Source organism: Streptomyces sp. NPDC002104, assembly GCF_053593795.1.
This window is the reverse complement of record NZ_JBSFDF010000007.1, coordinates 82263-139332: the sequence shown is the minus strand read 5'-3', so window position 1 is coordinate 139332 and position 57070 is coordinate 82263. Positions and strand designations below refer to the sequence as shown.

The window sequence follows — 57070 nt, the reverse complement described above, 5'->3', positions numbered from 1 at the left end:
GTCAAGACCTCCAGCGGGGTCGAGGTGCCCGCCATCGAGGCGGCCGTGGACGAGGAGCTCGCGCGGTTCGCCGCCGAGGGCCCGACGGCCGAGGAGATGGAGCGCGCGCAGGCCCAGCTGGAGCGCGAGTGGCTGGACCGGCTGAGCACGGTGGCCGGCCGCGCCGACGAACTGTGCCGCTTCGCGGTGCTGTTCGGCGACCCGCAGCTGGCGCTGACCGCGGTCCAGCGCGTCCTCGACATCACCGCCGAGGAAGTGCAGGCCGTGGCCGCGGCCCGACTGCGCCCGGACAACCGCGCGGTGCTGGTCTACGAGCCGCTCGAAGCCGACGCGGCGGACGAAATCGACGAGACCGACCAGAACGAGGGGGCGGAGCAGTGAGCGACACCGCAGCCGACACCGCAGCCGTCACGATGACCTTCCACCCGCGCCCCGAGGCCGGCGAGCCGCAGCCGTGGGCCTTCCCGGCCCCCGAGCGCGGGGTACTGGCCAACGGCCTGACCCTGCTGCGCTGCCACCGCCCGGGCCAGCAGGTGGTCGCGGTCGAGATCAACCTCGCCGCCCCGCTCGACGCGGAGCCCGAGGGCCTCGACGGCGTGGCCACGATCATGGTCCGCGCCCTGTCCGAAGGCACCGACAAGCACTCCGCCGAGGAGTTCGCCGCCGAGCTGGAGCGCTGCGGCGCCACCCTCGACGCGCACGCCGACCACCCCGGCCTGCGGGTCTCCCTGGAGGTCCCGGCCTCCCGCCTGCACAAGGCGCTGGGGCTGGTCGCCGAGGCACTGCGCGCGCCGGCCTTCGACGACGCCGAGGTCGACCGCCTGGTGCGCAACCGGCTCGACGAGATCCCGCACGAGAGCGCCAACCCGCAGCGCCGCGCCGCCAAGCAGCTCTCGAAGGAGCTCTTCCCGGCCTCCCTGCGGATGTCCCGCCCCCGTCAGGGAACCGAGGAGACGGTCGCCCGCATCGACTCCGCGGCCGTACGCGCCTTCTACGAGGCCCACGTGCGCCCCGCGACCGCCACCGCGGTGGTCGTCGGCGACCTGACCGGCATCGACCTGGACGCCGTCCTGGCCGACACCCTGGGCGCCTGGACCGGTGACACCACCGCCCCGCGCCCGGTCCCGCCGATCACCGCCGACGACACGGGCCGCGTGGTCATCGTCGACCGGCCCGGCGCGGTCCAGACGCAGCTGCTGATCGGCCGCATCGGGGCGGACCGCCACGACCGGGTCTGGGCGCCCCAGGTGCTCGGCACGTACTGCCTGGGCGGCACGCTCACCTCCCGGCTGGACAAGGTGCTGCGCGAGGAGAAGGGGTACACGTACGGCGTGCGCGCCTTCGGCCAGGTGCTGCGCTCCACCGCCGACGGCAAGGGCGCCTCGATGCTCGCCATCAGCGGCTCGGTGGACACCCCGAACACCGGCCCGGCCCTGGACGACCTCTGGACGGTGCTGCGCACCCTCGCGGAGGGCGGCCTGACCGACGCCGAACGGGACGTGGCCGTGCAGAACTTGGTGGGGGTGGCCCCGCTGAAGTTCGAGACGGCCGCCTCCGTGGCGGGCACGCTCGCCGACCAGGTCGAGCAGGAGCTGCCGGACGACTACCAGGCGCAGTTGTACGCGCGGCTGGCCGAGACCGGGACGGTGGAGGCCACTTCGGCGGTCGTCAGCGCCTTCCCGGTGGACCGTCTGGTCACGGTCCTGGTCGGGGACGCCTCGGTGATCGAGGAGCCGGTACGGGCCCTCGGGATCGGCGAAGTGACCGTGGTCGCCAACTGATCGGCGCCTGACCGCCAGTTGACCGCCCGTGACCTCCGGTGATCGCCGGTGGTCTCCGGCGGGCCGTCAACTGGCTTGCCATGGAAGGGGCTCCGGCGGCTTGTCCGCTGGAGCCCCTTTTGGGTTTCTTGTCCTTTTTCTGGCGTGGTTGCTCGTATGTGGTGTGGCGTACGCAACAAAAGGGCGCGTCTGTTTGGTGATTACCTGAAGATCCGCCTAGCGTCGGCCGTGCTGTCCGTCAGTCGTAACCGCCGCATCCGCGGCACCGGGCAGCGATCGCCGAGTCCCCGTCAGGCGCGAGCCTGGGGAGCCGGGGACCCACTTGTGTCCCTGGGGTGAATCGGACCGCCTCGCAAGAGGGGGCCCGTAGGAGACCTTCCTGCTCCGAACCCGTCAGCTAACCCGGTAGGCGAGAGGGAAGGAAAGGATCAGCCCCTTCATGGCGTTTGGCAGCAGTGCCGCCGGCAAGCACCGCGGTTCGAGCCGTATGAGCCGTAAGACCGCCGGTTACGCCGGCATAGCCGCCCTCGCCGCCACCGGCGTCGTGGGCTCCCTGGCCGGCCCCGCGTTCGCCGCGGACCACTCTCCCTCCGTGGAGGACACCGGCGCCCTGAACACCATCGTCGTGGCCGACGAGCTCGCCGGTGACGTCGAGGCCCAGGCCCAGTCCCAGCAGCGGGCCGCCGAGGCCGCCGCCGCCAAGGCGCAGGCCGAGGCCGACGCCCGCCAGCGGGCCGCCGAGGCCAAGGCGAAGGCCGAAGCCCAGGCCAAGGCCGAGCGCGAGGCCGCCGAGCGCGCCGCCCGCGAAGAGGAGCGCAAGCGCCTCAACACCTTCGTTTCGCCGATCGACGGCTCCTACGTCAGCACGCAGTACCACGCGGGCGGCGGCATGTGGTCCTCCGGCAGCCACACCGGCATCGACTTCCACGCCTCCTCCGGCACCTCCGTGCACGCGGTCGGCCTGGGCACCGTGGTCGAGGCGGGCTGGGGCGGCGCCTACGGCAACAACGTCGTGATCAAGCACGCCGACGGCACGTACACCCAGTACGGGCACATGTCCTCGCTGAACGTCCGCGTCGGCCAGCAGGTCACCCCGGGCCAGCAGATCGGCCTGTCGGGCTCCACCGGCAACTCCAGCGGCCCGCACCTGCACTTCGAGGCCCGCACCGGCGCCGACTACGGTTCGGACATCAACCCGCTGACGTACCTGCGCTCGCACGGCGTCAACGTCTGACCGCTCGCCCCACCGCACGTCTTCCACGAAGGCCCCGGCTCTTTGAGAGCCGGGGCCTTCGTCGTGTTTCGCGCCCCGCGGTGTGTGAATGTTTCGTATTTCCGGCCGTCCTCGGAAATTATCGTGTGTTGCAATAGAGTCGCAACGCGCACAGCCATACGAAAAAGGCGGAGGTCCGGTCTTGCGTATTCCCGCGCACACGGTATGCACAGCGATCCGCGACGACATCGTCTCCGGGGTGTTCGGGCCCGGCTCCCGGCTGACCGAGGAGGTGCTGGCCCGCAGGTACGGGGTCTCGCGCGTCCCGGTGCGCGAGGCGCTGCGCACGCTGGAGTCCGAGGGGTTCGTGACCACCCGCCGGCACGCCGGTGCCTGCGTGGCCGAGCCGACCGAGCAGGAGGCGGTCGACCTCCTGGAGGTACGGATGCTCCTGGAGCCCCTCGCGGCCGCCCGGGCGGCCCGGCGCCGCAGCGAGGCCCACCTCAAGGTCCTGCGCGGCCTGGTCAGGCTGGGCCAGGAACGGGCCAGGCGGGGCCAGGGGGAGGATCTGCGCTCCCTGGGCGGCTGGTTCCACGAGACGCTCTCCCAGGCCTCGGGCAGTCCCGGGCTCATCGCCCTGCTCACCCAGATGCGCCACAAGGTGGCCTGGATGTACGTGGTGGAGGCCCCGGTGCGGCCCGTGGAGTCCTGGGCGGAGCACGGCGCGATCGTGGACGCGGTGGCCCGGGGCGACGCCGAGCGGGCCCGGGCGCTGACCGCGGCCCACGTGGACCGGGCGGCGGGGGCGCACCGGATGCGCGTGAGGACTTTGCAACCTGCCGTAAACACGGCGAGCGTTCCGCATTAACAAACGCCGTATACAAAGGGGCGATATCCGGGCCGGTAATGCGTGCCCGCGCCTGGTGTGCCGCGCCCTGAATTCCGGGTCCTATTGCGCTGCCGGAATTCGGTCACCGGAATCCGGTCACCAGAATTCGGCCGCCGGAATTCGGGCTGCCATGGCTCGGGCCGCCATGATGCGGGCCGCCATGACGCGGGCCGGCGGGCATGGCGTGCGCCGGAACGGCGACGCGTACGGAAAGCAGCGAAGCCGGTGTCCTCGACCTCATCGGTCGGGGGCACCGGCTTCGCCGTGCAAGTCCAGCAAGTCCAGCAAGTCCTGCGGGTCGAACCCGAAGGGGTCAGACGGTCTCGGGGAGCTCCTCAAGACCCTCGGCGACCAGCTTCGCGAGGCGGTCCAGCGCGGCCTCGGCGCCATCGGCGTCGGACGACAGGACGATCTCCTCGCCGCCCTGGGCGCCCAGGCCCAGAACCGCCAGCATGGAGGCGGCGTTGACGGGGTCGCCGCCGGCCTTCGCGATGGTCACCGGGACGCCGGAAGCGGTCGTCGCACGGACGAAGATCGAGGCGGGACGAGCGTGCAGGCCCTCGGCCCAGCCGACGTTGACGCGGCGCTCTGCCATGGTGATGCCCTTCAGGTTCTTACGGTTGTCTAGACCAGTCTCTCACGACGTCCGGAATGGTCGAACCGACCTTCGGCCCGAGTTTCCCCGCCGTTCGACCTACCCCAGCTTGCCCTGATTCGAGCCAGCTTGCCCGATGCGCCGCGCCCAGGCCAATCGAACCGTTCGCGCCTTAAGGTGACCCCATGACGACCGAGTCCGACCCCTCGTACCCGGACCACTGGGAAGCCGACGTCGTCCTTCGGGACGGCGGGACCGCCCGGATCCGGCCCATCACCACCGCCGACGCGGGCCGGCTGGTCAGCTTCTACGAGCAGGTCTCGGACGAGTCGAAGTACTACCGCTTCTTCGCCCCCTACCCCCGGCTCTCCGACCGCGACGTGCACCGCTTCACGCACCACGACTACGTGGACCGGGTCGGGCTCGCCGCGACGATCGGCGGCGAGTTCATCGCCACCGTCCGCTACGACCGGATCGGCGCCGACGGCCGCTCGGCCACCGGGCCCTCCGACGAGGCCGAGGTCGCCTTCCTCGTCCAGGACGCCCACCAGGGACGAGGGGTCGCCTCCGCCCTGCTCGAACACATCGGTGCGGTGGCCCGCGAGCGCGGGATCCGCCGCTTCGCGGCCGAGGTGCTGCCGGCGAACGGCAAGATGATCAAGGTGTTCACGGACGCCGGCTACCAGCAGAAGCGCAGCTTCGAGGACGGCTCCGTCCACCTCACGCTCGACCTCGAACCGACCGCCGAATCCCTCGCCGTCCAGCGCGCCCGCGAGCAGCGCGCCGAGGCCCGCTCCGTCCAGCGCCTGCTGTCCCCCGGCTCGGTCGCGGTGATCGGCGTCAGCCGCTCCCTCGCGGGCGTGGGCGCGGCGGCCCTGCGCAACCTGCGCGACAGCGGCTTCCACGGCCACCTCTACGCGGTCAACGAGGCGGTCACCCGCGATCTGCTCGACGGCGTACGCGCCTACCCCACGCTCGGCGCCGTCGGCGCCCCCGTCGATCTGGCCGTCATCGCGGTCCCGGCCGACCGGGTCCCCGACGCGGTCGCGGCCTGCGGCGAACACGGGGTGCAGGGCCTCGTGGTCCTGTCCGCGGGATACGGGGAGAGCGGGCCCGAGGGCATGGCCCGCCAGCGCGAACTGGTCCGGCAGGTGCGCTCGTACGGGATGCGGCTGATCGGACCGAACGCCTTCGGGGTGATCAACACGGCCCCCGAGGTGGAGCTGAACGCCTCCCTGGCCCCCGCTCCGGCCCCCGCGCGGGGCAGGGTCGGCCTGTTCACCCAGTCCGGGGCGATCGGCATCGCGCTGCTCTCCGGGCTGCTGCGGCGCGGGGAGGGGCTGTCCTCCTTCGTGTCCGCGGGGAACCGGGCCGACGTCTCCGGCAACGACATCCTCCAGTACTGGTACGACGACGAGGCCACGGACGTGGCGCTCATGTACCTGGAGACCCTGGGCAACCCGCGCAAGTTCACCCGCCTCGCCCGGCGCACCGCCGCCGTCAAGCCGGTGGTCGTCGCCAGGGGAGGCAGGCGCACCCCCGCCGGACACGTGGTCCCCGGCACCCGGCTGCCCGAGGCGACGGTCTCCGAGCTGCTGCGGCAGGCCGGCGTCATCCGGGTCGACACGGTGACCGAGCTGGTGGACGTCGGCCTGCTCCTGGCCTCGCAGCCCGTACCGGCCGGGCCGCGGGTGGCCATCCTCGGCAACTCCGAATCGCTCGGGGTCCTCACCTACGACGCCTGCCTGACGGAGGGGCTGCGGCCGCTGCCGCCGCTCGACCTGACCACGGCCGCCTCGCCGGAGGACTTCCGTACGGCCGTCTCCGCGGCGCTGGCCTCGCCGGACACCGACGCCGTCGTCGTCACCGCGATCCCGTGGGTGAGCGAGCACGCGCTCGCCGACGATCTGGCGGAAGCCCTGCGGGCGGCCGCCGCCGGGCACCCCGGCAAGCCGGTGGCCGTGGTCCACGTGGAACTGGGCGCCCTCGCGGAGGCGCTCTCGGCGGCGACCGCGCCGGCGGGGGCGGCGGACCTCGCGGCCGCGCTGCCCGCGGCGCTGCCGACGCCCGCGACGGCTTTGGCGGCCCTGGCCGCGGGGTCCGAGGCGATGCCCACCACCGGGGCCGACTCCGATTCCGGCTCCGGCTCCGCGACCGCCGCCGCCTCCGGGCCCGCCGCCGCCCCCGGGCCCGCCGCCCCGGCCGCGCCCTTCCGGCCTGAGCCGGCCTCCGGCGGCGCGGCCTCCGGTGCCGCCGCCGTGCCCGCTCCGGGAGCGGCCGCCCGGATCCCCAGCTACCCCGCCGCCGAGCGGGCCGTCAAGGCCGTCGCCGAAGCCGTCCGGTACGGGCAGTGGCGCCGCGGCGTCGCCGAGGTCGGGCAGGTGCCCGAGTTCGAGGACATCGACGAGAGCGGGGCCGCCGGGCAGCTCTCCCGCCTGCTGGCCGGCGTGGGGGAGGAGGCGGTGGTCACCCTCGACGACCCCGATGCCCGCGAGCTGCTCGCCCGGTACGGGATCCGGGTGCTCGCCACGCTGCCGGCGCCCAGCGCCGACGCCGCGGTCCGCGCCGCGGCCGTCCTCGGCTACCCCGTCGCGCTGAAGACCACCGCCCCGCACCTGCGCCACCGCGCCGACCTCGGCGGGGTCCGCCTCGACCTCACCACCGAGGCCGAGCTGCGCCGCTCGTACGAGGAGCTCACCCACGCGCTGGGCAAACCGCAGGAACTCCTCCCCGTGGTCCAGTCGATGGTTCCCCGGGGCGTCGACACCGTCATCCGTTCCGTCATCGACCCCGCCGCCGGCGCCGTCCTGTCCTTCGGGCTGTCCGGGGTCGCCTCCGAACTGCTCGGGGACACCGCCCACCGGCTGGTTTCCGCCACGGACAAGGACGCGGCGAGCCTGATCCGCTCGATCCGCACCGCCCCGCTGCTCTTCGGCTGGCGCGGCAGCGACCCCGTGGACACCCCCGCCCTGGAGGAACTGCTGCTGCGCCTCTCCCGCCTCGTCGACGACCACCCCGAGGTGGTCGGGGTCGCCCTGGAGCCCGTCGTCGTCGCCACCGAGGGACTGTCCGTGCTCAGCGCGACGGTCCGCGTCGCACACCCGCCCGCCCGCGGCGATCTCGGCCCGCGGACCCTGCCCAGCTACTGAGGCCCCGGGACGAGCCCCAGGGCGGCCGGGGTGCCCCGTACGGGCCTTAGGATGGACCTCATGGCGAAATCCGGTACGACGACCCAGGGGCTGCGCACGGCGATCGAGCGCAGCGGCTACTACCCGGCCCTCGTGGCCGAGGCCGTGGAGGCCGCGGTGGGCGGCGAGCCGATTGCGTCGTACCTGGTCCACCAGGAGACGACCTTCGACTCCAACGAGGTGCGCCGGCACGTCACGGTGCTGGTCCTGACCGGCAACCGCTTCATCGTCAGCCACACCGATGAGCAGGCCGCCGACGCCGGTTCCCCCTCCCCGTACGCGACCACCTCCACCGAATCGGTCAAGCTGGCCAGCATCTCCTCCGTGGTGCTCAGCCGCGTCGTCGCCAACCCGGAGTCCTACACCCCGGGCACCCTGCCCCGCGAGGTCGTCCTGACCATCGGCTGGGGCGCGGTCTCGCGCATCGACCTGGAGCCCGCCGCCTGCGGCGACCAGAACTGCGACGCCGACCACGGCTACACCGGCAACTCCACCGCCGACGACCTCAGCCTGCGCGTCAGCGAGGCCGGCGACGGCCCCGAGGCGGTCCGCCAGACCCTGGTCTTCGCCCAGGCGCTCTCCGAGGCCACAGCAGCCACGTCCGCCACCCACGCCCGCTGATGGCGTCGTACTCCGCCGCGCAGAGCTGGCAGGACGAGCCCGAGCTCCTGGACCTGGCCGGAGCCCCGGTGCCGCACTACGGCACCGGCTCGCTCGCCGACCTGCTGCCCACCCTCGTGGCCGGCCAGGGCGTACCCGGCTTCGAGGCCTCGATCGCCGAGCTGAGCCCCGCCGACCGCAACTGCGTGTTCCTGGTCGACGGCATGGGCTGGGAGCAGATCAAGGCCCACCCGGACGAAGCCCCGTACCTCACCTCCCTCCTCGCCACCTCGCGCGGCGGCACCGGGCGCCCGATCACCGCCGGCTTCCCGGCGACCACCGCCACCTCGCTGGCCTCCGTCGGCACCGGCCTGCCGCCCGCGCGGCACGGCCTGCCCGGCTACACCGTGCGCAATCCCGCCACCGGCGAACTGATGAACCAGCTCCGCTGGCACCCGTGGACCCCGCCCAAGCCCTGGCAGCCGTACCCGACGGTCTTCCAGCAGGCGGACGCGGCCGGGGTGGCCACGGCGCAGGTGTCCTCGCCCGCCTTCCAGACCACCCCCCTCACGAAGGTCGCGCTGAGCGGCGGCACCTTCCTCGGCCGGATGACCGGCGAGGAGCGCATGGACCTCGCGGCCGAGCGCCTCGCGGCCGGCGACCGCTCGCTCGTATACACGTACTACAGCGAGCTCGACGGGGCCGGCCACCGGCACGGCGTCGACTCCGACGCCTGGCGCGGCCAGCTGATGTACGTGGACCGCCTCGTCCAGCGCCTCGCCGAGCAACTCCCGCCGCGCACCGCGCTGTACGTGACCGCCGACCACGGCATGGTGGACGTCCCCTTCGACGAGGACTCCCGCATCGACTACGACGACGACTGGGAACTCGGCGCCGGCGTGGCCCTGCTGGGCGGCGAGGGCCGCGCCCGGCACGTGTACGCCGTACCCGGCGCCGAGGCCGACGTCCTGACCGTCTGGCGCGAGGTGCTCGGCGACCGCTTCTGGGTCGCGAGCCGGCAGGAAGCCCTGGACCTGGGCTGGTTCGGCGCACCGGGCGAATGCGACGAGCGGGTCCTCGGCCGCATCGGCGACGTCATCGCCGCCGCCCAGGCCGACGTGGCGATCACCGCCTCGCGCGCCGAGCCCAACGAATCGGCCCTCGCGGGCATGCACGGCTCCATGACCCCGGCCGAGCAGCTCGTCCCGCTGCTCGAAATCCGCTCCTGACGCTCCCGGCCCCCCTCCCCCCTGAAAGGCTCTGAACTCCCCATGCCCGAGCTGGTGTTCTTCTCCGGAACGATGGACTGCGGAAAGAGCACCCTGGCGCTCCAGATCGCCCACAACCGCGATGCGCGGGGCCTGCAGGGCGTGATCTTCACCCGTGACGACCGTGCGGGCGAAGGCAAGCTGTCCTCCCGCCTCGGCCTGGTGACGGAGGCGGTGGAGGCGCCGGAGGGCATGGATCTGTACGCGTACGTGGTGGCTCGGCTCACCAAGGGCGGCAAGGCGGACTACGTGATCGTGGACGAGGCCCAGTTCCTCGCGCCGGAGCAGATCGACCAGCTGGCCCGCATCGTGGACGACCTCGGCATGGACGTCTTCGCCTTCGGCATCACCACGGACTTCCGCACCAAGCTCTTCCCCGGCTCGCAGCGCCTGATCGAGCTGGCGGACCGCCTGGAGCAGCTCCAGGTCGAGGCCCTGTGCTGGTGCGGAGCCCGCGCCACGCACAACGCCCGCACGGTGGGCGGCGAGATGGTGGTGGAAGGCGCCCAGGTGGTGGTCGGTGATGTGAACCGCCCGGCGGAGGAGATCGGCTACGAGGTCCTGTGCCGTCGCCACCACCGCAAGCAGATGACGAGCGCCTCGGCCCACGCGGGCGCCCTCTCCCCGGACGTCCTCCCGGTGAACCACGCCTGACAGGGAGCTGCGAGGGGGCCTGAGGGAACCAGTGGGGTCCCCGGTAGCGTGTTGTTCCAGGACGCTGACCGGCGCTGGAGGGGATGCAGCCATGGAACTGACCGCAGAGATCGCGGCGATACGGAGCGGGGCGGGTGATTCCGGCCGCCTGTTGGGGGAGTTCCGGCGGGCTGTCCTGCTGGTTCCCCTTCCGGACGGCCCCGACGGCGGCCTGATGTCGGCGGTGTCCGGTGGTATCCGGTGGATCTACGCGTTCACGGACGAGGAGGCGCTGGCCCGGTTCGCGGCGGCGCGCGGCGAGGCGGACGCAGGCCGGGAGTGGGAGTACCTCTCGATGCTGGGCGCCCGGCTGGTGGACGCGGTGGTCCCGATGGCGGACCGTCCGGCGGGTGTGGCCGTGAACGTGGCGGACGAGGACGGGTCGATGTTCTTCCCGCCGGTCGCGGGGATCGTTCCCGACGGCAGCGCCGTGGACCTGGACCGCGGGGAGGTGGCCTAGTGGCCGGCGACGGGGATCTCGAGGTTTCGCCGGCGGCGGTCAAGAACATCCGGGACGGTCTGCGGGCGGCGATCGGGGAGCTGCGTGAGTCCTCGGACGCTGCGGGTGCTTCGCAGGGTGCCGGTTTCTCCGATCTGTCGATGACGGGGATGGAAACCGGCCACATGGGGTTGTCCAAGGACTTCGAGGACTTCTGCGAACGCTGGGAGTGGGGGGTGCGGAGCCTGGTGCAGAACGCGAGCGCGCTGGCCGGGAACCTCGGGATCGCCGCGGGCACGGTGTGGGAGGAGGAGCAGTACGTCCAGGGCGCGTTCAAGGTGGTGGTGAACGCTGCCGTGTTGGGCAATCCGCACGCGAGCGAGGACGAGATCGAGCAGAAGTCGTGGGGCGACATGTTCTCCGCCGACGCCTACAAGCCCGACTACAGTGCCGAGTCCTTCGAGAAGAGTGCCGAGGACATGAAGAAGACCTGGTCGGACACGGGCGACAAGCTGACGTCGACGGGGAAGATCGGCTCGTTGAACGATCTGCTGGAGCAGGCGAAGCGTGACGCGGGGGAGCGCTGATGGGCCTGGGGGATTTCGTACCGGACTTCATCGAGGACGGGATCGAGAAGGGCACCGAGAAGGTCGGTGACTTCGTCGAGTGGGCCGGTGACAAGACGGCCGGTCTCGCGGACGAGGTGGGTCTGGACGACGCCGGTGACTGGATCCGCGACAAGAGCCGCTCGGCGGCGAACCAGCTCGGTGCGGACGTCTCCGAGCTGGAGCTGGGGCAGACCGACGATCCCCACAAGCTCGTTTACGGCAGCGTGTCGAAGATCCGTGCGCAGGTGTCGCACCTGAACGACTTCAAGTCTTCCTTCGACAAGGTCGGCAACGGTCTGAAGGGGATGGGTGAGCCGGACGGCCTCAAGGGCGCGACGGCGGACTCCTTCCGGGAGGCGGTGGCGAAGGAGCCGCCGCGCTGGTTCAAGGCCGCGGACGCCTTCGGGAAGGCCGCGGACGCGATGGGCCGGTTCGCGGAGACGGTGGAGTGGGCGCAGGGCCAGGCCAAGGAGGCGCTGGAGGAGTACAACCGGGCGAAGAAGGTCTCCACCGACGCCCGCACCGCCCACAACAAGCTGGTGGACACCTACAACGACGCGTTCAAGGCGAAGCAGGACCCGCTGCCGCCGCGTCCGTCGGAGGATTTCACCGATCCCGGCACTCCGATCGCCAAAGCGGCGCAGGAGAAGCTGGATACCGCCCGCAAGCAGCGCAACGACGTCGCGGAGACGGTACGGACGGCGGTGCGCGCGGCCCGTGACGCGGCCCCGCCGAAGCCCTCGTACGCCGAGCAGCTCGGCGACGGCATGGACTACCTGGACCTGGCCACGACGCACCTGGCGGGCGGCGTCCTCAAGGGCACCGCCGGCATGGCGAACTTCGCCCGGGCGCTGAACCCGATGGACCCGTACAACCTCACGCACCCGGCCGAGTACGTGACCAACCTGAACTCGACGGCCGCGGGCCTGGTCACCATGGTCAACGACCCCATGGGCGCGGGCAAGCAGATGCTCGACGAGTTCCTGAAGGACCCCTCCGAGGGCATCGGCAAGATGATCCCGGAACTCGTCGGCTCCAAGGGCCTCGGCTCCCTCAAGAAGATCGGCTCCGCCGCCAAGCATGCCGACGATGTCAAGGTGCCGGGCCGCAGTCACCTTGAAAAGGACGGCCCAGACAGCTCCTCCCGCGACTCGTCCAAGGACAAGGTGTGCGAGGAGGACCCGGTCGACGTCGCGACCGGCCGCATGATCCTCACTCAGACCGACGTGGCCCTGTCCGGGACCCTGCCGCTCCTCTTCGAGCGGACCTTCGAGTCCTCCTACCGGGCGGGCCGGTGGTTCGGCCCGGCCTGGGCCAGCACCATCGACCAGCGGCTGGAGATCGATGCCGAGGGCATCGTCTTCCTGCGGGAGGACTCCAGCGTCCTGGCCTACCCGCACCCGGCGCCCGGCGTCCCCGTCCACCCCACGCACGGCCACCGCTGGCCGCTCTCCAGGGACGCCGACGGTGGCGGATACCGCATCACCGACCCCCGCAGCGGGCGTGTATGGCACTTCGCCCTCCACAACGACGAGCTGGCGCTCCTGGTGCAGATCGACGACAGCAACGGCAACCACGTCTCCTTCGTCCACGACGAGGACGGCACCCCTCAAGAGGTGGTCCACAGCGGCGGCTACCACCTGAAGCTGACCGCCACCGCGGGCAGGATCTCCCGGCTCGCCCTGGCCGACGGGACCGAGATCCTGCGTTACGGGTACACCGACGGCCACCTCTGCGAGGTCACCAATTCCTCGGGCCTACCCTTTCGGTTCGGCTACGACGACCACGGCCGGATCAACTCCTGGACCGACACCAACGACCGCCACTTCGACTACGCCTACGACGACCGCGACCGCTGCGTCGCCCAGTCAGGCACCAACGGGCACCTCAACGCCCGGTTCGAGTACGGCGACGGAGTCACCACCGTCGTCAACGCCCTCGGACATCGACGCCAGTACCAGGTCAACGAGCGGGCCCAGATCGTGGCCGAGATCGACGCCAACGGATCCGCCACCCGCTTCGCCTACGATCGGTTCAACCGACTGGTCTCCCGGACGGATCCGCTCGGCCGCAGCAGTCGCATGGCGTACGACGAGGACGGCCGACTGGTCTCCCTGATCCGGCCGGACGGCCGCGAGGCGACCGCCCGGTACAGCGATCACGGCGGCCCGACCCACCTCACCCGCCATGACGGCACCACGGTCCGCCGAACCTACGACGAGCGCGGCAACATCACCTCCGCGACGGACAGCGCCCGCGGCGCAACCAGCTTCACCTACGACGAGCGCGGGAACCTGGCGTCGCTGACCGACGCGCTCGGCCGTACCACTGCCATCCTTTGCGACCGCGCCGGACTGCCACTGGAGATCACAGACCCGCTGGGAGCCGTGACCCGCTACCGGCGCGATGCCCTCGGACGCCCCGTAGCCGTCACGGACCCGCTCGGCAACACCGCCCGACTGACCTGGAGTACCGAGGGCCGCCTGCTGCGCCGTACCGAACCGGACGGCACCGAGCAGTCCTGGGAGTACGACGGCGAGGGCAACTGTGTCCGTCACACCGACGGCCTGGGCGGGGTCACCTCTTACGAGTACGGCGATTTCGACCTCCTGGTGGCACGTACCGGGCCCGACGGGGTGCGCCACGCCTTCGAACACGACGCCGACCTCCAGCTCACCCGGGTCACCAACCCCCAGGGCCTGCACTGGTCCTACATCTACGATCCGGCGGGCCGGCTGATCGCCGAGACCGATTTCGACGGCCGGACCGTGGCGTACGCCTACGACGCGGCGGGCGGGCTGCTGAGCCGGACCAACGCCCTGGGGCAGACCGTCTACCACCGCAACGACCTCGGGCAGATCATCCGCAGGGAATGCGACGGGGTGGTCACCACTCTGGAATACGACGTGTTCGGGAAGCTCGCCCACGCGGCGGGGCCGCACAGCACGCTGACCCGCCTGCGCGACAGCGCCGGCCGGCTGCGCTCGGAGACCGTCGACGGGCGCACGCTGACGTACGAACACGACGAGCTGGGCCGCCGCACCGGGCGCACGACCCCGGCGGGAGCCGTGAGTGCGTGGAGCTTCGACGAGGCCGGCCACTGCCGTGAGATGACGGTCTCCGGCCGCACGATCACCTTTGAGTACGACACGGCCGGCCGCGAGCTCGTGCGGCGGATCGGCGAACACCTCACCCTCTCCAGCACCTGGGACGACCGGGGCCGGCTGGCGGACAGGGCCGTCACCGGTCACGACGGCAGGTTGATCCAGCGCCGCGGGTACTCCTACCGCCCCGACGGATCCCTCGTCGGGATCGACGACGCGCACGGCGGCCAACGGCGGTTCGAGCTGGACCCGGCCGGACGGGTCACAGCCGTGCGGGCCGCGCAGTGGACCGAGCACTACGCGTACGACGAGGCGGGCAACCAGCGGTCGGCGTCCTGGCCCGAGTCCCACCCGGGCGGCGAGTCCGCCACGGGGTTGCGCGCCTACGAGGGGACGCGGCTGACCCGGGCGGGCCGGGTCGGCTACGAGTACGACGTGCTGGGACGCGTCGTACTCCGGCAGGAGCCCCGGCTGTCGCGCAAGCCCGACACCTGGCGTTACGAGTGGGACGGCCAGGACCGACTGGTCGCCGTGAGGACGCCGGACGGAACCCGTTGGCGCTATCGGTACGACGAGCTGGGCCGGCGCACGGCCAAGCAGCGGCTGACGGGGGCCGGCGAGGTCGCGGAGGAGGTGGTGTTCACCTGGGACGGCTCGACCCTGTGCGAGCAGACGACGCGCACGGCCGGCTCGGCCCGGGAAGTGACCCTCACCTGGGAGCACCGGGGCCTGCATCCGCTGGCGCAGACCGAACGCATACGCACCGCAGACCAGGGCGAGGTCGACCAGCGGTTCTTCGCGATCGTCACGGATCTCGTCGGCACCCCGACGGAGCTGGTCGACGAGCGGGGCGCCGTCGCCTGGCGCACCCGTTCCACCCTCTGGGGGAGCACCACCTGGAACCGGGACGCGACGGCCTACACCCCGCTGCGGTTCCCGGGTCAGTACTTCGACCCGGAATCGGGTCTGCACTACAACGTCTTCCGCCACTACGATCCGCTGACGGCCCGCTACCTCAGCCCCGACCCGCTGGGCCTGGCCCCCGCGCCGAATCCTTCGACCTACGTGGTCAACCCGCACACGTGGGCCGATCCGCTGGGCCTGGCCCCGGACGGCTGCCCGCCCAAGGGCGAGAAGAGCAACCCGTTCAAGACCAGGGAGGAGGCCCGGGAGGCCGCGCACAGGCTGGCCGGGGTGGACCCCGACGTGGACGACCTGTGGGCCACCTGGAAGGTCACCGACGACATCGGTCTCAAGCATGTCGAGGGCTACACCTACTCCGACAACGCCTCCCACCTGGGTACCTTCTGGCAGTACGAGCTCAAGAACGGCGGAGGTTCCCGCGTGGTCGTGGAGCACACCCACGACCCGGCGGGCCCGCACTTCCACGCGGGCATGCCGAAGGCCATGGGTGAGCGGCCCGACGGTGGTCAGTTCGTCAACTTCGGTTGGGACAACAGCAATTACAAGGAGATGGAACGCTACGCCAAGATCAACAAAGAAGGCGGCGACCATCACCTGTTCTACGAGAACGGTGGCTGAGGATGACAGACGAACAGAGCGGAAGCGCGCCGGCGCCGCAGCTGGCGAAGGCCGGGCTGGAGGTCGTGGCGCAGGGCGTCGCCGAGGGGCTGCCCTCGTACGCGCGGGCCTTCAAGGCCGTCGTCAACGTCGAGGTGGCCCCGCAGGCCACCGTGGCGCGCTCAGGGCCGGGGGCGCTGGCGGAGGCCGACCGGCTGTGGCTGGAGCACGCGCGGACCGCTGCCGTCATCGATGGCGAGGGCTGCTTCCTGGTCCGGGGGGCCGATCGCGACTGGGTCCGGGTGCGCCGCACCTCGCACACGGCGCTCTCCGCCGCCCTCGTACCCGGGGCCGGCTCCATGGTCATCGCGATGTCCCCGGACGGCCGACGGCTGTGCGCCCTCACCGAGGAGGACGACGACTACTGGATCGTCGTGCACCGTTTCGAGGACCGTCCCGTGTGACCCGGGGGGCCGCCGGACCAGCCTCTCGTACGATGAGGCGGGCCGGGTCACGTCCGTAGGGGGAGCGGACGGCCGCAGGTCGACGGCGGAGTACAACAGCCTCGGGCGGCCCGTGCGGATCGTGAACGCCGACGGCACCGTGGTCCGGCAGACCTACGACGAGCGGGGAAACCGCACCTCGGTGACGGGCCCCTCGGGCAGCACCACGCGCTTCGCCCACGACGCGCGCGGGCACATCGCCTCGGTGACCGACGCACTGGGCAACAAGACGGCGGTCCGCTGCAATGCGGCAGGTCTCCTCGTCGAAACCGTGGACCCTCTGGGCAACACCACCCGCTGGGAGCACGACGCCTTCGGCCGCACCACCGCAGTGACGGATCCATTGGGCCACACCGTCCGCATGGAGTGGAGCGTGGAGGGCCGGATGCTGCTCCGTACGGCCCCGGACGGCGGTTCGGAGTCGTGGATGTACGACGGCGAGGGCAACTGCGTCCGGTTCACCGATGCCGCAGGCGGTGTGACCCTCTCCGAGTACGGGGACTTCGACCTGCTCACCGCCCGCACCGGTCCGGACGGAGTGCGGTACACCTTCACCCACGACGCAGAGCTGCGGCTCACGGACGTCACCAACCCACAGGGCCTGACCTGGTCGTACACGTACGACCAGGCGGGCCGCTCGGCCGGGGAGAGGGATTTCGACGCCCGGCGCACCGGCTACACCTACGATCCGGCGGGTCGCCTCACGTCCCGCACCACGGCCACCGGCGAACGGATCACCTACGCGTACAACGAGCTGGGCCAGATCCTCCGCAAGGAGGCCGCCGGAGCGGTGACGACCTACGAGTACGACGTTACGGGCAAGCCCGCCCGGATCGTCGGTCCGGATGCAGAGGTCATACGGTTGCGGGACCGCGCCCGACGGCTGCACTCCGAGACGGTCGACGGCCGCACGCTGAGATTCACCCACGATGAGGTGGGTCGTCGGACGGGCCGGACCACCCCCGTGGGGGAGCAGACCGAGTGGACGTACGACGCGGCCGGCCGCCGGACCCGCCTCACCACGGCGGGCCGAACGGTCACCTTCGTCCGTGATGCCGCCGGCCGGACCGTGTCACGTTCCCTGGGCGGCGGATCCTCGCTCTCCCAAACCTTCGACGCGGTGGGCCGCCGCACGGGGCAGCAGCTGCTCGGCCACGATGGGCAGCGCCTGCGGCGACGCGGCTATGCCACGCACAACGCCCGCACGGTGGGCGGCGAGACGGTGGTGGAAGGCGCCCAGGTGGTGGTCGGCGACGTGAACCGCCCGGCGGAGGAGATCGGCTACGAGGTCCTGTGCCGCCACCACCGCAAGCAGATGACGAGCGCCTCGGCCCACGCGGGCGCCCTCTCCCCGGACGTCCTCCCGGTCAACCACGCCTGACCGCCGGGCGGCACGCGTCTCCTACTGGAAGCTGAGCCGATGCGGATGCGTCGGGGTGGTGGGGCAGGTGTGGACGCGCATGAGGCCGCGGCCGAGGTAGACGCCAGTGGGGTCGCTGATACGGCTGTCCGGTAGGGAGTCTTGGTCCTCCAGCGGGATCCAGCTCTCCGAGGCCCCGTCCCCTTCACTGACGGCCACCGTGAGCAACGGAGGCATGGGTGCTCCGCAGACTCCGCAGTCGATGTGGGCCGGGTCGGTGAGGTGCCACGCGGCGAAGCCGCCTACCTTCCACCCGGGCGCGATGGACAGATCACCCCGGTAGGTCACCTCATCGTCCTCGTCCGCGCGCGCGGCGGCCATGGCAGCCTCGTACTCCTCGTACGTGTCGAAGCCGGAGGAGCCGGAGGAGTCGAAGGCGTCACCGTCCTCTTCTTCGTCTCCCACCTCCCACATTTCGATGGCCTCCTGAAGGCCCTCGTCCAGCAGACCCTCGTACTCGTGCTCCACGACTTGTTCGGGGTGGAGCACGCACGGGTTCGGGACGCATTCGGCCCTCCCCACCACTACGGGTTCAGGGATCACATCGAGGACCTCGCCCACGTCCTGGGAGCGCCGCCACTTCAGCACGACCTCAATGGTCCGGTCGGGGCCGTGCACTTCGAAAGGACACCAGAGGACCTGGAGCAGGTCACAACCGTCCGGTCCGGTCAGATCGGGGATGTCGCGGGCGAACAGCTGCGCGGCGGCGAGCAGCGGAATCGGGTCGGCGTCCGCGATCTGCGGGGCGTGCGGTCCTGGCCGGAGGGTGTCCAAGACAGCACGTTCCGCATCGGTGGGGCCCGACCCGGGATGACGGTGCCATGCCTCGTCGAGGATCTGCCGCTGGAGGCGCACGTCCGACAGACGATGCCCGCTGCCCTTGGGATGGACGGCGGTGCACACGGGCCACGGTTCGCCGGCGGGCCACAGGAGCGGGCCGGCCACCGAGCTGTCGTCGGCCTTCGGCGAGCCGGGGCGCGGGTGGAGGCGCGTGCTGGTGCGGCGGTAGTCGCCGAGGGCGGGGAACTGGGCCTCGGCGTCGACCGGGCGGGGCGGTGTGGTGCGGGTCATGCGATCCTCACTTGCTGTTCGGGGTCTGTGCTGCACGCCGGACTACACGCCGGTTCTGACGTCGGCCGCGGGGTTCTCCAGGCTGTGGTAGGCCTTTGTTCCGGTACCGGCTCCCCCGAGCCGGTCGGCGAGCAGATGACCGGGCGCCTCTGTGACCACCTCCGACGGGACACGGTGGAGGTACCGCTACGACCCGCTCGGCCGCCGCACCGCGAAACAGCGCCTGGGGGCCGACGGCGAGAGCGTGGCGGAGGAAGTGCGGTTCACCTGGGACGGCATGACGCTGTGCGAACAGACCAGCAGTCAGCCGGACGCCCCGCACACGGTCGCCCTCACCTGGGACCACCGCGGCGACGTCCCCCTGGCCCAGACCGAGCGCATCCTTACGGCCGATGACCGCCAGGATGAGATCGACCGCGGCAGATGGTGATGCTGCACGCCGATGGTACGTTCTGGTCGGCCTGGAAGCTGGGCGACAAACAGTTCCAGGGAATCATCGACAAAGGGTTTTTGTGGTGACCGGTTCGGAGTTCGAGGACTCGGAACGCGACGGCGCACCGGACGTGCGGGCCGTGCTCGGCCGGGACGGCACCTTCGCCCCGTCCTGGCTCCGCGGTAAATCGGTGACCCCGGTGCCCGCGGGCACCCGGCTCGACGCGGAGCTGGGCCGCCGGATCGCGGCCGGCTGCCGTGCGGTCGGATCCCCGTACGTCCTCGCCACTCACCTCGCCACCGACCTCGCCGACGCCTCCGGCGCGATCGCCGGTACGCGGTCCCGGTCGGCCACGGGTACGGAGGGCATGGACGTCCACCCGCCGTTCCTGCTGTGCGCGCCCGGCCTGCAAGGGGCTGTCCTCTTCCCCGGACCGGGCTACGCGCTGATCGCGGGAACGGCCGTGTTCATGGCGGCGGCGGTCGGGGAAGGGGTCGACACGGCACGCGCGCGCTTCGGCCGTCACGCCCGCGCCCTGGCGCACCGCCAACCCCGCGCTGCCGACCGTGGCAGCCGCGTACGGGCCCGTGCACCGGGCATGGTCCCGGCCCGAGGACGTCGACCCGCAGAGCGCTGCGGCCCGGCAGCTGGCGCTGCTCGACGCGTTCGCCGAAGGGACCTGCGCGGCAAGCGACTTCGCAGCCGGCTGGTGGGAAGCCCGTCGTGCGTCCCAGAAGAACGGCGAACGGCTCCAGGGGGTGCTCGGCACCCTCTTCGACCAGGTGTTCGTGATCCTCGAGGACTACGAAGTCGATCCCGCGTTCGCCGAGCCCGGGGACCTCGACGACGCCGGGCTCGAGGCCGCGGTGCGTGCCGCCCGGGACGCCTTCCGGAACCAGGAAACCGGCCGAAGCGGGAGCTGAGACGCGGTGGCCGTACCCGACCCGGAAGCAGAGGTCATACGGTCGCGGGACCTGGCCGGACGGCTGTGCTCCGAGACGGCCGACGGCCGCACGCCGACCTTCACCCACGACGAGGTGGGCCGTCGGACCGGACCGGCGATGGAGGTTGGTCAAGTAGGAGCGCCCTGGCGCTCCAGACCGCCCACAACCGCGATGCCCGCGGGCGCCAGGGCGTGATCTTCACCCGTGACGACCATGCGGGGGAGGGCGAGCTGTCCTCCCGCCTCGGTCGTTCTTCCCGCCCCGTCCCGCCACCCGTCGCCCGCTCACGCCGGTGGTCGACGGCCTGGCGGACGCGGAGCCCGCCGGCACGAGGACCGGCAACGGGCCGGTGCATGCGGCGGGTGGGATCGGGGTGACACGCGGGCCATCGGATGGGGATGCCTCGGCATCCACCCCACTCGGCAACAATGTGATGGTTTGTCCGATCCGGGGAACCCCATGCCAGGAGGCGCACGTGCGGCCCGACCTCAGTCGTCCTTCCGGCCCTTCCGGTCCTTCCCGTCCTGTCGGCAACTGCGCTCCCGCCGGGAGTGATTCGGACGACCGGCGGCTCGCGCTCGTCATACGCGTCACGTTCTTCGTGCTGATCGGCACGTCGATGATCCGTTTCGTCCAGCGGCACACCGAGGAAGCCCGCGCCCCCTGGGTGATCGCCCTCGCCGTCCTGCTCGCCGTCCTCTACGTGCTCGGCGGCCCCTCCGGGGCGGCCAGTGCGCCCCCGGCTCTCGGCCGCGTGCCCCGGCCTGCGGCCTCCCGGCTCCTCTGGCTGGGCATGGTCGTCACCGTCTGGGCCGTCCTCGTCCTGCTTGCGCCCAGCTTCGCGTGGGTCGCGGTCCCGCTCTTCTACTCCGTGCTGCGCACCCTGCCGCCCGTCGCGGCGTACGTCCTCGTCGCGTTCCTCACGCTCCTCGTGATCTTCGCGCAGCTGACCCTGGCCCCCCGCTTCAACCTCGACCTGGTGATCGGACCCGCCGCCGTCGCCGTGCTCACCACCGCCGTCTTCCTCCACATGCAGCGCCAAGCGGCCCGCCAGCACGCCCTCATCGGCGACCTCGTCCGCACCCGCCGCGAACTGGCCGCCACCGAGCGCCGCGCGGGCACCCTCGCCGAACGCGAACGGCTGTCGATGGAGATCCACGACACGCTCGCCCAGGGACTGTCCAGCCAGCGGATGCTGCTCCAGGCCGCCGACCGGACCTGGGACACCGACCCGGCCAAGGCCCGTAGCCACGTCCGCTCCGCCGCGTCCATCGCGGAGCTGAACCTCGCGGAGGCCCGCCGCTTCGTGCACGACCTCGCCCCCGCCGACCTCGCCCACGGCGGTGGCCTCGACGCAGCCCTGCACGCCCTCGCCGCACGGGAGTCCGGCGCCGGACTCACGGTGCGCGTCCACATCGATGCGGGCGGGCACATCGCCCCGCTGCCCGAACGCGTGGAGTCCGCGCTGCTGCGCATCGCCCAGGGGGCACTGGCCAACGTGCGGGAGCACTCCGGAGCGACCGCCGCCGGGCTCACCCTGACGCGGCTCGACGACCAGGTCGTCCTCGATGTCGCGGACAACGGGCGGGGGTTCGACCCCGACGCCCTCCCCGAGGCCCCGTCCGGCCTGCGCGGACACGGCGTCCCGGCGATGCGGGCCCGGATGCACCAGCTCGGCGGGACCCTGACCATCGAGTCGTCACCCGGTGAGGGCGCCGTGCTGACCGCGGCCGTACCCGTCACGGCGCCCGGGCCCTGAGGGCGTGCGTACGGCGCGGTACGAACGCGCCGGGGGCGTCCTTCCCGTCCACCACGCCGGCCGCCGGCCGGTGCGCGGAGGGGGAAGGACGCCCGGAGCGCCGTTCAGGAGGTGGTGGAGCGGGACGAGGACCTGTCCGTGCACAGGGCCCAGATGATGAAGACGCCGATGGCGATCGAGATGAGTCCCCAGAGCGGCGTGTAGGGCAGCCACAGGAAGTTGAGGATGATGTCCAGCGCGACGATCACCACACCCGTGGCCTTGGCCCAGGCCGCGCCCTTGAGGATGCCCGCACCGACGACCACGAGCACGATGCCCAGCACGAGGTGGATCCAGCCCCACGCCGTGACGTCGAACTTGAAGGTGTAGTCGCCGACGGACGCGTAGACGTCGTCGTTGGCGATGCCGACGATTCCCTTCAGGATGCCGAGTACGCCTTCCACGAGCATCAGCACGGCGGCGAACACGGTGCCGCTCGCCGCCCACGGGTTCGGTACGTCGGAGGTGTATCCGCTGTTGGGGGCCCTGCTGGGGGGCGTTGCCTGTGCCACGGGAGGCTCCTTCGTCGGGCGGGACGCCGGGGGTCCTGCGCTGCGCCCAGCGTCCGTGGCGGCGGGGCGCGGGGACATTTGAGCGCCGCCATTCGGGTGAATCCGCGCGGAGTGGAGGGCGTACGGGCGAGGGCGTACGGGCCGGGCGTACGGGCGAGGACGCACGGGCCGGGCGTACGGGCCGCACGCGATGGGCCGCCCCGGCGCACGGGCCGCCGCCGGCTCAGCCGCGGGCGGCGTGCAGGTCGTCCGTGAAGTGGTGGTGGCTGTGCCGCCATCCCGCCCCGGCCCGGCGCGCCCCGCGCAGGTGCGGATGCCCGGGAGCCAGCCCGCGGTGCTCGTGCTCGTGTACGTGTACGTGGCCCCGGTGCGTCACCGGCTCCGGCCACAGGCGGGCCGCGAGCACCGCCGCGGCGAGCGCGATCGCGCCCAGGGCCGCCGTCGCCCACCCGAGTCCGGCCTTCGCGCCGACCCAGCCCGCGAGCGGGTACGTCAGCAGCCAGGCGGCGTGCGACAGGGAGAACTGGGCGGCGAACACCGCGGCGCGGTCCCCCTCGGGGGCGGCGCGCCGCAGCACCCGGCCGGCGGGCGTGAGCACCATCGAGCACGCCGCCCCGAACCCGGCCCACGTGCCCAGCAGCGCGGGCCAGCGCCAGCCGCCGGCCTGCGCCGAGGTGATGACACCGAGGGCGCCGAAGGCGAGCGGGAGCAGCAGGACGCCGGTCAGCATCACCCGCCGGTCCGGGCGGTTCTCCAGGATCCGCGGCAGGGCCAGGGCCACGGCCATGGAGCCGGCTCCGTAGGCACCGAGCGCGAGGGCGACGGACTCGGCGGACAGCCCCAGGAACTCCCGTACGTACACGACGGAGTTGACCGTGACCACGGCTCCGGCGGCCGCGACCGCGAGGTTCATGGCCAGCAGGGACCGCAGCTGCGGGGTGCGGAAGAACAGGCGCGCACCCTCGGTGGCCTTGGCGTAGGCGCCCGCGCCGGACGGGGCCGAGGCCCGCGCCCGCCGGGGCAGGACGGCGGACACCACGAGCGCGGACGAGGCGAGGAAGCCGGCGGCCGTGCCGAGGAACAGCCGGTCGTAGGTGATCACCGACAGCAGTACGGCCGCGAGCGCGGGGCTGAAGAGGCTCTCCAGGTCGTAGGCGAGCCGGGACAGGGACAGGGCCCGGGTGTAGTCGCGCTCCTCGGGCAGGACGTCGGGGATCAGGGCCTGGAAGGCGGGAGTGAAGGCGGCCGAGGCGGTCTGCAGCAGGAAGATCAGGACGTAGACCTGCCACACCTCGCTCACGAACGGCAGGAAGAGCGCGATCCCTGCCCGGATCAGGTCCGAGCCGGCCAGCAGGGCCCGGCGCGGCAGCCGGTCGGCCACCGCGGCGATCACCGGGGCGATGACGACGTACGCCGCCATCTTGATCGCGAGCGCGGTGCCGAGCACCGAACCCGCGCCGGCGCCCGCGAGGTCGTACGCGAGCAGGCCGAGGGCCACGGTGGCCAGGCCCGTGCCGGTCAGGGCGATGACCTGCGCGCCGAACAGGCGGCGGTACGTGCGGTCGCGCAGCACGCTCGGCATGCGGTTCCTCCTCCGGGACCGGGGCTGGGGCCGGGGCCGCTGGCGGGGCCAAGGGCGGGGCCGGGACCTTCATCATATCCACACGTGCGCATCTGCGCACATGTCGGAGAGGTTCCGGCCCCCGCCCCCGCCCCGAGCCGCCCCGGGCGGACCTACCCTGGGGGGTATGCCTGCTCGCGAACCTCAGCCACCTGCACCGGATGCGCACCTGCGGGACCCCGACAGGGCGCGCCTCGCCGAGGCGACCGAGGTCTTCGCCATGCTCTCGGACGTCACCCGGCTCCACCTCCTGTGGCTGCTCGCCCGGGAGGAGTCGGACGTCGGGTCGCTCGCCGAGCGCTGCGACGCGTCGAGGACCGCGGTGAGCCAGCACCTGGCGAAACTGCGGCTGGCGGGCCTCGTGGAAACCCGCCGTGAGGGCCGGCGCATCCACTACAGCCTGCGCGACGGGCATCTGCGCCGCCTCGTCCTGGAAGCCCTCAGCCACGCCGACCACCGGGTCAGCGGAAGGGCCCCGCACAACTGATCCCCCGCCGGCAACCGGACCTTCTCCCTGATCGGCGTCGGCTCCGCCGTGGCTACCGGAGCGGCCGCCGCTGGGCCCGCCGCTTCCGCAGCGACGCCGATCCCCTCCGGACGCACGGAGAGCGCAGCCCCAGCGCCGAGGACTGACGGGGCGCGGCCGTCCGCCCATTGCGCCGATGTGGCCCCGCCTGTTGGATAGTTGCACTATCCTCGGCGCGTGGATCAGCTGATCGTCGAAGACCCGGCCCGTATCGGCCCGTACCGTCTGATCGCCCGGCTGGGCGCCGGCGGTATGGGGCTGGTCTACCTGGGCCGCTCCGAGGGCGGGCGCACCGTCGCCGTGAAGGTCGTGCAGGCCGAGTACGCCGGGAACCCGGAGTTCCGCAGGCGCTTCGCCCGGGAAGTGGCCGCCGCGCGCCGGGTGGGCGGGAGCTGGACCGCTGCCGTCCTCGACGCCGACCCCGAGGCCGCCGTGCCCTGGGTGGCGACCCAGTACATTCCGGGGCCCGACCTGCACGCCGTGGTCGCCAAGGACTTCGGGCCCCTGCCCGAGCACTCCGTGCGCACCCTCGCCAACCGGCTCGCACTCGCCCTGCGGGCCGTGCACGAGGCGGGCCTGATCCACCGTGACCTCAAGCCCTCCAACGTGCTCGTCACCGTCGACGGCCCGCGCGTCATCGACTTCGGCATCGCCCGCGCCATGGACAGCCTCGCCGGGGACAGCCTGCTCACCCACACCGGCATGCTGATCGGCTCGGCCGGATTCATGTCGCCTGAGCAGGTCCGCGGCCTCGAACTCACCCCCGCCAGCGACGTGTTCTGCCTCGGAGCCGTCCTCGTCTACGCCGCCACCGGGCGGCTCCTCTTCGGCGCCGCGGACACCGGCCTGAACGCCCACCTCTTCCGTGTCGCCGAGGAGGAGGCGGACCTGACGGGCGTGCCGGAGCCACTGGCCGACCTCGTACGCGACTGCCTGCACAAGGACCCGGCCCGGCGGCCCACCCCCGCGCAGGTGGCCGAACGCACGGCCGCCGACCAGGCCGGTGAATGGCTGCCGGGCGCGGTCCTGGCCCAACTGGGCCGTCACGCAGCCCAATTGCTCGACTTCGCCCCCACGCCCCGGGAGGAGCCCGCCGCGGGTCGACCGGACCCCCGGGTGCCCGCGCCCCGTTCCCACCCCCTGCCACCCGCGTACGCCCCGACGGCCGCGGGGCACACGGCCGGCGCAGCCGGGTTCGGCCCGGCTCCGGGAGCTACCGACCCGGCTCCCGGAGCGGCGGAGCCCGCCCGCCGTCCCGCGGTGCCGGCGCCCCGGCCGCGACGGACCCTCGCGCTGGTCTGCCTCCTCCAGCTGATGCTGGCGCTCGTGGCTTCGCTCTCCGAACTGACGGCCCCGGCCGTCCAGCACGAAATGGGCGCCGCTCCCGAACGACTGAACCTGCTGCTCAGCCTCTACTGGGTCGCCTTCGGCGCCCTGCTACCGCTCGGCGGGCACCTCGCGGACCTCGTCGGACGCAAGCGGGTCCTGTTCATCGGCCTGGGCGGCTTCGCAGTGGCATCCGTATGCGGGGCGCTGGCCCCGGCACCGGTCCTGCTGATCGCGGCCCGCGCCCTCCAGGGAGCCTTCGCGGCCCTGCTGGCCCCGGCGACGCTGTCCCTGCTCGCCACCGGCCACACCGACCCGAGGAAGCGCGGTACGGCCTTCGGGATCTACGCCGCGCTCACGAGCGCCGGCCCGGCCCTCGGACTGCTCCTGGTCGGCCCCCTCGTGCAGCACCTCGACTGGCGCGCCTGCCTGTTCGCCCTCGTGCCCTTCGCCGTGGCCGGCCTGTTCCTCACGGCGGCCCTGCCCGCCGACGCCGCGCACCCCGGCGCCCGTCTCGACCTGCCCGGCACCCTGCTCGGATCCGGCGGACTGGGGCTGCTGCTCTACGGGCTCTTCGGGGTCGGGCAGTCCGCCGCGCTCAGCCTCCTGAACCTGCTCCTGCTCACCGTCGGAGCCGTGCTGACCGGCACGTACCTGTGGCGGATGCTCCGGGCGGCCGGCCGGTCGTCCGACCGCTCCGGTCCCACGGTCCGCGACCGGGCGGGCTCCGCCCTGGCCCTGCTCCTGGCCGGCGCCGGCACCCTGATCCTGTCCACGTACCTGACGTACCACCTGGTGTACGACTTCGGGGACAGCCCCGTCCAGGCGGGACTCCTGCTCCTCCCGATGGTCGCCGCGATGTTCGTCGGCTCCACCCAGGTGTCCGCCCGGCTGGTCCACCGCGCCGCCCCCGGAGTGCTGAGCGCCGCGGGCCTGGTCCTCGTGGCCGCCGGCCTGCTCCTGCTGCTCCGCACCGGCGACAACAACTCCTACGTGGCCCGCGCGATGCCCCCGGTCCTCACCGGCCTCGGCACCGGCACGGCACTCGGCCCGCTCCTGGCCACCGCGACCGCCGCCACGGCCCTGCGGGGGGCCGGGGTCCTGTCGGCCGCCGCGCTCGCGGCCCAGCAGGCGGGCGAAACCCTCGGCATCCCGCCCCTCGTGGCCTCCGGCTACGAGGGGGCCCTGTGGTGGGCCTTCGGCGCGGTCCTGCTCGCGGCGGCGGTCGCGGCGCCGATGGTCACCACCAGGCCCGCACACGGGGCCTCCCCCCGCGGGGCACGGACCCGGTAGGGCCCGGCCGGTCCGGTCAGCCCCTGCCGCGCACGAGCGTGAACACCGCGCCCTCCGGGTCCGTGACCACGGCCAGCCGGCCGCTCAGGCCGTCGCGCGGCGGCTGGACGATCCCGCCGCCGAGCCGCAGCACCCGGGCGGCGGCCGCGTCGGTGTCCTCCACCTCGAAGTACGTCATCCAGTGCGGCCCCCGGTCGTGGGGCAGGGAGCGGCCGACCCCGTGCACGGCCGCCACCGGCCGGCCCTGCAGGGACAGCGTCAGGTAGTCGAAGTCGTCGGCGCCATCGGCGGCGCCGGCGTGCGCGTGGGTCTCGTGGCCGAAGACATGCTGGTAGAACTTCCCGACCGTCGAGGTGTCCTGCGTGACCAGCTCGTGCCACACCGGGGTCCCGGGCCCTCCGGCCAGCCGGGTCCCGAGGTGGGCGTCCGCCTGCCAGAGCCCGAAGATCGCGCCCAGTGGGTCCGAGCAGATCGCCACCCGTCCCGCGACTCCGGCGTCGAGCGGGCCCACGGCCACCGTGCCGCCGCAGGATCGGATGGACTCGGCCGTCGCGTCGGCGTCGTCCGTGGCGAGGTACGTGGTCCAGGCCACCGGGAGCTGCCGGTCCGGCGGCAGCTCGCCGATGCCGGCCACCTCCCGGCCGCCGAGCATGGCCCGGACGTACGGGCCGAGCTGCTCGGGGCCGGGCTCGTACTCCCAGCCGAACAGGTCGGCGTAGAACTCCTCGGTGGTCCCGAGGCCGTGCACCATCAGGCTCGCCCAGCACGGCGTGCCGGGCGTGCGCCGCGTTGCTTCCGATGCCTCGGTCATGTCAGCCGTCTCCTCCGTCGTCACGCTCGTGACCCTTCCCGGAGCTGATGCTTCCACTCCAGGACGCCCGGCGCGCCCCGACCGGCCGGGTTTCGGGGGAGCGGGGAGAGATGTCCGAATCGGTGCGGCCCGTCGATGTCCGCCCTGTTACGCGGGGTGCGCGGCGGGGAGCAAAATGGCCCGCATGACTGCGAACCCGCCCCGTTCCCCGCTCGTCTCCGCCGCCGCCCTGAGGGAGGAGCTGGCCGGCCCGCTGCCGCCGGTGCTCCTCGACGTCCGCTGGCAGCTCGGCGGCCCCAACCTGCGGCCCGAGTACGAGGCCGGACACCTCCCGGACGCGGCCTACGTGGACCTCGACGCGGAACTGGCAGGCCCGGCGGGCTCCGGCGGCCGGCACCCGCTGCCCGATCCCGAGGAGTTCGGGGCGGTGATGCGGCGGGCCGGCGTCTCCTCGGACGTCCCCGTGGTCGTGTACGACGGCGGACTGGGCTGGGCGGCGGCACGCGCGTGGTGGCTGTTGCGCTGGACGGGTCACGCGCGGGTGCGGGTCCTGGACGGGGGACTGGCCGCGTGGAAGGCCGCCGGGGGCCCGCTGTCGGCCGAGGTCACTCCTGTGAGCGAGGGTGATTTCAAGCCAAATCCGGGCGCCATCGGGCTGCTGGACGCGGACGCGGCGGCGGCGCTGGCCCGGACGGGTGTGCTGCTGGACGCACGCGCGGGCGAACGCTACCGCGGCGAGGTCGAACCGATCGACCCGGTCGGGGGCCACATCCCGGGTGCGCTGTCGGCGCCGACCACGGAGAACACGGGCTCCGACGGCCTGTTCCTGGACCGCGAGGCCCTGCGGGCCCGCTTCGAAGGCCTCGGCGTGCACGCCGACACCGGCACCCCGGTCGGGGTCTACTGCGGCTCGGGCGTCTCGGGGGCCCACGAGGTCCTGGCGCTGGCGGCGGCGGGCATCCCGGCGGCGCTGTACGCGGGCAGCTGGTCGGAATGGTCCGCGGACCCCACCCGCGAGGTGGCGGTCGGCGAACAGCCGGGCTAGCCGGAAAGGGCCGACCGGAAGGCGGCCGACCCGAAGGCGGCCGACCCGAAGGCGGCCGACCGGAAGGCGGCCGACCGGAAGGGGCCCGTTCCCCGGCGAGGGTGTCCGCCGCCGGGGAACGGGCCGCTACTCCTGCTTCTTGCGCCGGGTGCCGAAGACGATCTCGTCCCAGCTCGGCACCGCCGCGCGGCGGCCCGGCCGCACGCCGTCGGCCTCCGCCTGCCGGTCGGTGGTTCCCGTCAGCCGGTCCCGGTGTCCCGCCACGGTGCGCGGCATCAGGACGTCCGCGTACGCGGAACCCGCGCCGACCGAGGCCGAAGCGGCGGGCGGCTCCTCCGCCTCCGGTTCGCTCACCGGCTCCGGGACCACCAGGTCGCCGCGGAAGCTCGGGACCGCCTCCAGCAGGGCCGTCAGCGTGTCCCGCTCTTCCTCGGGTTCCGGCTCCGGCGGGGGAGGGGGCGCGGTGGGCCGTTCCATCTGGCGGTCGAGCGCCCGGTCCAGCGGCCGGTCGCGCGGGAGCCGCGCGATCCTCGGCACGAACGGGAAGCTCGGCTCCGGGGTCGCCGGCAGGTCGTCGGACTCGCCGATCAGCGAGCGGGCCTCGTCGTCCACGGCCACGACCAGCCGGCGCGGCGGGTCGTACGTCCAGCTCGCCGAGTGCGGTTCGCCCGCGACCCGGTAGACCAGCAGGACCTCCCAGGTGCCGTCGTCGCGGCGCCAGGAGTCCCACTGGACGGATTCCTTCTCGGCCCCGCGCAGCGAGAGCCGTTCGGAGACGGCCTCACCGAGCTGCGGTCCGGTGTTCTCGCCGGGCCGGCGCACGGGGGTCTTGCGGGCCCGCTCGGCCATGAACGCGCGCTCGGCGAGTACGGGGCCCTCGAAGCGGCGTACCCGGTCGACGGGGATGCCGGCCATCTGGGCGACCTCCTCCGCGGAGGCACCGGCTCGTATGCGGGCCTGGATGTCGCGGGGGCGGAGGTGGCTCTCCACCTCGATCTCGATCTGGTTCAGGCGCGCACGGTCGTTGCGCACGGCAGCCCGGAGACGCTCGTCGATCGGAAGCGTGTACTCCGTGCTGTCCGCAGCCTTGAGCACCAGTCGTGTGCCGTCATTGGAGACGGCCACGACACGCAGTTCGGGCATGGGGACCTCCCGGGTGGTGCCTGCCGACGTCACGTGCGTCGCTGCTTCCGCTAGTCGAGTGTGGCCTGCCCGGGTGCAGCCTGCCACTACCTTGCCGAGTTAAACCGGCGTGTCGGGCATGCGCCCTTGATCGCTGTTATGGCACGGTTACCTGTTGGGCACGCACAGTGACCGAACGATTACTGTGCGCAGCAGGATCCCGTGCAATACCGCGGCATCGCCGGTCTCGAGTGCCGTTTTTCCATCAGCCGGCCCCCTCTCCCGAGTCCGGACATCCGAAAGGAAGGACGGCCCCAGGGCTCGCCACAGTACTCCATTCGGGCCACCTGGGTGGACCGCCGCGCCGCCGAACTTGTCCCGGACGGCGGGAGTTGGGCTGCCCTGGATCGGGCCCCCATCCGGCCGGACCTGCGCACCCGCCCGATTTCGGGTGTCCTGCTTCACAGAATCTCCGGAAACGGAACTATCCGTTTCGCTGACGTGTCAGTAACAGGAGAAGGCGTTGGAGCGCGAGGGGCAGGACACGCAGAGGATGGCGATGGGTCACAAGACGCTGCTGGACGCGGGACCGGAGCAGGAGAAGGAGAAGAAGAAGCTCGATCTGAGTGTGGCTCAGGTCGCGGGTTCCTCCCTCGCCACGGTCGCGGCGGCCGTGCTCGCGTCGGGGATGGGCCTCTACGGGACCATCATCGGCGCCGGCATCGTCAGCGTGGTGGCCACCGCGGGCGGACCCGTCATCCAGCACTTCTTCCGCCGCACCGGCGACCAGCTCCGCGAGACGGCCCGGCCGAAGGCCCGTCAGGTCCCGGTGTACGGGCCGAGGCCCTCCTCCGGCGGGCGGGCTCCGGACGGCACCATGCTGCTGGGCACCGTCCCCGTCGGCGGGCCGCCGGCGGACGAGGACTTCGGCGAGGCCACCGTCCACGGCACCCGGGTGCGGGGCTGGAAGCGCACGGCCGTGGCATCGGCCGTGGTCTTCGCCGTGTCGATCGGCGGCATCGCGGCCTACGAGGCGATCTCCGGGAACGCGGTCAGCAGCGGGGGCACCACCACGTGGGGCGGCACGGCCCGGAACGCGGCCGACAGCAAGCCGGCCCCCGGGACCGGCACCGGTAAGGACGGCGGCGAGAAGGGCGAGAAGGGCGAGAAGGGCGGGAAGAGCGGGAAGTCCCCGGCCCCCGGGAACTCCCCGAGCCCCTCGGACCCGAAGGGGAGCCCGAGCCCCGATTCCGGCCGGAGCCCCGCGCCCTCCCACTCCCCGTCCCCGAAGTCCTCGCCGTCCCCGGACGCCTCCCCGTCCCCGTCCCCCGACGCGTCGCCGAGCCCCAGCCCGAAGACCGAGGGCGGCAAGGCGACCCCGAGTCCCGGCTCCGGCTCCGGCGCCGGCTCCGGGCCGGATTCGCCCGCCCCCTGAGGCCCCCTCAGTCCCCCAGGACCCGCCGCAGGTAGTCGTTGCCGAAGACCCGGTCCGGGTCCAGCCGGTCCCGGAGCGCGGTGAACTCCCCGAAGCGCGGGTACACCCCGGCGAAGTACTCCGCGTCCCGCGTGTGCACCTTGCCCCAGTGCGGCCGCCCGCCGTGCTCGGTGAAGATCCGCTCGGCCGCCGTGAAGTAGGCCTGGTACGGGGTGCCCCTGTACATGTGCACCGCGATGTACGCGCTCTCGCGGCCCGAGGCCGTCGACAGGGTGATGTCGTCCGCCGGAGCCGTGCGCACCTCCACCGGGAAGCTGATCCGCAGGGCTGAGCGGTCCACCATGGCCTTCAGCTCCCGGAGCGCCTCGACGACGCGCTCGCGCGGAAGGGCGTACTCCATCTCCACGAAGCGCACCCGGCGCGGGCTGGTGAACACCTTGTACGGGATGTCCGTGTAGGTGCGCGCCGACAGGGCGCGGCTCGCGATCCGGGCGATGGAGGGGATGGACGCCGGGACGGCGCGGCCGAAGGAGTTGACGGCCTGGAAGAGGCCGTTGGACAGCAGCTCGTCCTCGACCCAGGCGGAGACCGCTCCGGGCGGGGCGGCCGGGCCCTGGCTGCGGTTGTTGCGCTTGGTGTTGCAGTTCCCGGTGTGCGGGAACCAGTAGAACTCGAAGTGCTCGTTCTCCGCGTGGTGCTGGTCGAACTCGGCCGTCACCCGGTCGAAGCCCATCGGCTCCTCACGGGCGGTCAGGAAGAAGAGCGGTTCCACGGCGAAGGTGAGGGAGGTGACCACGCCGAGCGCCCCGATGCCGAGCCGGGCCGCCGCGAAGACCTCCGGATTCTCCTTCTCGGAGCACGCCAGCAGCTCGCCGTTCGCCGTGACCAGCTCCAGACCGCGGATCTGGGCGGCGATGGAGGCCGAGTCGCGGCCGGTTCCGTGGGTGCCGGTGCTGGTGGCGCCCGAGACGGTCTGCTCCATGATGTCGCCCATGTTGGTGAGCGACAGGCCCTCCTTGGCGAGGGCCAGGTTGAGGTCTTTGAGGACCGTGCCCGCCGCCACGGTGACGGTGCCCGCGGCCCGGTCGATCGCCTGGATCCCGGCCAGCGACTGGGGGCGGATCAGTACGCCGTCGGTCGCGGCGGCCGCGGTGAAGGAGTGGCCGGTGCCGACCGCCTTCACCTTCAGCCCGTCGCCGGCGGCCCGGCGGACCGCCTCCTGGAGCTCCCCGACCGATGCCGGGGTGACCACGCGCGCGGGCGTGGCGCTGACGTTGCCCGCCCAGTTATGCCACGCGGCGGTCCGTGTCCCGCTGCTGCCTGCTGTCCCCGTCGTCGCCATCGTTGGAAGGCTCCTCCCCTTGCGCCGGCCTCGTCAGCCGGCGATAACCCGCGAACGCAACCGCCGCCGCGGCGGTCCCCGCCGAGATGGAGACGACGTACCCGGTCCTCGCGCCGGCGGCGTCGATGACCCAGCCGGCCACGGAGGAGCCGAGCGCGACCCCGACCGCGAGGCCGGTGCTGATCCAGGTCATGCCCTCGGTCAGCTTCGCGCGTGGTACGTGCGCCTCGATCAGGGCCATCGTGGTGATCATCGTGGGAGCGATGGCGAGGCCCGAGACGAAGAGCGCCACGGCCAGAAACGGAAGGTTCCCGGCCAGTAGGAGGGGGATCATACTCACGGCCATCGCACATATGCCCAGCACCCACCTGCGTTCGGCCTTGCCCTTGAGGTGCAGCAGGCCGAAGACGATGCCGGCGAGGCAGGAGCCGACCGCCCAGATGGCGAGGATGAAGCTGGCCCAGGACTTGTGCCCCTGCTCCTCGGCGAAGGCCAGCGTGACCACGTCGATGGAGCCGAAGATGGCCCCGGTGGCCACGAAGGTGCCCATCAGCACCTGGAGTCCGGGGGAGCGCAGGGCCGAGGTCCGGTCGGAGTCCTCGCCGCGGGGGTGCGGGGCCGGCTCGGTGGCGCGCTGCGCGGTGAGCCACCACACGCCCACCAGCAGGCAGACCCCGGCGACCAGCGGGCCCGCCTCGGGGAACCAGGTGGTGGAGAGCCCGATGGCGAGGATCGGCCCGAAGATGAAGCAGACCTCGTCCAGGACGGATTCGAGGGAGTACGCCGTGTGCAGCTCGCGCGGCGAGTCCCGGTAGATGGCCGTCCACCGGGCGCGGATCATCGAGCCCACGCTCGGCACGCAGCCGGCGAGCGCCGTGAACAGGAACAGCGTCCAGTCGGGCGTGTGGTTGGCCGCGCACAGCAGCAGCCCGGAGATGGCCACGGCCGCGAGCAGGCTCGCCGGGCGCAGGATGCGGCGCTGGCCGTACTGGTCGACCAGACGCGAGACCTGCGGACCGATCGCGGCGGCGGACAGCGCGAGGGTGGCGGTGAGCGCGCCGGCCAGCGAGTAGCGGCCGGTGAGCTCGGAGATCATCGTCAGGATGCCGATGCCGACCATGGAGAGCGGCAGCCGGCCGATGAGGCCGGCCGCGCTGAATCCCCGGCTCCCGGGGGCGGCGAAGATCGCGCGGTAGGGACTGGGCAAGGTGCCCTCCGTAAGGGACGTCATTGGCCCATACAGGTTACGGCCGCGCACAAGCTCCCCGCGCGGGGAGGAAGCGGACAGCGGGCCGGGTGACCATCGGCCCGGGCCGGACGGTCCCGCCCTGCGGGCCTGTTTTCCGCCCGGCGGGCTCGGGTGGCAGGATTCGAGGCATGTCTGACCAGCTCCGCGCCAGCGCCCCCGGCCCGGCCGAAGGCCCCGCCGCCCCCTACGACGCCCTCCTGCTGCTGTCCTTCGGCGGCCCCGAGGGGCCCGACGACGTCGTGCCGTTCCTGGAGAACGTCACGCGCGGCCGCGGCATCCCGCGCGAGCGGCTCAAGGAGGTCGGGCAGCACTACTTCGGCTTCGGCGGAGTCAGCCCGATCAACGGCCAGAACCGGGAGCTGCTGGACGCCCTGCGCAAGGAGTTGGCCGGGCACGGGCTGGACCTGCCGGTGTACTGGGGCAACCGCAACTGGGCCCCGTACCTGAACGACGTGATGCGCGAGATGGCCGCCGACGGCCGCCGCCGCATCGCGGTGCTCGCGACCAGCGCGTACGCCTCTTACTCGGGCTGCCGGCAGTACCGCGAGAACCTCGCCGACGCGCTCGCCCTGCTCGTGGAGGAGGGGGTCGCGGAGGCCGACCTGCCGAAGGTCGACAAGCTGCGGCACTACTTCAACCACCCCGGCTTCGTGCAGCCCATGATCGACGGGGTACTGGCCTCGCTGGCCTCGCTGCCCGAGGAGGTGCGCGCCGGCGCGCACCTCGCCTTCACCACGCACTCCATCCCGAACGCGGCCGCGGACGCCTCCGGTCCCGTCGAGGACCACACGCAGGACGGCGCGGGCGGGGCCTACGTCAAGCAGCACCTGGACGTCGCCAAGGTGATCGCCGACGCGGTCCGCGCCGAGACCGGCACCGAGCTGCCCTGGGAGCTCGTCTACCAGTCGCGCAGCGGCGCCCCGCACATCCCGTGGCTGGAGCCGGACATCTGCGACCACCTGGAGGCCCTGCACGCGGCGGGCGCCCCGGCGGTGGTCATGGTGCCGATCGGCTTCGTCTCGGACCACATGGAGGTGCTCTACGACCTCGACACGGAGGCGACGGCGAAGGCCGCCGAGCTGGGGCTGCCCGTGGCCCGCTCGGCCACGGTCGGCGCCGACCCCCGGTTCGCGGCGGCGGTACGGGACCTCCTGCTGGAGCGGGCCGCGGCGGAACGCGGGGAGCCCGTGGAGCGTTGCGCGCTCGGGCTGCTCGGAGCGAGCCACGACCTGTGCGCCGTGGGCTGCTGCCCGGCGCGCGGGCCCCGGCCGGCGGCCGCGGGCGTGGACAGCCCGTACGCGTAGCCGCCGCCGCTCGTGTGTGCGGTCGATCCGCAGAAGCCGAGTCCGTGGAAGCCGAGTCGGCACAAGCCGAGTCCGCAGAAGTCGATGAACGGGAGCCGGGCGTGATCTCCGAAGAGCTGAAGACCGAACTGCTGGACGTGGCCCTGGAGGCGGCCGGCCGGGCGGGCGCGCTGCTGAGGGACGGGCGGCCGGCCGATCTGGCGGTCGCCTCGACCAAGACGAGCCCGATCGACGTGGTGACCGAGATGGACATCGCGGCCGAGAAGCTGATCACCGGCATCCTCGCGGAGCGGCGGCCCGAGGACGGGCTGCTGGGCGAGGAGGGCTCGCAGTCGCCCGGCACCAGCGGCGTGCGGTGGGTCATCGACCCGCTGGACGGCACCGTGAACTACCTCTACGGGCTGCCGACCTGGGGCGTGTCCATCGCGGCCGAGTACCGCGGCGAGACGGTGGCCGGGGTCGTGGCGGCGCCGATGCGCGGGGAGACGTACCACGCGGTGCTCGGGCGGGGGGCCTGGCTGGGCGAGCTGCGCCTGGCCTGCCGGCCGGCCGCTCCGCTGGACCAGGCGCTGATCGGCACCGGGTTCGCGTACGTCCAGAGCCGGCGGGCGCACCAGGCCGACGTCGCGCAGCGGATCATCCCGCTGGTGCGCGACGTCCGGCGCGGCGGGTCGGCGGCGATCGACCTGTGCGACGTGGCCGCCGGACGGCTGGACGGGTACTGGGAGCGCGGGCTGAACCCCTGGGACCTGGCGGCGGGCGAGCTGATCGCGCGGGAGGCGGGCGCGCTGACGGGCGGCCGCCCGGGAGAGCCCGCCTCGGGCGAGCTCGCGCTGGCCGCGACCCCCGCGGTGTTCGCCTCGCTGCGGCCGCTGCTGGAGGAGGCCGGGGCCTGGCACGACTGAGCGGGGCGCCGCCCCCGGGGCCGGGGGAGGGACCGCATGAAGGAACCCCGGCGGCCGGGTGGCGGCCTCCGGGGTCCGGGGGTGTGGGCGTGCCGGTGGCTGGATACCGGCGGCTGGAGTCAGCAGGCGGAAACGGTGACCGGAACGCCGTGATCGGCTGCGATGCGCTGGAGGTCTTCCAGCTCCGCCTGTTCCACTTCCACGAGGAAGTCGTCGCCCGTCTCGCGAGCCTGCCTGAGGTCCGACTGCGTGCTCCTGATGCGCTGCAGGAGACCCGCGGTGAATGCGTCCATGGTGGGTTCGCCCCCTCTTCGTGGGTCGGCGGCGGCACGTGGCAGTGCGCCGTCAGGGAGGTGTTCGGGGTGTGAAGTCGTCCTCCCCGCCGCATCGGACCCAGAAACCTCGTAAGGCGAGGGAATCCTCACTTCCGGCCCTCGCGTCTCCCCGGAGCACCCCCCGAGTCCCGCCGGAGCACCCCCGCGCGGCGTCTTACAGCCGGTTTACCGGCGAAAGGGGCAGGATGGACGCCACATGACACCCCTGCCCTGACGGGCTCTGAGGAAGGAAACGACGTGCGCGTACTCGTCGTCGAGGACGAGCAGCTGCTCGCCGATGCGGTGGCCACCGGACTGCGCCGGGAGGCCATGGCCGTGGACGTCGTGTACGACGGTGCCGCGGCCCTCGAGCGCGTCGGAGTGAACGACTACGACGTGGTCGTGCTCGACCGGGACCTCCCGCTCGTGCACGGCGACGACGTGTGCCGGAAGATCGTCGAGCTCGGCATGCCCACGCGCGTGCTCATGCTGACGGCCTCCGGTGACGTGAGCGACCGGGTCGAGGGCCTGGAGATCGGGGCGGACGACTATCTGCCCAAGCCCTTCGCGTTCACCGAGCTGACCGCCCGGGTACGGGCGCTGGGCCGGCGCACCACGGTCGCGCTGCCCCCCGTGCTGGAACGCGCGGGGATCAAGCTGGACCCGAACCGGCGCGAGGTGTTCCGCGAGGGCAAGGAGGTGCAGCTGGCGCCGAAGGAGTTCGCGGTGCTGGAGGTCCTCATGCGCAGCGAGGGCACGGTCGTGTCCGCCGAGCAGCTCCTGGAGAAGGCGTGGGACGAGAACACGGATCCCTTCACCAACGTGGTGCGCGTGACGGTGATGACGCTGCGCCGCAAGCTGGGGGAGCCGCCGGTCATCGTGACCGTCCCCGGTTCCGGCTACCGGATCTGACGCGGGTGGCCGCGACCCCGGCGCCACCCTCCGCGCCACCGAAACCGACCTGGGACCCCGGCCAGCCCGAGGGTCCTTTCCCTTGGCTGCGGCCGACGATCCGGATACGCCTCACGCTGCTGTACGGCGGGATGTTCCTGATCGCGGGCATCCTGCTGCTGTCGATCATCTACCTGCTGGCGGCCCAGGCGCTGCGGCAGGGCAACGCGCTGCCGTTCACCATCGTGGGCGGCGGCCCGATCCAGGTCACGAGCAGCTGTCCCGGTGTGAGCGGGACGGGCCAGATGCCCGACCAGTTCAACGCCGCGATCAACACGTGCATCCTCGAACAGCGCCGGCACGCGCTGGACGACCTGCTGAGCCGTTCGCTGATGGCGCTGATGGGGCTGAGCATCATCGCGTTCGCCTTCGGGTACGCGATGGCCGGCCGGGTGCTCTCGCCGCTCGGCAAGATCACCCGCACCGCCCGCCGGGTGGTCGGCTCCGACCTCACCCGGCGGATCGAGCTGGACGGTCCGGACGACGAGCTCAAGGAGCTCGCCGACACCTTCGACGAGATGCTCGACCGGCTGGAGCGGGCCTTCACGGCCCAGCAGCGGTTCGTGGCCAACGCCTCGCACGAGCTGAGGACCCCGCTGGCCATCAACCGGACGCTGCTGGAGGTGCACCTGTCCGATCCCGGTGCGCCGGTGGAGCTCCAGCAGCTCGGCAAGACCCTGCTCGCCACCAACGAACGCAGCGAGCAGCTGGTCGAGGGCCTGCTGCTGCTGGCCCGCAGCGACAACCAGATCATCGAGCGCAAGCCCGTGGACCTGGCGGAGGTGGCCTCGCGCGCCCTCGACCAGGCGCGCGGGGAGGCGCAGGCCAAGGGCGTGGAGATCCGCGGGGAGCGCGCACTGGCCGTCGTCCAGGGCAACGGCGTGCTGCTGGAGCGGATCGCGCTCAACCTGGTGCAGAACGCCGTGCGCTACAACGTGCCCGAGGACGGCTGGGTGGAGGTCACCACCGAGGCCGTGCACGGGCAGGCGGTCCTGCTGGTGTCGAACACGGGTCCCGTGGTTCCCGCGTACGAGGTGGACAACCTCTTCGAGCCCTTCAGGCGGCTGCGTACGGAGCGCACGGGCAGCGACAAGGGTGTCGGGCTCGGCCTGTCCATCGCGCGCTCCGTGGCGCGCGCACACGGCGGCAGGATCCAGGCCGTCCCGCGCGAGGGCGGTGGCCTCGTGATGCGCGTCACTCTGCCCTTGTGAGCACGGACACCCCGTGTTCGCTGTTGGCTGAATGCTTGGGTCATGAAGACAGTGACTTCTGTGCGATCGATCACAGTGTCGAGTGTCCGTCCCTATGCGCTCAGTGACCTTGGGAGGGCCGGAAAGCCCGGGAAGTCCGGGTTTCCGGCCCCCCTGGTGGCGGGAAATACATGGGGTGGCGTTTGTGCAAGACGGCCCCCGGACCGTGTACGGTCCCGGTCGTCATCCCAGCCAATCGCTCGTCTGAATGTGCGGCTGGGTGTCGATTGAGTAACAGACCTTGATGTGAGGCAAAATCTCCGCCTCAGGTCGGGCACAAGTCCGGCCTCTCGCGCGTTACGTGCGCTGAGACACCCGCTAAATCCCAGAGGGGGAGAGCGAACTATGGCAACGGACTACGACACCCCGCGCAAGACCGACGACGACGTAGACAACGACAGCATCGAAGAGCTGAAGGCTCGTCGCAACGAGAAGTCGTCGTCGAACGTCGACCTGGACGAAATCGACAACGCCGAGGGCCTCGACCTGCCCGGCGCAGACCTCTCCAACGAGGAACTGGCCGTCCGGGTCCTGCCCAAGCAGGCCGACGAGTTCACCTGCACGAGCTGCTTCCTGGTGCACCACCGCAGCCAGCTGGCACGCGAGAAGAACGGTCAGCCCATCTGCCGCGAATGCGACTGAGAGGCGTCGGCCGTGACAGGCTCGACACCATTTCGGAAGCGGCGCTTCCGGAAAGCTGGTGATCCGGCGGAGACGCACGAGGCGAACGGGGGCCTGGAAACAGGCCCTGGGGCCCCGGGCGTACCCGCCGTGCTCCCCGACACCGCCGAGGCGGTGACGTCGGCCTCCGAGGCCGGCGAGGGGCCCCGGAAGCACTCCGGGGTCCGTCGGCTGCAAGCCGTCAAGAACGGTGTGCGCAAGGGCGGCGAAAGTGCCAGGGCCGCCGCCCTTCACCTCACCGACCGAGTCATCGAGAACGCACCGCGCGTTCCGGTTCGGGACCTCGCGACCCTGCGCGCGCAGTTCCCGGGCCTCGGGCCCGATCAGCTGGCCGACAAGCTGATCTCGGGCGCCGCCAACGCCACGTCCACGGTCGGCGCCGGGATCGGCGCGGCCGCCATGCTGCCGGTTCCTCCCGCCATGCCGGCCGAGCTCGCCGCCGAGATCACCGGGGTCGCCGCGATCGAGCTGAAGCTCATCGCCGAACTCCACGAGGTCTACGGCCTGCGCCCGCCCGGCGGCCTCAGGGAACGCAGCCTGGCCTACCTCACGTCGTGGACGGAGGAGCGCGGGGTCGACCTGACCAAGCCGACCACGCTGAACGCCGCGCTCGGCGGCCAGATGAAGCGCGAACTGCGCCAGCAGATCATGAAGCGGATGTTCCGCAACCTGCCCAACCTGATGCCGTTCATGGTCGGCGCCGCGGTCGGAGCGGTCATGAACCGCCGGGACACCCGCAAACTCGCCGAGAAGGTACGTGGGGACCTGCGGGCCCGTGCCGTGGGCTGGGACGCGCTGCCGCAGCTCCCGCCCCTGGAGCGGCCCGCGGAGCCCCTTCCCGAGGCCGCCAGGGCCGCCGTCGAAGGCCGGGTGTTCGACCCGCGGGCCATCGACCCCGGCGCCATCGACCCGCGGGACTGAGGCCCGCGCCGCGGCAGGTCCGCGGGACCGGTCCCGGCCGGGATCAGTCCCGGCCCTGCGCCGCGCGGATGGCCGCCGCCAGGGCCTGCGGCTCGCGGGTGGAGACGTAGACGTACGGGGTCGGGTCGGAGGGGTCGGTGACCTCGACGCGGACCGCCGTCGGCACATAGCCGCGCATCAGCATGAAGGCGCGCGCGTCGGCCTTGTACGTGCGCCAGGCGCGGGCCTCCTCCGCGTCCAGCACCTCCGGGTCGCCGAGCGCCGCCACCGGGATCCGGGCCTCCCCGGCGGCCAGCGCGCCGCCCACCACCCGCACCCGCTGGGAACCGTACGAACTCACCAGCAGCCCCGTCAGCGCGGTGCCCCCGATCAGCCCGGCGAGCAGCGGCAGCGTGCCCAGCGGGAGCAGCATCAGCGCGCAGGCCAGGCCGGTGAGGGCGGTGATGGCCCACCAGGAACGGGGGGCCGTCAGACGTTCGTCGTAGTGCGCGGAGGAGAGCTGCATGCGGCCAAGCCTGCCACGAGGCGACCGGCGGGTAGCCGCGCGGGTAAGGTCTGCGGCTGTGAGTGGACGAAACACAGCGTTGACGCCCCCCGCCGACGCCACGGCGCCGGTGCGGCACCCCGATGCCCCGGCCCCCGGCGAACTCCTCGGCGCGCACTACGAGCACTGCTTCGGCTGCGGCGACGGCCAGCCGCACGGACTCCATCTGGAGGCCCGCGCGGGTGAGGGCGTGCGCGTCACCGCCGAGTTCACCGTCAAGGCCGCCCATCAGGGCGCGCCCGGCCTCGCGCACGGCGGCGTCCTCGCCACCGCGCTCGACGAGACCCTGGGCTCCCTGAACTGGCTGCTGCGCGTCATCGCCGTCACCGGCCGGCTGGAGACGGACTTCGTCCGGCCCGTGCCCGTGGACACGGTGCTGTACCTGGAGGCCGAGGTCACCGCCGTCGCCGGCCGGAAGATCTACTCCAGCGCGGTCGGCCGAATAGGCGGTCCCGAGGGGCCCGTGGCGCTGCGCGCCGACGCCCTCTTCATCGAGGTGAAGGTCGACCACTTCATCGACAACGGACGGCCCGAGGAGATCCGGGCGGCGATGGCCGACCCGGACCAGGTCAGGCGCGCACGCGCCTTCGAGGTGAACCCCTGATGCCCCTGATGTCTGAGAACAACACCGGTCTGGACGTGGCCATCCGGCGCGTCGACCCGGAGGTGCCGATTCCGGCCTACGGGCACCCCGGCGACGCCGGCTGCGATCTGGTCACCACGGTGGCCGCGGAGCTGGAGCCGGGGGAGCGGGCGGTCCTGCCCACGGGGATCTCCATCGCGCTGCCCGAGGGGTACGCGGCCTTCGTGCACCCGCGCTCGGGCCTGGCCGCCCGCTGCGGGCTCGCACTCGTGAATGCCCCCGGGACGGTGGATGCCGGGTACCGTGGGGAGATCAAGGTGATCGTGGTCAATCTCGACCCGCGCGAGAGCGTCAGGTTCGAGCGTTTCGACCGCATTGCCCAGCTGGTTGTCCAGCGGGTCGAGCAGGTGCGCTTCCGCGAGGTCGCGCAGCTTCCCGACTCGGCGCGGGCCGAGGGGGGTTTCGGCTCCACCGGTGGTCATGCGGCCGTGGCCGGATCCGGCGCTGGTCAGCAGGGTGGGAATGGCTACGCTTCGGTCGTACACGACCGGGAAGGACAGTGACGTGTTCGGACGTCGCAAGAAGAACGACTCCGTCAAGGACGGCGGCGCGGCCGAGCAGGTCGTCGACGGCGTCGGTGCCGATGAGCAGGACGGCACGGAGGAGAGCGACGCGGTACAGCCGCGCAGGGTGAACCTGCCGCCGGCCCCGCGTCCCGACGGCCCGTGGGACATCTCCGAGGTCCCCGGCAACCCTGAGGAAGGCCGGGTCGACCTCGGCGGCATCCTCGTACCGGGTGTCGAGGGCATGGAGCTGCGCGTCGAGGTCGCCGGGGACGCGATCGTCGCCGCGACCGTGGTGCTGGGCGACAGCGCCGTGCAGCTGCAGGCCTTCGCCGCGCCCCGCAAGGAAGGCATCTGGGGCGAGGTCCGCGAGGAGATCGCCGAGGGCATCACCAAGCAGGGCGGCATCATCGACGAGGTCGAGGGTCCGCTGGGCTGGGAACTGCGCGCGCAGGTCCCCGTACCGCTCCCGGACGGACAGACCGGCGCCCAGCTGGTCCGCTTCGTCGGCGTGGACGGCCCGCGCTGGTTCCTGCGCGGTGTCATCTCCGGCCAGGGCGCGGTGCGTCCCGAGTCGGCCGGTGTGCTGGAGCGGATCTTCCTGGACACCGTCGTGGTCCGCGGCGAGGGCCCGATGGCCCCGCGCGACCCGATCGTCCTGAAGCTGCCGAACGACGCGCAGATGGTGCCGGACGGCGTGCAGACCGAGGAAGCCGCGGACCAGGAGGGCTCCCGTTTCGGCGGTGGCATGGGCCAGCTGGAGCGCGGTCCGGAGATCACCGAGGTCCGCTGACCCCGGCTCCGTCCCTCACGGCCGTGGGCCGCACTCCTCCGGGGGTGCGGCCCATTGCCGTACCCGCCCGCGGCCGTACGGCGTGCCCGCGGGCCGGGTACGGCCGTGCCCGCGGGCCGGGTACGGCCGTGCCCGCGGGCGGGTACGGGCGTGGCCGCGCCCCGGGGGCGTCAGGGAAGCGTCAGGGATCCGCCCGCGGCAGGTCATCGGCGCGTGAACGCGGCGGGCGTCCCGGAGAATGGCCGCATGGGACGCGGCAAGCTCAGGATCTATCTCGGCTCGGCCCCCGGCGTGGGCAAGACGTACGCCATGCTCTCGGAGGGCCACCGCCGGGTGGAGCGCGGCACCGACTGCGTCGTGGGCTTCGTCGAGCACCACGGGCGGCCGCGCACCGAGGTCATGCTGCACGGCCTGGAGCAGGTGGAGCGCAAGGAGCTCGTGTACCGGGGCGCCGTCTTCACCGAGATGGACGTGGACTCGCTGCTCGCCCGCAGGCCCGCCATAGCCCTGGTGGACGAACTGGCGCACACCAACGTGCCGGGCTCGCGCAACGCCAAGCGCTGGCAGGACGTGGAGGAGCTGCTGCGGGCCGGGATCGACGTGATCTCCACGGTCAACATCCAGCACCTGGAGTCCCTGGGCGACGTGGTGGAGTCGATCACCGGCGTGCGGCAGCGGGAGACCGTCCCCGACGAGGTGGTGCGCCGCGCCGACCAGATCGAGCTGGTCGACATGTCCCCGCAGGCCCTGCGCCGGCGCATGGCGCACGGCAACATCTACAAGTCCGACAAGGTCGACGCGGCCCTGTCCAACTACTTCCGACCCGGCAACCTGACCGCGCTGCGCGAGCTCGCGCTGCTCTGGGTCGCGGACCGGGCGGACGAGTACCTCCAGCAGTACCGGGGCGAGCACAACATCCGATCCACCTGGCAGGCGCGCGAGCGGATCGTGGTGGGCCTCACCGGGGGGCCCGAGGGGCGCACCCTGATCCGGCGCGCCTCCCGGGTCGCGGCCAAGGGCTCGGGCAGCGAGATCCTGGCCGTCTACATCGCCCGCAGCGACGGGCTGACCGCGGCCTCGCCCAAGGAGCTCGCGGTCCAGCGGAAGCTGGTCGAGGACCTCGGCGGAACGTTTCACCATGTGATCGGCGACAACGTCCCCGAGGCGCTCCTCGAATTCGCCCGCGGGGTCAACGCGACCCAGATCGTGCTCGGCTCCAGCCGCCACCGCTCGTGGCGGTACGTCTTCGGCCCCGGCGTCGGCGCCACCGTCGCCCGCGACTCGGGACCCGACCTCGACGTGCACATCGTCACGCACGAGGAGGTCGCCAAGGGCCGCGGCCTGCGGCCCGTGGCCCGCTCGGCGGCCCGGCTCGGCCGGACCCGGCTGATCGCCGGCTGGGTGGTCGGGGTGGCCCTGCCGCTGGCCCTCGCGACCCTGCTGACGCACATCGACAGCGACCCCGGGCTCGCCAACGAGATGCTGCTGTTCCTGGCGCTGACGGTGGCCGCGGCCCTGCTCGGCGGGCTCTGGCCGGCCCTCGCCTCGGCCGCCGTCGGCTCCCTGCTGCTGAACTACTACTTCGCCCCGCCCCTGCACCGCTTCACCATCTCGGACCCCAAGAACATCGTGGCCATCGCGGTCTTCTTCGGCGTCGCGGGCTCCGTGGCCTCCGTGGTCGACGCCGCCGCCCGCCGCACCCACCAGGCGGCCCGGCTGCGCGCCGAGTCCGAGATCCTCTCCTTCCTCGCCGGCAGCGTGCTGCGCGGCGAGACCACCCTGGACGCGCTGCTGGAGCGGGTGCGCGAGACCTTCGCCATGGAGTCCGTGGCGCTGCTGGAGCGCGAGAGCGACGTCGAGCCCTGGCGGCCGGCCGGCAGCGTCGGCCCGAACCCGGTCGCCCGCCCCGAGGACGCCGACGTGGACATGCCGATCGGCGACCACATGGCGCTGGCCCTGTCCGGGCGGGTGCTGCCCGCCGAGGACCGCCGCGTGCTCGGCGCCTTCGCCGCCCAGGCCGCCGTCGTGCTCGACCGGCAGCGGCTGGTCGGGGAGGCGGAGGAGGCCCGCCGGATGGCCGAGGGCAACCGGATCCGGACCGCGCTGCTGGCCGCCGTCAGCCATGACCTCCGTACGCCCCTGGCCTCCATCAAGGCCTCCGTGAGCTCCCTGCGCTCCGACGACGTGGAATGGTCCGACGAGGACCGCGCGGAGCTCCTGGAGGGCATCGAGGACGGCGCCGACCGGCTGGACCACCTCGTGGGCAACCTGCTCGACATGTCGCGGCTCCAGACCGGCACCGTCACCCCGCTGATCCGCGAGATCGACCTCGACGAGGTGGTCCCGATGGCGCTGGGCGGCGTACCCGAGGGCAGTGTGCTGCTCGACGTCCCGGAGACCCTGCCCATGGTGGCCGTGGACCCCGGGCTGCTGGAGCGGACCGTGGCCAACGTGGTGGAGAACGCGGTGAAGTACAGCCCGCCGGACGAACAGGTGCTGGTGGCGGCCAGCTTCCTCGGCGACCGGGTCGAGGTACGGGTCGTGGACCGCGGGCCGGGCATGCCCGACGAGGCCAAGGACCGGATCTTCGCCCCCTTCCAGCGGCACGGCGACGCCCCGCGCGGCGCGGGCGTCGGGCTCGGGCTGGCCGTCGCGCGCGGCTTCGCCGAGGCCATGGACGGCACGCTGGAGGCCGAGGACACCCCCGGGGGCGGGCTCACGATGGTGCTCACGCTGCGCGCGGTGACCGGCGGGCGGCCCCAGGTCCCCGTGAGCGTGGACGGCGAGGGGCGCAGCGCGCCGGGCGCGGCCGGGGGGCCGGAGCCGGGCGGGGCCGGGGAACACCCGGCGGATTCCGATCTCGATTCGATACGACAGAAGGCAGGACCCCGATGACCCGGGTGCTCGTGGTGGACGACGAACCTCAGATCGTCCGGGCCCTCGTGATCAACCTGAAGGCACGCAAGTACGAGGTCGACGCGGCCGCCGACGGGGCGAGCGCCCTGGAACTGGCGGCCGCCCGCCACCCCGACGTGGTCGTCCTGGACCTCGGGCTGCCCGATATGGACGGGGTCGAGGTGATCAAGGGGCTGCGCGGCTGGACCCGGGTCCCGATCCTGGTGCTCTCCGCCCGGCACAGCTCCGACGAGAAGGTCGAGGCCCTGGACGCCGGCGCCGACGACTACGTCACCAAGCCCTTCGGCATGGACGAGCTGCTCGCCAGGCTGCGCGCCGCCGTCCGGCGGGCGGAACCGGGCGCGGGGGCAGGCGAGGACGAGGTGGTGGTGGAGACCGACACCTTCACGGTGGACCTCGCGGCGAAGAAGGCGGTGCGCGCCGGACGCGACGTACGGCTGACGCCCACCGAGTGGCACCTGCTGGAGGTGCTGGTGCGCAACGGCGGGAAACTGGTCAGCCAGAAGCAGCTCCTGCAGGAGGTCTGGGGCCCCTCGTACGGTACCGAGACCAACTACCTGCGGGTCTACATGGCGCAGCTGCGGCGCAAACTGGAGGCCGACCCCTCGCACCCGAGGCACTTCATCACCGAACCGGGCATGGGATACCGCTTCGAGAGGTAGCGGGGGCGCCGGTACGCTTCCTGTATGAGTGCTGAACCGCGTCCCGAGAAGCCCGCGAAGCCGGCGAAGCCCGCCAGGCCGGCGGGCCGGTTCCGCCGGATGATAGAGCGGCTGTCCACCTCCCAGGAGGAGCTGCATTCGGCTGAGCTGCAGGAGGACGCAGAAGCCGCGGGGTGCACGCGGATCTGCGACTGCCACGACCGCCAGATAGTGAAGGTGACCGGCACGCTGCGGACCGTCACCCTGCGGCCGCGCGCGGGCGTCCCCGCCCTGGAGGCCGAGCTGTTCGACGGCTCGGCCGCGCTGGACGTCGTCTGGCTCGGACGTCGCTCGATCGTGGGAATCGAACCCGGCCGTCGCATGATCGCCTCCGGGCGGATCTCGATGAGCCACGGCCGTCGGGTGCTCTTCAACCCGAAGTACGAACTCCGACCGCTCGGACAGGAGCACTGACGGTGACGTCACTCGACAAGTCGACCCCGCAGACCACTGCGGACACTGAGCCGTCGGCGGACCAGAAGGCCGTGACGCAAGCGGCCCTCTTCGACGCCTTCGGCGGCATCCGGGGCACCGTGGAGACGATGCTCCCCGGCCTGCTCTTCGTGATGATCTACACGATCAACAAGGACGTGAAGCTGTCCGCCATCGCGGCGGGCGCGGTCGCGGTCCTGCTGGTGATCGTGCGGCTGCTGCGCAAGGACACCGTCAAGCACGCCTTCAGCGGGGTCTTCGGCGTGGGCGTGGGCGTGGCCTTCGCCCTGTTCACGGGCAGCGCGAAGGGCTTCTACCTGCCCGGCATGATCTACGGCGCCGGCCTGGGCGTGGCCTTCACGCTCTCCGCGCTGGTGGGCTTCCCGCTGCTGGGCGTGATCCTGGGACCGGTCTTCAAGGAGAACCTGTCCTGGCGCACGCGCAACCCCGGGCGCAAGAAGGCGTACGTCAAGGCCAGCCTGGCCTGGGGCCTGATCTTCCTCGCGAAGTACGCGATCCTCTTCCCGCTGTACTGGTGGGGCGACGCGACGCAGCTCGGCTGGGTGCTGATCGCGCTGAAGCTGCCGCCGATGGTGCTCGCGGTGTACTTCACCTGGCTCTTCCTGGCGCAGGCCCCGCCGCCGATCAACGTGATCGCGGAGTGGGAGGCCGAGGAGGCCGCGGAGAAGGCGGCGAAGGCCGCCGCGAAGGCCGCCAAGGCGGCGGGGGGCCCGGGGGCCTGACCCGTCGACCCGCTGGACCCGTCGACCCGCCTGACCTGCCTGACCTGCCTGACCTGCCTGACCCGCCTGACCCGCCTGACCCGTCGTACCGGAGGCACGAGGGGGCCGCAGCCGCACGCCGGCTGCGGCCCCTTCCCCGTTTCCGGCCGGGGGCACGTCGGCGCGTACTCCTCGGGATGCGCGAAGGGGCGGCCGACCGTGGTGGTCGGCCGCCCCTTCGGGCGTTCAGCGGGCCGCGGGCTAGTCCGCGGCCTGGAGGAGGTCCTCCAGCTGTTCCTCGCGGGCCTGGGCGGCCACGAAGAGGAGCTCGTCGCCCGGCTCCAGGGTCTCCTCGCCGTGCGGGGTCAGGACCCGGTTGCCGCGGATGATCGTGACCAGCGAGGTGTCCTCGGGCCAGGTGATCTCGCTGATCTGCTTGCCCGCGACCTGGGAGTCGGCGGGCAGGGTCAGCTCGACGAGGTTGGCGTCGCCGTGGCTGAAGCGCAGCAGCCGGACCAGGTCACCGACGCTGACGGCCTCCTCGACCAGCGCCGACATCAGGCGCGGCGTGGAGACGGCGACGTCGACGCCCCAGGACTCGTTGAAGAGCCACTCGTTCTTCGGGTTGTTCACCCGCGCCACGACCCGGGGCACCCCGTACTCGGTCTTGGCGAGCAGCGAGACGACCAGGTTGACCTTGTCGTCGCCGGTCGCGGCGATGACCACGTTGCAGCGCTGGAGCGCCGCCTCGTCGAGCGAGGTGATCTCGCAGGCGTCGGCCAGCAGCCACTCGGCCTGCGGCACCCGCTCCACCGAGATGGCGGTCGGGGCCTTGTCCACGAGGAGCACCTCGTGGCCGTTCTCCAGGAGCTCGCCCGCGATGGAACGGCCCACCGCGCCGGCTCCGGCGATCGCGACCCTCATGCGTGTGCCTCCTCAGGACCCTCGGCGAAGGCGGCCTCCACCTTGTCGATCTCGTCCGTGCGCATCATCACGTGGACGAGGTCGCCCTCCTGGAGGACGGTCGCCGACGTCGGCAGCATGGCCTCGCCCAGCCGGGTGAGGAAGGCCACGCGGACGCCGGTCTCCTCCTGCAGCCGGCTGACCTTCTGGCCGATCCAGGCCGCGGAGGTGTGCACCTCCGCGAGCTGGACACCGCCGCTCGGGTCGCGCCACAGCGGCTCGGCGCCCGAGGGCAGCAGCCGGCGGAGCATCTGGTCGGCCGTCCAGCGCACGGTGGCGACGGTGGGGATGCCCAGGCGCTGGTAGACCTCGGCGCGCTTGGGGTCGTAGATGCGGGCGGCGACGTTCTCGACGCCGAACATCTCACGGGCCACCCGGGCGGCGATGATGTTGGAATTGTCACCACTGCTCACCGCGGCGAAGGCGCCCGCCTCCTCGATGCCGGCCTCACGCAGCGTGTCCTGGTCGAAGCCGACCCCGGTGACGCGACGGCCACCGAATCCGGCTCCCAGCCGGCGGAATGCGGTGGGGTCCTGGTCGATGACCGCGACCGTATGCCCCTGCTGTTCCAGGGTCTGCGCGAGGGCGGAGCCCACTCTTCCGCAGCCCATAATGACGATGTGCACGGCCGTCCTTCCGGCTGTCAGCGGCTCGCTGGATTCCAGCCTCATTGCTGCTCTGGCTTAACAGGGTCTCAGACCATGGCCCAAGCTACACACGGGCGGTCACCAGTGTGCCGCTTTGCACGGTCGGCGGCGCTCCTTTGCCCTGGATGCGGCGCTCCTTTGCCCTGGATGAGGTGGGACTTCACGTTCCATAGGGGTGGGGGGTTCGTCAGGCCGATTTCGAACGCTTACGATCCTCTGCGTGTCCAAACTGACCGACGTGCCCAAACGGATCCTGATCGGCCGGGCGCTACGCAGCGACCGCCTCGGGGAAACCCTCCTTCCCAAGCGGATCGCCCTCCCCGTGTTCGCGTCCGACCCGCTCTCCTCGGTGGCATATGCCCCCGGTGAGGTTCTGCTGGTCCTGTCGATCGCGGGCGTGTCGGCGTACCACTTCAGCCCCTGGATCGCCGTCGCGGTCGTGGTGCTGATGTTCACCGTGGTCGCCTCCTACCGGCAGAACGTCCACGCCTACCCCAGCGGCGGCGGTGACTACGAGGTCGCCAACACCAACCTCGGGCCCAAGGCCGGTCTCACCGTCGCGAGCGCCCTGCTCGTCGACTACGTCCTCACGGTCGCCGTGTCGATCTCCTCCGGTGTCGAGAACCTCGGCTCCGCCGTCGATTTCGTCATCGAGCACAAAGTGCTCTCCGCGATGATCATGATTCTGCTCCTCACGCTGATGAATCTGCGCGGGGTGAAGGAATCCGGAAATCTCTTCGCGATCCCGACCTACGTGTTCGTCGGCGCCGTCTTCGTGATGATCGCCTGGGGTGCCTGGCGCGGCCTGGTCATGGGCGACACCATGGAGGCCCCGACCTCCGCCCTGGAGATCAAACCCGAACACCAGGGGCTCGCCGGCTTCGCACTGGTCTTCCTGCTGCTGCGCGCCTTCTCCTCCGGCTGCGCCGCGCTCACCGGCGTCGAGGCCATCAGCAACGGCGTGCCGGCCTTCCGCAAGCCCAAGAGCAAGAACGCGGCCACCACCCTCGCCCTCATGGGCGCCCTGGCCGTCACCATGTTCTGCGGGATCATCGGCCTGGCCATGGCGACCGACGTCAAGATGGCGGAGAAGCCCGCCACCGACCTGCTGGAGAACGGCGTCCCGGTCGGCCCCGGCTTCGTCCAGCACCCGGTCATCTCCCAGGTCGCCGAGGCCGTCTTCGGCAACGGCAGCTTCCTGTTCATCGTGCTCGCCGCGGCCACCGCGCTGGTTCTGTTCCTCGCCGCGAACACCGCGTACAACGGCTTCCCGCTGCTCGGCTCGATCCTCGCCCAGGACCGCTACCTGCCGCGCCAGCTGCACACCCGCGGCGACCGCCTCGCCTTCTCCAACGGCATCGTGCTCCTCGCGGGCGCCGCGATGCTGCTGGTGTGGATCTACGACGCCGACTCGACGAAGCTGATCCAGCTCTACATCGTCGGCGTCTTCGTCTCCTTCACGCTGAGCCAGATCGGCATGGTCCGGCACTGGAACCGCCACCTGCGCGCCGAGCGCGACCCGGCCGCCCGCCGCCGCATGCACCGGTCCCGGGCGATCAACACCTTCGGCGCCTTCTTCACCGGCATGGTGCTGGTCGTCGTCCTGGCCACGAAGTTCACCCACGGCGCCTGGGTCGCCCTGCTGGGCATGGTCATCTTCTACGGAACGATGACCGCGATCCGTAAGCACTACGACCGGGTCGCCGAGGAGATCGCCGCAGCCGAGGGCCCGAGCGACGACAGCGTGCGCCCCTCGCGCGTCCACTCCATCGTCCTGGTCTCCAAGGTCCACAAGCCCACCCTGCGGGCCCTGGCCTTCGCCAAGCTGACCCGCTCGGACCGGCTGGAGGCGCTCAGCATCAGCGTCGACCCGGCCGAGACCAAGGCCCTGCGCGAGGAGTGGGAGCGGCGCGGCATCAACGTCCCGCTCAAGATCCTCGACTCCCCGTACCGCGAGATCACCCGCCCGGTCGTCGAGTACGTGAAGGGCCTGCGCAGCGAGAACCCGCGCGACGCCGTCAGCGTGTACATCCCGGAGTACGTCGTCGGCCGCTGGTACGAACACCTCCTGCACAACCAGAGCGCGCTGCGCCTCAAGGGCCGCCTGCTCTTCACCCCCGGCGTGATGGTCACCTCGGTGCCCTACCAGCTGGAGTCCTCGGAGCTCGCGAAGAAGCGGGCGAAGAAGCGCGCGGAGTGGAACGCCCCGGGCGCCGTGCGCCGCGGTCCGGTCGACACCCCGCGTCCGCGCCCGAAGGACCCGGCGGGGAAGTAGCTCCGCGGGCCGCCCATCGGGGTGGCGAACGGCCGGACGAGATCCACGTAAACTGGTGGGTCGGTCGTCCGGCCGTTCCTCTTGATCCGATCCGATCCTGCGATCCGATCTTCCGATCCACATCTCCTTGGAGTCTCCCCACCATGACGAGCGAGCAGAACGAGAAGCAGTCACTGGTGGGAGAGGAGTACGAGGTCGAGGTCGGCCCCGTCGCGCACGGCGGGCACTGCATCGCCCGGACCGCCGAGGGCCGGGTCCTGTTCGTCCGGCACACCCTGCCGGGCGAGAAGGTCATCGCGAAGGTCACCGAGGGCGACGCCGACTCCCGCTTCCTGCGCGCCGACGCCATCACCGTCCTCGACCCCTCGAAGGACCGCACCCCGGCCCCCTGCCCGTACGCCGGCCCCGGCAAGTGCGGCGGCTGCGACTGGCAGCACGCCAAGCCGGGCGCCCAGCGCCGGCTCAAGGGCGAGGTCGTCGCCGAGCAGCTGCTGCGCCTCGCCGGGCTCACCCCGGAGCAGGCCGGCTGGGACGGTACGGTCATGCCGGCCGAGGGCGACAAGGTGCCCGCCGGGCAGGTCCCGCAGTGGCGCACCCGCGTCCAGTACGCCATCGACGAGGACGGCGTCGTCGGCCTGCGCAAGCACCGCTCGCACGACATCGAGCCGATCGACCACTGCATGATCGCGGCGCCCGGCGTCAGCGAGCTCGGCATCGAGCAGCAGGACTGGCCCCAGATGGCCACCGTCGAGGCCATCGCCGCCACCGGCTCGGGCGACCGCCAGGTCGTCCTGACCCCCCGCCCCGGCGGCCGCCTCCCCCTCGTCGAACTCGACAAGCCCGTCTCGGTCCTGCGCGTCGAGGAGAAGGACGGCGGGGTCCACCGCGTCCACGGCCGCCCCTTCGTGCGCGAGCGCGCGGACGGCCGTACGTACCGCGTCGGCATGGGCGGCTTCTGGCAGGTCCACCCGCAGGCCGCGGACACCCTGATCAAGGCCGTCATGCAGGGCCTGATGCCGCGCAAGGGCGAGATGGCCCTCGACCTCTACTGCGGCGTCGGCATCTTCGCGGGCGCCCTGGCCGAGCGCCTCGGCGAGACGGGCGCCGTCCTCGGCATCGAGTCGACGAAGCGCGCGGTCGAGGACGCCCGGCACAACCTGGCCGACTTCCCGCGCATCCGCATCGAGCAGGGCAAGGTCGAGGCGATCCTCCCGAAGACCGGCATCACGGAATGCGACCTGGTCGTCCTGGACCCGCCCCGCGCGGGCGCGGGCAAGCAGACGGTCCGCCAGGTCGCCGGCCTCACCCCGCGCCGCATCGCCTACGTGGCCTGCGACCCGGCGGCCCTGGCCCGCGACCTCGGCTACTTCAAGGAGGCGGGCTACAAGGTCCGCACCCTGCGCGCCTTCGACCTCTTCCCGATGACCCACCACGTGGAGTGCGTGGCGATCCTTGAGCCGGTGGCGAAGGGCGCCTGACCTGCGGGTTTGCCGATGTGCATTATGTGCACTGTGGGCGTTACGGGCGATATCTTGACGCTGAAATGACGCTCGTGACGCTCATTTGACGCTCGTTCTGACGGGGGGTCAGGTGGATTGAGGGGCAGTTCGGCGGCCTCGGACCACCTCCCCGGGGGGCGTCGGAAGGCGGTGGGTGTCGTAGTTCAATCTCGTCTGCTGGACTGCGCCGTGCGGTCGCCAGGCAGTCCCGTGAGCACGCTGGAAATCTGCCCGGGCTTGGCCCGTGAAGAGCCCCGGGAGGCTCGCGTGGTCGACTGTCTCCCCTCCTGTGTTGCGGAGGGTGGAGTGGGCGCCTGCCTGGCGCCTGTTCTGCCCAGTGGGCGAGCGCGGGGGAGCTCGTAGCGCGATCCCTGCTTCCACCGTTCCAACCAGGCGCCACGGATGCGGTTGGGGAGGCGTCCGGCTGTTAGGTCGATGCCACTCTCACAGGATCCTCACAACCCCGACGGCTCCGACGGAAACAATCCGGGCTTCCTCGCCGTTGAGGCCTGCGGAGCACGAGCTATGGGGGGTGTCGGGGCTGAGGCTGTTCGACGTGGCCGGGGGGAGCGCGGTGGAGATCGCCGCACGGCCGGCAGAGGTGGAGCGTCACCTGCAGGACGTGGTCGAGGCGAACATGGAGGCCATGCTGGGGGTCCGGTTCCTGGCTAGCGAGTACAGCACCGGACCGGTTCATCGCGGCCGGATCGACTCTCTGGGCCTTGACGAGAACGGTTCGCCGGTCGTGGTCGAGTACAAGCGGGGTCGCGACGCCGGCGTCATAACCCAGGGGTTGTTCTACCTGGCGTGGCTAGCCGACCACCGGGCGGAGTTCCAACAGTTGGTCCGCGAGCGGCTCGGGGCGGAAGTCGCTTCCCAAGTGCTGTGGAGTAGCCCTCGGTTGATCTGCGTCGCTGAGGACTACTCCCGTTACGACCTTCACGCCGTGCGCGAGATCCGTCGCACCATCGACCTCGTCCGTTACAGCTACTTCGGTTCAGGGCTTCTCGCCCTCGAACCGGTGGGCAAAGGGACGGCCGGGGCTCAGGAGCGCCGCGAACGGGGGCGTCGGCAGCCGGTCACGTCAGCAAGCATGCGTGAGGACCCCACAGCCAGGCTGCGGAGCACGCTCGATGAACTGCTGCAGGGGCTGGGGGAGGATGTGAGCAGCGTCGACCGCAAGCAGTACCGCGCCTACCGGCGGCTGCGGAACTTCGCGTGCGTCAGTCACGCCCACCAGCAGGAGGTCGTGGTCACCCTCCGTCTGGACCCCAAGGACGTAGACCTCGTTGGGGGATTCACTCGAGACGTCAGCCAGATCGGCCACCACGGCACTGGTGACGTCGAGGTCCGTCTTCGGGCGGAGGACGATGTGCGTCGCGCCGAGCCGCTGCTCCGGATGAGCTACGAGGCTGCCTGAGATCGCGGTCGAGCGTGTCCCGTCGCGACGGCTTGGGGGATGTACTGGTGCTTGGAGTCGTAGGCGGGCCTCCTTGCGTGGAGATGGTCAGGACGGGTGGCGGTGTCCTTCAATGATGCGGAGAATTCGGGATTTCCGAATTCCTGCATGGCGTGATATTCACCGAGGGACGCCAGCCCCAGGGCTAAGTAGTCGTTGTGTCATTGAACGTAGCGCGTGTGAACCATGGCCTGCACGGCGCACCGTCCGGCGGCCTCGGGCCGATGGCGGTCGTTCTGATCCGTGCCCAACCTCGACCACGAGGAACCGTAGACCGGTCAGCCTCGGCTGACGGCCAGAACGTGGGCAGAGGCGTCGGTGAGCGCAGGGTGCGGTTCCGCGAGGCGGGCCGCGGCGAGGGCTGCGTCGTACATCGCCGTGCCCAAGAGGTTGGTGTCGGTGTACTTCTCGATGGCCTTGACCGCGACCCAGCCGGGTCCTTCGATTCCGTAGATGGTGGGGTCGGTGAGTCCGGCCTCGGTGACCTCGGCGCGGAGCTCGGCCGAGGTCTGGAAGTAGGCGACGGTGAAGCCGCGCTGGCCGGCATAGCGCCCCTGGTCGAGGGTGTCGCGCACTCCGTCCTGGATGGCGGGCTCGGTGATGCCGGTGGTGGCCATGTAGTCCAGGAGCGGGGAGTAGCGGGAGATCGCGGCTGCGGCGACGAGGCCTCCCAGCCGGACCACGCGGGCTGCTTCGGTCAGTGCGGAGAGCCGGTCGGCCTTGTCGTGAAGGTGGTAGAGGGGGCCGAGGAGCAGTACTACGTCGTACGTGCCGGCTGCGGCGGTGAGGTGGCGGGCGTCGCCCAGTTCGGCTGTCACTCCGTCGAGGGCGGCGGCCTGGTCGACGTGCTTGGGTACGGGGTCCACGACGTGCACGGTGTAGCCGTCTTCGGCGAGCCAGCGGGCGTGTGTCCCGGGGCCACCACCGACGTCAAGGACGCGGGCCGGAGCGGGCGGGAGGTGGCGGCGGAGTAACTCGCGGGTGCGTGCAAGTTCCAAGGTGCCCGTGGCGGTGGTGTACAGCCGCGTGGCTTCGTCGGAGCGAGTGTAGAAGTCGATGATCTCTGGGCGTACGGCAGGGCTGCTCGTCATCGGGGAGTCCTCGTCATGAGGGGCTGCTGGTGTCCGGCAGGGTAGGGGACATGACGGGGTGATCACTGCGAATTTCGGCGGACTCCGGGGAAGCGCCTGGGCTCCAATAGCTTGCAGATGTCCGGTGACAACGGCGTCGGAAGGCGGATTGATTGGCCGCGGGTCGATGTTCTCGAGGGCTCGGGACACAGCCAGCCGGTTCCGGCTGCTGGCAGTGGGGGCAGTTGCGGGTTGCGGTCGGTTCTTGCGGGTCCCGTTCCGGGGTCTGGCGGTAAGCGGGTCGTGCCACTGGTTTGGATGCCGGCGGCCGGTCGGGAAGCGTGGCCGCGGTCGGTCGAGAGGTTTCGTCAAGGCGGCGGGTCCGGTTCAGGTGCCCCGCCGCCGTCGATGACCGGCTGCCGTCCGACGTCGGCGAGCGGCCGGGTGATCTGTGTGCTCGACCCAGCCGAACTGCCCCGACGGCCGAAGGCGTGGAGGAGCCCAGCGGGAGCGTGATCTCGCCGAGGCCTGAGCCTTCTCCTCGAACTCGCCCGGCAGATTTGCAAACCGGATTTCGCGTTGGAAGCCTGGGCTGCTGCAGCCTGTCAGGAGAGCCGAACAACTTCACCCTAAAGAGTGATAGCGCTGGCCGGTGGCGCGCGCCGGATTTCACGCCAGCGTGCAGGCTTCCGCGGTAGGTTCGATCGCTGACTTCCGCTTTTGCGCCGTCCGCTTCCCTTTTTGGTCGAAACGGCGCGTCGCCTGGCCGGCTGCGCGCCCAATATCGGGAGTTCCCTGTTCCGTTTTCACGGCTATCGGGGATTTTTGCTGGTCAGATCATGCGGCTACTGTCCGGACAGGAACGGAAAAGGGGCTTCGAGATCGATTGGCGTCTGCCTCGAAGCCCCTCCATCCGTGCCGGACCAGTGCATGACGACCTAAGGAGAAAGTCGATGATCCAGCACGTCCGCCGAAAGCTCGCGAGCGCCCTTCCGGCGGTGCCAGAGGTTAGCATTCCGATCTCCAGCATCCTGCAAACGGCCGTGGAGAGTGTTCTTCTGCTCCGGCTTCGCCTCGGCACCGCGCTGATGGCCGGCGTGATCGTCACGTCCCTTTTCAGGCCGGAGTCGATCCCCACCCAGGTTCTGCTTACCGTCTCGGTCGCCGTCTGCACCGACCGTAGCGGCCTGGTGTTCCTTAAGGTCCGCCGCCTGCGCTGACCTGGCT

49 protein-coding genes, 2 pseudogenes and 1 riboswitch (1 of these 52 running past the window's edge) are annotated in these 57070 nt (G+C 72.0%); of the genes and pseudogenes, 38 read left to right on the top strand and 13 right to left on the bottom strand.

The window, feature by feature from the left end:
* The 4 genes from ACWCP2_RS09070 to ACWCP2_RS09055 all read left to right on the top strand — a co-directional run.
* Positions 1–381, top strand: partial view of a M16 family metallopeptidase gene (locus tag ACWCP2_RS09070; protein WP_450907918.1) — the 3' end only. It extends 972 nt beyond the left edge of the window; 381 of the gene's 1353 nt are visible here — the last part of the coding sequence; the start codon falls outside the window, past its left edge; its stop codon occupies positions 379–381.
* Positions 382–413: 32 nt separating this feature from the next.
* Positions 414–1781, top strand: coding sequence for a M16 family metallopeptidase (locus ACWCP2_RS09065; RefSeq protein ID WP_450907975.1), 1368 nt, complete (start codon positions 414–416; stop codon positions 1779–1781).
* 267 nt (positions 1782–2048) lie between these two features.
* Positions 2049–2208: riboswitch (cyclic di-AMP (ydaO/yuaA leader) on the top strand.
* A gap of 12 nt (positions 2209–2220) precedes the next feature.
* Positions 2221–3015 carry a M23 family metallopeptidase gene (locus tag ACWCP2_RS09060; protein WP_450907917.1) on the top strand — a complete coding sequence of 265 codons (795 nt, stop codon included), beginning with the start codon at positions 2221–2223 and terminating at the stop codon, positions 3013–3015.
* A 181-nt stretch (positions 3016–3196) separates the two neighbouring features.
* On the top strand, positions 3197–3862 hold the full coding sequence (locus tag ACWCP2_RS09055; RefSeq protein WP_450907916.1) for a GntR family transcriptional regulator: 666 nt from the start codon (positions 3197–3199) through the stop codon (positions 3860–3862).
* Between the two features lie 334 nt (positions 3863–4196).
* Here the strand turns inward: ACWCP2_RS09055 and ACWCP2_RS09050 are convergent, their stop codons facing one another.
* The gene (locus tag ACWCP2_RS09050) at positions 4197–4478 is read right to left on the bottom strand and encodes an HPr family phosphocarrier protein (protein WP_383938072.1); all 282 of its coding nucleotides are present in this window, start codon (positions 4476–4478) and stop codon (positions 4197–4199) included.
* Between the two features lie 185 nt (positions 4479–4663).
* Here ACWCP2_RS09050 and ACWCP2_RS09045 point away from each other — a divergent pair, with 185 nt between their 5' ends.
* The 9 genes from ACWCP2_RS09045 (at position 4664) to ACWCP2_RS09005 (ending at position 17783) form a co-directional block, all read left to right on the top strand.
* Positions 4664–7627 carry a bifunctional acetate--CoA ligase family protein/GNAT family N-acetyltransferase gene (locus ACWCP2_RS09045; RefSeq protein ID WP_450907915.1) on the top strand — a complete coding sequence of 988 codons (2964 nt, stop codon included), beginning with the start codon at positions 4664–4666 and terminating at the stop codon, positions 7625–7627.
* A gap of 51 nt (positions 7628–7678) precedes the next feature.
* Positions 7679–8287 (top strand): DUF5998 family protein, encoded by a 609-nt coding sequence (locus tag ACWCP2_RS09040; RefSeq protein ID WP_450907914.1) that lies wholly within the window; start codon positions 7679–7681, stop codon positions 8285–8287.
* Positions 8287–9495 (top strand): alkaline phosphatase family protein, encoded by a 1209-nt coding sequence (locus ACWCP2_RS09035; protein ID WP_450907913.1) that lies wholly within the window; start codon positions 8287–8289, stop codon positions 9493–9495. The genes ACWCP2_RS09040 and ACWCP2_RS09035 overlap by 1 nt, the downstream gene beginning before the upstream one ends.
* A gap of 42 nt (positions 9496–9537) precedes the next feature.
* Entirely contained in the window at positions 9538–10188 is a 651-nt protein-coding gene (locus ACWCP2_RS09030; RefSeq protein WP_450907912.1) for a thymidine kinase, read from the top strand.
* 91 nt (positions 10189–10279) lie between these two features.
* On the top strand, positions 10280–10687 hold the full coding sequence (locus ACWCP2_RS09025) for an SseB family protein (protein WP_450907911.1): 408 nt from the start codon (positions 10280–10282) through the stop codon (positions 10685–10687).
* A complete protein-coding gene (locus ACWCP2_RS09020) occupies positions 10687–11253 on the top strand; it encodes a hypothetical protein (protein ID WP_450907910.1) in 567 nt (188 codons plus the stop codon). Before ACWCP2_RS09025 ends, ACWCP2_RS09020 begins: the two co-directional genes overlap by 1 nt.
* Positions 11253–15920 carry a putative T7SS-secreted protein gene (locus tag ACWCP2_RS09015; RefSeq protein WP_450907909.1) on the top strand — a complete coding sequence of 1556 codons (4668 nt, stop codon included), beginning with the start codon at positions 11253–11255 and terminating at the stop codon, positions 15918–15920. The genes ACWCP2_RS09020 and ACWCP2_RS09015 overlap by 1 nt, the downstream gene beginning before the upstream one ends.
* 2 nt (positions 15921–15922) lie before the next feature.
* On the top strand, positions 15923–16363 hold the full coding sequence (locus tag ACWCP2_RS09010) for a hypothetical protein (protein WP_450907908.1): 441 nt from the start codon (positions 15923–15925) through the stop codon (positions 16361–16363).
* Positions 16364–16475: 112 nt separating this feature from the next.
* Positions 16476–17783, top strand: coding sequence for a hypothetical protein (locus tag ACWCP2_RS09005; protein ID WP_450907907.1), 1308 nt, complete (start codon positions 16476–16478; stop codon positions 17781–17783).
* Positions 17784–17804: 21 nt separating this feature from the next.
* Here ACWCP2_RS09005 and ACWCP2_RS09000 read toward each other — a convergent pair whose 3' ends face one another.
* Positions 17805–18893 carry a hypothetical protein gene (locus ACWCP2_RS09000; protein WP_450907906.1) on the bottom strand — a complete coding sequence of 363 codons (1089 nt, stop codon included), beginning with the start codon at positions 18891–18893 and terminating at the stop codon, positions 17805–17807.
* A 148-nt stretch (positions 18894–19041) separates the two neighbouring features.
* On the opposite strand from ACWCP2_RS09000, the pseudogene ACWCP2_RS08995 reads away from it, so the two are divergent.
* From ACWCP2_RS08995 to ACWCP2_RS08980, 4 genes and pseudogenes are all read left to right on the top strand, one after another.
* Positions 19042–19311 (top strand): annotated as a pseudogene (locus ACWCP2_RS08995) (hypothetical protein); the annotation flags it as partial.
* 581 nt (positions 19312–19892) lie between these two features.
* On the top strand, positions 19893–20249 hold the full coding sequence (locus ACWCP2_RS08990; RefSeq protein ID WP_450907905.1) for a hypothetical protein: 357 nt from the start codon (positions 19893–19895) through the stop codon (positions 20247–20249).
* Positions 20250–20413: 164 nt separating this feature from the next.
* Positions 20414–20518, top strand: a pseudogene (locus tag ACWCP2_RS08985) (thymidine kinase); the annotation flags it as partial.
* Positions 20519–20703: 185 nt separating this feature from the next.
* Positions 20704–22029, top strand: coding sequence for a sensor histidine kinase (locus ACWCP2_RS08980; RefSeq protein ID WP_450907904.1), 1326 nt, complete (start codon positions 20704–20706; stop codon positions 22027–22029).
* A 104-nt stretch (positions 22030–22133) separates the two neighbouring features.
* On the opposite strand, the gene ACWCP2_RS08975 is transcribed toward ACWCP2_RS08980, so the two are convergent.
* Positions 22134–22580, bottom strand: coding sequence for a DUF7144 family membrane protein (locus ACWCP2_RS08975; protein ID WP_450907903.1), 447 nt, complete (start codon positions 22578–22580; stop codon positions 22134–22136).
* A gap of 223 nt (positions 22581–22803) precedes the next feature.
* On the bottom strand, positions 22804–24162 hold the full coding sequence (locus ACWCP2_RS08970; protein WP_450907902.1) for an MFS transporter: 1359 nt from the start codon (positions 24160–24162) through the stop codon (positions 22804–22806).
* A 166-nt stretch (positions 24163–24328) separates the two neighbouring features.
* On the opposite strand from ACWCP2_RS08970, the gene ACWCP2_RS08965 reads away from it, so the two are divergent.
* Positions 24329–24688, top strand: coding sequence for an ArsR/SmtB family transcription factor (locus ACWCP2_RS08965; RefSeq protein WP_450907901.1), 360 nt, complete (start codon positions 24329–24331; stop codon positions 24686–24688).
* Between the two features lie 216 nt (positions 24689–24904).
* Positions 24905–27346 (top strand): MFS transporter, encoded by a 2442-nt coding sequence (locus ACWCP2_RS08960; RefSeq protein ID WP_450907900.1) that lies wholly within the window; start codon positions 24905–24907, stop codon positions 27344–27346.
* A gap of 16 nt (positions 27347–27362) precedes the next feature.
* Here the strand turns inward: ACWCP2_RS08960 and ACWCP2_RS08955 are convergent, their stop codons facing one another.
* Positions 27363–28157, bottom strand: a complete 795-nt coding sequence (locus ACWCP2_RS08955; RefSeq protein WP_450907899.1) for a VOC family protein — start codon at positions 28155–28157, stop codon at positions 27363–27365.
* 184 nt (positions 28158–28341) lie between these two features.
* Between ACWCP2_RS08955 and ACWCP2_RS08950 the strand changes: the two genes are divergently transcribed.
* The gene (locus ACWCP2_RS08950; protein ID WP_450907898.1) at positions 28342–29202 is read left to right on the top strand and encodes a sulfurtransferase; all 861 of its coding nucleotides are present in this window, start codon (positions 28342–28344) and stop codon (positions 29200–29202) included.
* Between the two features lie 126 nt (positions 29203–29328).
* On the opposite strand, the gene sepH is transcribed toward ACWCP2_RS08950, so the two are convergent.
* Positions 29329–30345, bottom strand: a complete 1017-nt coding sequence (gene sepH, locus ACWCP2_RS08945) for a septation protein SepH (RefSeq protein ID WP_450907897.1) — start codon at positions 30343–30345, stop codon at positions 29329–29331.
* A gap of 538 nt (positions 30346–30883) precedes the next feature.
* Between sepH and ACWCP2_RS08940 the strand changes: the two genes are divergently transcribed.
* On the top strand, positions 30884–31759 hold the full coding sequence (locus ACWCP2_RS08940) for a hypothetical protein (RefSeq protein ID WP_450907896.1): 876 nt from the start codon (positions 30884–30886) through the stop codon (positions 31757–31759).
* Between the two features lie 7 nt (positions 31760–31766).
* On the opposite strand, the gene ACWCP2_RS08935 is transcribed toward ACWCP2_RS08940, so the two are convergent.
* Both ACWCP2_RS08935 and ACWCP2_RS08930 read right to left on the bottom strand, forming a co-directional pair.
* Positions 31767–33101, bottom strand: coding sequence for a D-arabinono-1,4-lactone oxidase (locus ACWCP2_RS08935; RefSeq protein ID WP_450907895.1), 1335 nt, complete (start codon positions 33099–33101; stop codon positions 31767–31769).
* Entirely contained in the window at positions 33046–34308 is a 1263-nt protein-coding gene (locus ACWCP2_RS08930) for an MFS transporter (RefSeq protein WP_450907894.1), read from the bottom strand. The genes ACWCP2_RS08935 and ACWCP2_RS08930 overlap by 56 nt, the downstream gene beginning before the upstream one ends.
* A 170-nt stretch (positions 34309–34478) precedes the next feature.
* Here ACWCP2_RS08930 and ACWCP2_RS08925 point away from each other — a divergent pair, with 170 nt between their 5' ends.
* The gene (locus ACWCP2_RS08925) at positions 34479–35654 is read left to right on the top strand and encodes a ferrochelatase (RefSeq protein WP_450907893.1); all 1176 of its coding nucleotides are present in this window, start codon (positions 34479–34481) and stop codon (positions 35652–35654) included.
* A 101-nt stretch (positions 35655–35755) separates the two neighbouring features.
* Entirely contained in the window at positions 35756–36559 is an 804-nt protein-coding gene (locus tag ACWCP2_RS08920) for an inositol monophosphatase family protein (protein ID WP_450907892.1), read from the top strand.
* Between the two features lie 119 nt (positions 36560–36678).
* On the opposite strand, the gene ACWCP2_RS08915 is transcribed toward ACWCP2_RS08920, so the two are convergent.
* A complete protein-coding gene (locus ACWCP2_RS08915) occupies positions 36679–36852 on the bottom strand; it encodes a hypothetical protein (RefSeq protein WP_204357838.1) in 174 nt (57 codons plus the stop codon).
* Between the two features lie 279 nt (positions 36853–37131).
* Here ACWCP2_RS08915 and ACWCP2_RS08910 point away from each other — a divergent pair, with 279 nt between their 5' ends.
* The 4 genes from ACWCP2_RS08910 (at position 37132) to ACWCP2_RS08895 (ending at position 40676) form a co-directional block, all read left to right on the top strand.
* Positions 37132–37785 (top strand): response regulator transcription factor, encoded by a 654-nt coding sequence (locus tag ACWCP2_RS08910; protein WP_112451148.1) that lies wholly within the window; start codon positions 37132–37134, stop codon positions 37783–37785.
* Positions 37786–37790: 5 nt separating this feature from the next.
* Positions 37791–39035 (top strand): sensor histidine kinase, encoded by a 1245-nt coding sequence (locus ACWCP2_RS08905; RefSeq protein ID WP_450907891.1) that lies wholly within the window; start codon positions 37791–37793, stop codon positions 39033–39035.
* A 384-nt stretch (positions 39036–39419) separates the two neighbouring features.
* Positions 39420–39716 carry a DUF4193 domain-containing protein gene (locus ACWCP2_RS08900; RefSeq protein WP_112451146.1) on the top strand — a complete coding sequence of 99 codons (297 nt, stop codon included), beginning with the start codon at positions 39420–39422 and terminating at the stop codon, positions 39714–39716.
* Positions 39717–39728: 12 nt separating this feature from the next.
* Entirely contained in the window at positions 39729–40676 is a 948-nt protein-coding gene (locus ACWCP2_RS08895; protein WP_450907890.1) for a hypothetical protein, read from the top strand.
* 43 nt (positions 40677–40719) lie between these two features.
* On the opposite strand, the gene ACWCP2_RS08890 is transcribed toward ACWCP2_RS08895, so the two are convergent.
* A complete protein-coding gene (locus ACWCP2_RS08890) occupies positions 40720–41181 on the bottom strand; it encodes a DUF3093 domain-containing protein (protein ID WP_450907889.1) in 462 nt (153 codons plus the stop codon).
* Between the two features lie 58 nt (positions 41182–41239).
* Here ACWCP2_RS08890 and ACWCP2_RS08885 point away from each other — a divergent pair, with 58 nt between their 5' ends.
* The 7 genes from ACWCP2_RS08885 to ACWCP2_RS08855 all read left to right on the top strand — a co-directional run bounded on the left by ACWCP2_RS08885 (position 41240) and on the right by ACWCP2_RS08855 (position 47951).
* A complete protein-coding gene (locus ACWCP2_RS08885; RefSeq protein WP_450907888.1) occupies positions 41240–41824 on the top strand; it encodes a PaaI family thioesterase in 585 nt (194 codons plus the stop codon).
* A gap of 8 nt (positions 41825–41832) precedes the next feature.
* Positions 41833–42366 (top strand): dUTP diphosphatase, encoded by a 534-nt coding sequence (gene dut, locus ACWCP2_RS08880; protein ID WP_450907974.1) that lies wholly within the window; start codon positions 41833–41835, stop codon positions 42364–42366.
* A 1-nt stretch (position 42367) separates the two neighbouring features.
* Entirely contained in the window at positions 42368–43159 is a 792-nt protein-coding gene (locus tag ACWCP2_RS08875) for a DUF3710 domain-containing protein (RefSeq protein WP_450907887.1), read from the top strand.
* Positions 43160–43405: 246 nt separating this feature from the next.
* Positions 43406–46054 carry an ATP-binding protein gene (locus ACWCP2_RS08870; protein ID WP_450907886.1) on the top strand — a complete coding sequence of 883 codons (2649 nt, stop codon included), beginning with the start codon at positions 43406–43408 and terminating at the stop codon, positions 46052–46054.
* Entirely contained in the window at positions 46051–46737 is a 687-nt protein-coding gene (locus ACWCP2_RS08865; RefSeq protein WP_383938266.1) for a response regulator, read from the top strand. Before ACWCP2_RS08870 ends, ACWCP2_RS08865 begins: the two co-directional genes overlap by 4 nt.
* Before the next feature lie 24 nt (positions 46738–46761).
* Positions 46762–47190: an OB-fold nucleic acid binding domain-containing protein gene (locus ACWCP2_RS08860; RefSeq protein ID WP_112451269.1), complete on the top strand. Its 429-nt coding sequence runs from the start codon at positions 46762–46764 to the stop codon at positions 47188–47190.
* A gap of 2 nt (positions 47191–47192) precedes the next feature.
* Complete coding sequence (locus tag ACWCP2_RS08855; RefSeq protein ID WP_450907885.1) at positions 47193–47951, top strand: DUF3159 domain-containing protein; 759 nt, start codon at positions 47193–47195, stop codon at positions 47949–47951.
* Between the two features lie 240 nt (positions 47952–48191).
* Here ACWCP2_RS08855 and ACWCP2_RS08850 read toward each other — a convergent pair whose 3' ends face one another.
* On the bottom strand, positions 48192–48854 hold the full coding sequence (locus ACWCP2_RS08850; RefSeq protein WP_214953432.1) for a potassium channel family protein: 663 nt from the start codon (positions 48852–48854) through the stop codon (positions 48192–48194).
* On the bottom strand, positions 48851–49519 hold the full coding sequence (locus ACWCP2_RS08845; protein WP_450907884.1) for a potassium channel family protein: 669 nt from the start codon (positions 49517–49519) through the stop codon (positions 48851–48853). The genes ACWCP2_RS08850 and ACWCP2_RS08845 overlap by 4 nt, the downstream gene beginning before the upstream one ends.
* Before the next feature lie 241 nt (positions 49520–49760).
* Here ACWCP2_RS08845 and ACWCP2_RS08840 point away from each other — a divergent pair, with 241 nt between their 5' ends.
* The 3 genes from ACWCP2_RS08840 to ACWCP2_RS08830 all read left to right on the top strand — a co-directional run bounded on the left by ACWCP2_RS08840 (position 49761) and on the right by ACWCP2_RS08830 (position 54734).
* On the top strand, positions 49761–51815 hold the full coding sequence (locus tag ACWCP2_RS08840) for an APC family permease (RefSeq protein WP_450907883.1): 2055 nt from the start codon (positions 49761–49763) through the stop codon (positions 51813–51815).
* A gap of 143 nt (positions 51816–51958) precedes the next feature.
* Positions 51959–53293: a class I SAM-dependent RNA methyltransferase gene (locus tag ACWCP2_RS08835; protein WP_450907882.1), complete on the top strand. Its 1335-nt coding sequence runs from the start codon at positions 51959–51961 to the stop codon at positions 53291–53293.
* A 553-nt stretch (positions 53294–53846) separates the two neighbouring features.
* A complete protein-coding gene (locus ACWCP2_RS08830; protein WP_450907881.1) occupies positions 53847–54734 on the top strand; it encodes a DUF5655 domain-containing protein in 888 nt (295 codons plus the stop codon).
* Positions 54735–55051: 317 nt separating this feature from the next.
* On the opposite strand, the gene ACWCP2_RS08825 is transcribed toward ACWCP2_RS08830, so the two are convergent.
* A complete protein-coding gene (locus tag ACWCP2_RS08825; RefSeq protein WP_450907880.1) occupies positions 55052–55864 on the bottom strand; it encodes a class I SAM-dependent methyltransferase in 813 nt (270 codons plus the stop codon).
* A 932-nt stretch (positions 55865–56796) separates the two neighbouring features.
* On the opposite strand from ACWCP2_RS08825, the gene ACWCP2_RS08820 reads away from it, so the two are divergent.
* Positions 56797–57063 carry a hypothetical protein gene (locus ACWCP2_RS08820; RefSeq protein WP_450907879.1) on the top strand — a complete coding sequence of 89 codons (267 nt, stop codon included), beginning with the start codon at positions 56797–56799 and terminating at the stop codon, positions 57061–57063.
* Positions 57064–57070 lie beyond the last annotated feature (7 nt).

Coding starts and splice junctions, on each gene's coding strand:
- ACWCP2_RS09045 (WP_450907915.1), top strand. CDS start 4,664: ATGACGACCGAGTCCGACCCCTCGTACCCGGACCACTGGGAAGCCGAC.
- ACWCP2_RS09025 (WP_450907911.1), top strand. CDS start 10,280: ATGGAACTGACCGCAGAGATCGCGGCGATACGGAGCGGGGCGGGTGAT.
- ACWCP2_RS09040 (WP_450907914.1), top strand. CDS start 7,679: ATGGACCTCATGGCGAAATCCGGTACGACGACCCAGGGGCTGCGCACG.
- ACWCP2_RS08940 (WP_450907896.1), top strand. CDS start 30,884: ATGGGTCACAAGACGCTGCTGGACGCGGGACCGGAGCAGGAGAAGGAG.
- ACWCP2_RS09000 (WP_450907906.1), bottom strand. CDS start 18,893: ATGACCCGCACCACACCGCCCCGCCCGGTCGACGCCGAGGCCCAGTTC.
- ACWCP2_RS08820 (WP_450907879.1), top strand. CDS start 56,797: ATGATCCAGCACGTCCGCCGAAAGCTCGCGAGCGCCCTTCCGGCGGTG.
- sepH (WP_450907897.1), bottom strand. CDS start 30,345: ATGCCCGAACTGCGTGTCGTGGCCGTCTCCAATGACGGCACACGACTG.
- ACWCP2_RS08860 (WP_112451269.1), top strand. CDS start 46,762: ATGAGTGCTGAACCGCGTCCCGAGAAGCCCGCGAAGCCGGCGAAGCCC.
- ACWCP2_RS09060 (WP_450907917.1), top strand. CDS start 2,221: ATGGCGTTTGGCAGCAGTGCCGCCGGCAAGCACCGCGGTTCGAGCCGT.
- ACWCP2_RS08825 (WP_450907880.1), bottom strand. CDS start 55,864: ATGACGAGCAGCCCTGCCGTACGCCCAGAGATCATCGACTTCTACACT.
- ACWCP2_RS08865 (WP_383938266.1), top strand. CDS start 46,051: ATGACCCGGGTGCTCGTGGTGGACGACGAACCTCAGATCGTCCGGGCC.
- ACWCP2_RS08955 (WP_450907899.1), bottom strand. CDS start 28,157: ATGACCGAGGCATCGGAAGCAACGCGGCGCACGCCCGGCACGCCGTGC.
- ACWCP2_RS09015 (WP_450907909.1), top strand. CDS start 11,253: ATGGGCCTGGGGGATTTCGTACCGGACTTCATCGAGGACGGGATCGAG.
- ACWCP2_RS08970 (WP_450907902.1), bottom strand. CDS start 24,162: ATGCCGAGCGTGCTGCGCGACCGCACGTACCGCCGCCTGTTCGGCGCG.
- ACWCP2_RS08850 (WP_214953432.1), bottom strand. CDS start 48,854: ATGAGGGTCGCGATCGCCGGAGCCGGCGCGGTGGGCCGTTCCATCGCG.
- ACWCP2_RS08870 (WP_450907886.1), top strand. CDS start 43,406: ATGGGACGCGGCAAGCTCAGGATCTATCTCGGCTCGGCCCCCGGCGTG.
- ACWCP2_RS08915 (WP_204357838.1), bottom strand. CDS start 36,852: ATGGACGCATTCACCGCGGGTCTCCTGCAGCGCATCAGGAGCACGCAG.
- ACWCP2_RS09065 (WP_450907975.1), top strand. CDS start 414: ATGACCTTCCACCCGCGCCCCGAGGCCGGCGAGCCGCAGCCGTGGGCC.
- ACWCP2_RS08935 (WP_450907895.1), bottom strand. CDS start 33,101: ATGGCGACGACGGGGACAGCAGGCAGCAGCGGGACACGGACCGCCGCG.
- ACWCP2_RS08835 (WP_450907882.1), top strand. CDS start 51,959: ATGACGAGCGAGCAGAACGAGAAGCAGTCACTGGTGGGAGAGGAGTAC.
- ACWCP2_RS09050 (WP_383938072.1), bottom strand. CDS start 4,478: ATGGCAGAGCGCCGCGTCAACGTCGGCTGGGCCGAGGGCCTGCACGCT.
- ACWCP2_RS08965 (WP_450907901.1), top strand. CDS start 24,329: ATGCCTGCTCGCGAACCTCAGCCACCTGCACCGGATGCGCACCTGCGG.
- ACWCP2_RS08925 (WP_450907893.1), top strand. CDS start 34,479: ATGTCTGACCAGCTCCGCGCCAGCGCCCCCGGCCCGGCCGAAGGCCCC.
- ACWCP2_RS09035 (WP_450907913.1), top strand. CDS start 8,287: ATGGCGTCGTACTCCGCCGCGCAGAGCTGGCAGGACGAGCCCGAGCTC.
- ACWCP2_RS09030 (WP_450907912.1), top strand. CDS start 9,538: ATGCCCGAGCTGGTGTTCTTCTCCGGAACGATGGACTGCGGAAAGAGC.
- dut (WP_450907974.1), top strand. CDS start 41,833: ATGTCTGAGAACAACACCGGTCTGGACGTGGCCATCCGGCGCGTCGAC.
- ACWCP2_RS08900 (WP_112451146.1), top strand. CDS start 39,420: ATGGCAACGGACTACGACACCCCGCGCAAGACCGACGACGACGTAGAC.
- ACWCP2_RS08980 (WP_450907904.1), top strand. CDS start 20,704: ATGGTTTGTCCGATCCGGGGAACCCCATGCCAGGAGGCGCACGTGCGG.
- ACWCP2_RS08950 (WP_450907898.1), top strand. CDS start 28,342: ATGACTGCGAACCCGCCCCGTTCCCCGCTCGTCTCCGCCGCCGCCCTG.
- ACWCP2_RS08890 (WP_450907889.1), bottom strand. CDS start 41,181: ATGCAGCTCTCCTCCGCGCACTACGACGAACGTCTGACGGCCCCCCGT.
- ACWCP2_RS09010 (WP_450907908.1), top strand. CDS start 15,923: ATGACAGACGAACAGAGCGGAAGCGCGCCGGCGCCGCAGCTGGCGAAG.